Below are 40,829 nucleotides of genomic sequence, written 5' to 3'. Positions count from 1 at the left end.
AGTCGAGCCATGCTCGACTGCTTCTGCCAAAAGAAGTCGAGCATGGCTCGACTCTACAAAAGCAGATCAGGGCGCGGCGCTGGCGCCGGGGCGCACGTAGTAGGACTGGCCGCTGTCGTCGAGGAACACCAGCTCCGGCTTGCCCTGCCAGGAACTCAGCATGGCGCCGGTGTTGTTCTGGTGCTTGACCATCAGGCTGGCGCCGCGGTCCGGGTTGGCGACCACTTTGAAGACTTCGGTGGTGCCGGTGGCATCGTCCAGGGTCAGCAGGGCTTCGCCACCCCGGTCGCTGGTGCCGTAGCCGCCGCGCTCGGAGCCATCGGGGCCGAGCAGGATCAGGCCGGACAGGGCGGTGGCACGCGGCCCCTGCGGGCGGCCCTGGCTGAGGGGATCGGGGACCGGTGCACCGAGGATCACCCGCGGCTGGCCGCTGGCATCGTGGATGATCAGGCCGCGCGCTTCGATCACGCGTTGCGGTGACTGGCTGCGATGCAGGTTCCAGGCGGTCCAGCCGGACACGAGCAACGCAAGTATGGCGACCACCAGGGTGGTCAGGGTCAGGGCACGCGCCATTGTGTATTCCTTCCTTGGACGTGGCCGACGATAGCGGAATCCGGTCGGTCGTGGCCAGTTCGTTGTGTGACGATGTGTATCGTCAATGGAAGTCGCGGCTGTGGCTGCGCAGTCCCTGCAGCAGTTCGTCCAGGCAGTGCATGCGCTGCACGATCACATGCTGCACGCCATCCACGCGTTCCAGTCGGCCGTCGATCTGCATCAGCTGCGTGTCTACCAGGATGTGGTGCTGGCGGTCGGCCAGATGTCGCCAGACCACGGCGTTGACCATGCCGGTTTCATCTTCCAGGGTAAGGAAGGTGACGCCGCTGGCGGTCTGCGGGCGCTGGCGCATGCGTACCAGGCCGGCGATGCGCACGCGCCGGCCATGGCCGTGGTTGGCCAGCTGCGCGGCATCCAGGCAGCCACGGGCTCGCAGCTGCGCGCGCAGGAACGACATCGGATGGCGGCCCAAGGTGGTACCGGTGCTGCGGTAGTCGGCCTGCATGTCTTCCCAGGCGCTGGGCAGGGGCAGGGCCACGCGTGCTTCGGCAGTGGCGCGGGCCTGGTCGAACAACGGCAGGCGGTTCTCCACGCCGGAGATATCCCAGCGCGCACGGTGGCGATGGCCGCTGAGGCCGCGAAGGGCGCCGGCGTCGGCGAGCAGGCCCTGCTGGCGCCGGTCCAGCGCGGTGCGCTGGCACAGATCGCCGACGTCGTCGAACGGGCGCCGCGCGCGTTCGCGCATGATGGCCTGCGCGGCCGGTTCGCTGCAGCCATCGACCAGGCGCAGGCCGAGACGGATTGCCGCCGCGCCTTTGCTGAAGTCCAGCGTGCAGTCCCAGTCGCTGTGGCGCACGTCCACCGGCAGTACCGTGATGCCATGCCGGCGCGCATCCTGCAGCAGCTGGTCGGGGCTGTAGAAGCCCAGCGGCTGGCTGTTGATCAGGCTGGCGGTGAACGCGGCCGGATGATGGCATTTCAGCCAGCAGCTGGCATAGGTGAGCAGGGCGAAGCTGGCGGCGTGGCTTTCCGGAAAACCGTAATCGCCGAAGCCCTTGATCTGCTCGAACAGGTGTTCGCCGTATTCCAGGCTGAAGCCGTTTTCCAACATGCCGGTCAGCAGCTTTTCGCGGTGCGGTTCCAGGCCGCCACGACGCTTCCAGGCGGCCATCGAGCGGCGCAGTGCATCGGCTTCGCCTGCGGTGTAGCCAGCCGCGTCCACTGCCAGCTGCATCACCTGTTCCTGGAACAACGGCACACCGAGCGTGCGGGCAAATACGCGCTCCAACCGGGCGGGATAGAGTGGATTGTCCGGATCGTTCAACGCATCCGGCCCTTGTTCGCGCAGGATCCGCCGACGTTCCAGGTAGGGATGGACCATGTCGCCCTGGATCGGGCCGGGGCGCACGATTGCTACCTCGATCACCAGGTCATAGAAATTGCGCGGCTGCATGCGTGGCAGCATCGCCATCTGCGCGCGCGATTCGATCTGGAACACGCCGATGGTGTCGGCGGCGCAGATCATGTCGTAGGTCCTGGCATCTTTGGAAGGAATGGCATCCATCCGCCCTGCATGCAGGCCATGCTGCTGTAGCATCGCCAGGCATTTGCGGATGGCGGTGAGCATGCCCAGTGCCAGGCAGTCGACCTTCATCAGGCCGGTGGCGTCCAGGTCGTCCTTGTCCCACTGGATGACGGTGCGGTCGGCCATCGCCGCGTTTTCCACCGGTACCAGGGTCGACAGCGGGTGTTCGGAAATCACGAAGCCGCCCGGATGCTGCGACAGGTGGCGCGGAAAATCGATCAGCTCGCCGGTCAATGCCAGCAGCCTTCGCATCAACGGTGTTTCCGGATCGAAGCCGCGCTCGCGCAGGGTCTCCGGCAGCGGGATGTTGCCGCCCCAATGATCCATCGCCGCGCCCAGTTCGTTGACCTGGTCCATCGGCAGGCCCAGCGCACGGGCGACATCGCGGATCGCGCTGCGGCCACGGTAGCTGATCGCCACCGCAGTCAACGCGGCACGCTCGCGGCCATAGCGGTTGAACACGTACTGCAGCACTTCCTCGCGGCGCTCGTGCTCGAAGTCGATGTCGATGTCCGGTGGTTCATCACGCTCGGCGGAGATGAAGCGCTCGAACAGCAGATTGCTGCGTGCCGGGTCGATCTCGGTCACGCCCAGTACGAAACACACCGCCGAATTGGCCGCCGAACCGCGCCCCTGGCACAGAATGTCCTTGCTGCGCGCGAAGCCTACGATGTCCTGCACGGTGAGGAAGTAGGACGCGTACTGTTTCTTCGCGATCAGGTCCAGCTCGTGTTCGATCTGCTCACGTTGCGCGGGCTTGATGCCCTTTGGCCAACGCCAGGAAATATTCTTCTCGACCAAGGCGCGCAGCCAGCTGTCCGGGTCGTGGCCCTCGGGCACCAGTTCGCGTGGGTAGGTGTATTTCAGCTGGTCCAGGGTGAAGTGGCAGCGTTCGGCGATGCGCAGGGTTTCAGCCAGCAGGTCGGGCGGATACAGCTGGGCCAGTGCGGTGCGTGGGCGCAGATGGCGCTCGCCGTTGGCAAACAGCCGCCAGCCGGCTTCGGCCACGCTGCAGCGGTGGCGGATCGCGGTCAGCGTGTCCTGCAGGGCGCGGCGCCGACGCACGTGCATGTGCACGTCGCCACTGGCGACCAGGGGCAACTGGTGGCGTTCGCCGAAGGCCTGCAATTGGTGCAGCCGGCGCGTGTCGTCGTGTTCGTGATGCAGTTCCACCGCCAGCCACAGGCGCTGCGGAAAACAACGGCGCAGCAGTTCCAGATCGGTGGCTGCCGGTTGCCGGTCCAGCCACAGGCACAGCAGGCCGTCGGGGAGTCCATGCAGATCCTCGCGCAGGCAGCGGTATTCGCCCTTGGGCGCCCGCCGACGGCAGGTGGTGATCAGCTGGCACAGCCCGGCATAGGCCGCCTGGTCGGTGCACAGCAGGGCCAGCTTCGGCCCATCTTCAACCTGGAATTCGGCGCCGACGATCAGCGCCACGCCATGCGTCTTCGCCGCCTGCCAGGCCCGCACGATGCCGGCCAGCGAGCATTCGTCGGTGATCGCCAGTGCGCGGTAACCCTGGCCGGCGGCGCGCGCGAACAGCTCCTCGGCGGTGGACGCGCCACGCTGGAAACTGAAGGCCGACAGGCAATGCAGCTCGGCGTACCCGGGCAGGTCGGTGTGCATGGGGCTCAACCGAACCAGCCGTGCAGCATCCACGGTGCATGCGGATCATTGCGCGTGCGGAAGGCCCAACCACGCTGGCCCTGCGCGGTTTCCACCACGTAATAGTCGCGGCGCGCATCGGCTTGGTCCCACCAGCCCGATTCGATCCGCTCAGGCCCGGCGACGATGCGCAGGCGCGGATCGCGCAGCGGCTGCGGCGTATCCAGCAGCCAGCCGGGGCGCAGCGGCCACCAGGCAGGTGGCTTGGCCGGCGGTTGAGTGCCGCTTGCACGTTCAGGGCGGTGGTCGGCCTGCACGGCCAGTGGCTGCACGGCGTCATCGCCCAGCCGTGCACGCAGGCGCTCGCGCAGCTGGGTCCATGGCATCGCCTGCGCTGGACGCGTATCGAACAGATCGCGTGCGGCCGGCACGAACGGCGGCAGCTGCTCGGCCTGCAGGCGCAATGCACGGCTGCCGGCGGGCAGGGCGAAGGCTTCCATGCGGTTGCGCGCGATCTCGAACAGCAGCGCCGCATCTCGTTCGGGGGCCAGCAGGCCGATGGTCAGCACGCTGGCTGGCAGCAGGTCGTGTTCGAAATGCAGGTCGAAACGCTGCACGCCGCCATCGCGCGAACACAGGAACGCGGCCAGGTCCAGCAGCAGGCGCCGCAGCGGGAACAGCAGGGCCTGGCTGGATTCGATCTCGTATTCGAATTCGATGCGCGCATCGAACCGGTCCGGCGGCTGGTAATAGCGCAACGGCGCGTTGCCCAGGCCGCGCACGGCATCCAGCTGCTGCAGCACCTCGGGGGCGAAGCGGCGGGCCAGGCTCTCGCGTGGCAGGTCGAAGGCCGCGCCCAGCGTGCGCAGGCCGGAGCGTGCCAGCACGGTCACCGCATCAACGGGCAGGCCACTACGCGCCAGTGGCAGCTGCGCCAGTGCGGCGGGCAACTGCTGTGCATCGATACCCAGGCCATCGTGCACATTGGCCAGCACGCGCGCGGCATGCGGGTTGGGGGCGGCGACCAGGCGATGGCGGAAGCCGAGGTCGTGCAGGCCGTTGCGCAGGCGTTGTTCGATCGTCAGCCAATCGCCGAACAGGGCACGGCTGGCACCGATTTCCAGCACCAGCGCATGCGGAAAATCGAGGCTGACCAGCGAGCTGGTGGCATACAGCCAGCTGGCCAGCAACTGCCGGGTGTGCTGTTCGGCGCTGGGATCGTAGTCATGCAGCTGCAGGTCCTGCACCAGTACCTGCGCAGCCGACAGCAGCATGCCTGGGCGCAGCCCCGCTGCCCGCGCGGCAGGGCTGACCGCACGCAGCACACGACGCTGCGCCGGCCCCTGCAGCAGCACCAGCGGCCGCTGCGGATCGGGCTGCAGGCGCAGCACGCTGTCCAGCGCCAGCTGCGGCAACAACAGGCAGGCCCAGTGCATGGCGCGGCCTCAGTGGGCGATGGCCAGCGGCAACGGCTGCGCCGGTGGCAGCCCGCCGCGGCACTTCAGCACCCGCACCTGGCCGTGGTCGAGCTGCAGGCGCAGGCTGGCCGGGGAGGGGTTGCGGGCGGCGCGTGCCTCGCGGAACACGAAACCCAGGCACTGGCCGCTGTCGGCGGCAACCTGCAGGCGGCGCAGGGCGCGATCGTCGGCCTGCTGCGGCCAGCACAGCACGGCGGCGCAGGCAGCAGAGCGCAGGCACTGCTCGGTCGCCCACAGGGCCTGCTTTGGTGCGGCGTGGATGATCTGCAGCTGGGCCAGGTCGAGCCCGGCGGCGGCCCATGCGGGGGCATGCGGGTGGTAGGGCGGGGCGACCAGCACGATCGGCCGTTCGCGCTGGCTCAGCTTTGCCAGCGCCGGCCAGACCAGGGCCAGTTCGCCGACCCCGGGTGCGGCCTGCAGCACTTCACACAGCCCGCTGGCCGGCCAGCCACCGCCGGGCAGGCGCGCGTCCAGCGCCGGGTGGCCACTGGCCAGATGGTCGCTGGCCTGCCCCTGGCGTGCCGGCCCGCGCCAGACCTGGCGGCCATCCAGCAGGCGGTCGAGGGCGACGACGGCGCCCATCAGCCGGTCCTCCGAGGGAGGCGCCGGGCTGGCGGGAAGCGACAGAAGTGGGCGGAAACGGCAGGCATGGAGCGAGTATCGACAGGCCGGTATCAGGGGCTGAGACCGGACATGCTACTCGGCTTGTGAGTAATATTACTAATGAAATCGGAGGGTGGGGTTTCAGCTTGCTGAAGGAGGTAAAGCATCCACGCATGGCGTGGATCTACTGGGGAATGGGGGGCTTGGCCACAGTAGATCCACGCCATGCGTGGATGGACGACGCGGGGATTGCGCCGTTTGTTCAAGCCGACCACCTGTACGCCCCGCCAACATGCAGGCCCTTCACTTCCCGGGTTGCCCATGAAGCACTGGATGCTCCGCCTGTATGCCCCGTTGTTCCTGCTGGGTTTTGTTGCTGCCGCCATCGGCTGGGTCGGTCACCATCACGGTGATCCGCTGTGGCTGCTTGCCTTGCTGGCTGTGGCCATCGCGGTGTCGTTCGCTGCCGAGCGGATGTGGCCATACGACCCGGCGTTCAACCACGACCATGGCGACCGCCTGCGCGACGTCCTGCATGCGCTGGTCAATGAAAGCCTGAACCTGCTGTCGATCGCCACGGTGCCGCTGCTGGCGGCGATCGTGCCCTGGCACATCTGGCCGATGCAGTGGCCATTCGCGCTGCAGGTGCTGGTGGCGATCATCGCGGCTGACCTTGGCATCACCCTGGTCCACTACGCCAGCCATCGCATCGGCTGGTTGTGGCGGCTGCATGCGGTGCATCACAGCGTCACCCGCATGTACGGTTTCAATGGATTGATGAAACACCCGCTGCACCAGGCCGCCGAAGCAGTGGGCGGCGTATTGCCGCTGCTGTTGCTGGGAATGCCGATGCCGGTGGCCGCAGTGCTGGCGTTTGCCATTGCGATCCAGTTGCTGTTGCAGCACTCCAACGTGGACATGCGACCGGGTGTGCTGGGCAGGGTGATGGCATGGGCGCCGCTGCATCGCTTCCACCACATCCGCTATGGCACTGCGGGCGACGTCAATTTCGGCTTGTTCCTGACCGTGTGGGACCACCTGCTGGGGACGGCGTTCGATGCGCCGGGCTATCGGCTGGGGCAGCGTGATCTGGGCATCGGCAGCCAGCCGGACTATCCGCAGGCGTATTCCGCGCAACTGCTGGCGCCGTTCCGCGAGCTGCCGCATGGCGATGTGCCGGAGCTTCCGGAAGGTCTGCGCAGGCGCGGTTGATCGGGGCGTCAGGCCGCGTGCAGCTGCAGGCCCTGCAGTTGCGCGGCGCCGATGCCGAACATGCGGCGCAGGCTGCGCGAGAGGTGGGGCAGGTCGGCGAAACCGGCGGCATGCGCGCTGTCGGTCAGGCTGTGCCCGCGCAGATGATGCGCCAGTGCGCTGCGCAGCCGTTGCCACAGCACCCAGCCGCGCAGGGTCACGGCCAGTTCGGACTGGAAGCGCCGATGCAGCTGGCTGGTCGACAGATGCGCGGCCTCGGCGATATCGGCGGCGGGCACCGGACCGGGCAGGTGCTGGGTGATGCGGGCCAGCGCCGCCTGCACGCGACGGTCCAGGGGTTGCGGGCGGCTCAGCCGTGGCAGCCACTTGTGCAGTTGCGCGGCATTGCCTGGCAACGACTGGAGATGCTGCTGGATCTGTTCGAGGTCGGCATGCGCCGGTTCGAGGAACACCGTGCAGCCGTCAATGGGAGCCGACAGGATCGCGTGTGGCTGGAAGGAGGGCAGCCATAACCGCTGGCCCTGCTGCCGCACGCCATCGATCTCGACCTGCCAGGGCGCGCCTTCGCTCAGCAGCAGTTGATGGGCGTAGTGCGCATGCGCAGCGCTGTCACCGGCGTGGCCGTGCAGCACGGCAACGTGTGCATCCAGCAGCAGGGTGCCATTCCAGGGCAGAGCGGGGGAGGACATGGTGGGATTGTAGATCCACGCCATGCGTGGATAGCGGTCATGGTGCCGCACGGCTTCGGGTGCAAGGCATCCACGCATGGCGTGGATCTACTGAGGTGGGGCGCGCCACCTCAGCGCCCCTGCGGGTCCGGCCGATGGTGCACGTACTCGACCACGGTGCCATCGGGATGCACCGCATTGAACGCCGCACCGGTGGGCACCACCTGCAGCGGGAAGATGATTTCGGCGCCAGCGGCCACCAGTCTGTCGTGATACGGACGGACGTCGTCGACCAGCAACGTGCCCGTGGTCGACGTGAAGGGCGCCAGCGCCTCGTCGCAGCCTTCGATCAGCAGGAACGCACCGACCATCGCCAGCCGCAGGCCCGCCTCGGGAAACGGAAAGCCGGCATCGGCGACCACACCCTGCAGCTGCTCGTAGAAGGCCACGCTGCGTTCCAGCTCGCCGGGGGCGACGAATACCCGGATCAGCACGCGCGGGCTGCGCTGGCTGGAGGTGTCACAGCGGTCGCGCCAGAGATGGTCGAAGTCGCGATGTACGGTCATGGGCTCGATTCGTCGCCGGGGAGATCCATTATCGGCAGCCTCGCGCGGCCCGCTGATGACCGCCGGTGATGGGCTGATAACCATCGTGCAGGTGGCGCCTGTGACTTAGGTCCTGTTGACAGCGATGAACGCCCTCGCACACTCTTCACATGATGGGTCGCCCTGCGCGGCCCGGACAGGCAGGTTGTCACGCACGGGAGGAGGGTCCCGCGCGCAGACCGGTCCGTCCTCTGGCCTGCAAGGCGTTGCCCGGCAACGCATGCGCGGCATGACGCTGCACCCTTCGGCGGCACTTTCCCTGGACCGATTGCCTTGGCAACGGAATTACGCCCGCCGATGAAAACGTTTACAAAGCCGCTCGCCCTGTCCCTGGCCCTGTCTGCCGCACTGGCCACCCCGGCCTGGGCCGACTCCGCCGCCTTCACCGTGCTGACCCTGGAGCAGGCGCCGACAGCGGACGCGATGCCGGCCCTGGCTGCACAGTTGAAGACCCTGCAGGTGGACGCGGTCAGCGTTCGCCAGGTGCAGCGCGGCATCGGCCAGGTCGATCCGCTGCAGTTGCTGGCCGATGGCCTGGGCTACCAGTACCGCTTCATCGCCGCCGGCAAGGATGATGGCCAGACCCAGCACGGCCAGGCCGTGTTGACCCGGCTGCCGATCGCCGCCGAATCCGGCCCGGACCAGCCGGGCCTGAACTATCTGCGTCTGGATGACGGCCGCCATGCGGTGGCGGTCTACACCGACGCAGGCGCCGGTGCCACGCAATTGCCGGCGTTGGTGTCGCGTTCGCGGCTCGGCGCGCCGGCGGTGCTGCTTGGTGCGGTAGCCGGTGAATCGGCCAAGGCCGCCGGCTTCGACCCGGCACGCGTGGCCCTGGAAGCCGATGCCAGCTATTTCAGCGATGGTTTCCAGGCTGCCAGCAGTGCGCCGTTCAAGGTGGAAGGCAGCACGCTGCGCGCGACCCTGCTGACCTTGGCGTATGCCGCCGACAAGGGCGGCGAGCAGCCGTGGATGGATACCACCCTCACCGCTGATGCGCGCGCTGCGCTGCTGCTGAAGGCGATGACCGAGGACGAGAAGTTCCAGATGCTGCACAGCTACTTCGGGCTGGGCAAGGATGGCGGCAAGCTGCCGGAAGGTGCGGTGGGTTCGGCCGGTTTCGTACCGGGCGTGGCGCGTTTGGGCATTCCGTCGCAGCAGTCGGCCGACGCCGGCGTGGGCGTGACCAATCCGGGTGGCATCCGCCCGGGTGATTTCGCCACGGCGATGCCGTCGGGCCCGTCCACGGCGTCCACCTGGAACCGGGGTGTTGCCTTTGCCGGCGGCGCGACGATGGGTCGCGAAGCCTGGCAGCAGCGCTTCAACATCCTGCTGTCCGGCAGCGTGAACCTGCAGCGTGACCCGCGCAACGGCCGCAACTTCGAATACGCCGGTGAAGATCCGCTGCTGGCCGGTTCGATGGTCGGCGCGGTGATCCAGGGCGTGCAGAGCCAGCACGTCATTTCGTCGATGAAGCACTTCGCGCTGAACGACATGGAGACCCGCCGCAACTTCCACGACGTGCGCATCGGCGAACAGGCGATGCACGAGTCGGACCTGCTGGCGTTCGAAATCGCGCTGGAAGCCGGTCGTCCGGGCGTGGCGATGTGTTCCTACAACAAGATCAATGGCACCTACGGCTGCGAGAACGGCTACCTGATGAACCAGGTGCTGAAGCAGGAGTGGAAATTCCCCGGTTTCGTGATGTCCGACTGGGGCGGCGTGCACAGCGGTTCGAAGGCGGCGCTGGCCGGCCTGGACCAGCAGTCGGCTGGTGAAGTGTTCGATGCGGCGGTGTTCTTCGATGAGCCGTTGCGTCTGGCCGTGCACGGCGGCGTGGTGCCGCAGGCGCGCCTGAACGACATGGTGGCGCGCATCCTGCGCACGATGTTCCTGCACGGCAACTTCGACAATCCGCCGCAGCACCAGAAGGTCGACGCAGAGGCCGGTTTCGCCGTGGCCCAGCGCACGGTGGAAGAAGGCAGCGTGCTGCTGCGCAATGAAGGCAGCCTGCTGCCGCTGGCCGACAGCGCCAAGCGCATCGTCATCATCGGTGGCCATGCCGACAAGGGCGTGATCGGTGGCGGTGGTTCGTCGATGGTGGGCGTCACGGCCAAGGGCACCAATGCGGTGCCGGGCGTGCTGCCGACCACCTGGCCCGGCCCGGTGATCTTCCATCCGTCCTCGCCGCTGGAATCGCTGCGTGCCGCACGTCCGGATGCCACCATCACCTATGTGGACGGCACCAATGCCGTCGCTGCGGCCAAGGCCGCGGCACAGGCGGATGTGGCTATCGTGTTCGCTACCCAGTGGGCAGCCGAATCGGTGGACCTGCCGGACATGCAGTTGCCGGACAACCAGGACGCGCTGATTTCAGCGGTGGCCAAGGCCAACCCGAAGACCGTGCTGGTGCTGGAGACCAATGGCCCGGTGCGCACGCCGTGGCTGGCACAGGTGCCGGCGGTGCTGCAGGCCTGGTACCCGGGCATCCGCGGCGGTGAAGGCATTGCCGCCCTGCTGACCGGCCAGGCCAATCCGTCCGGTCGCCTGCCGGTGACCTGGGTGGTGGACGAATCGCAGCTTCCGCGTCCGCACATCGATGGCCTCGGCTTCAAGCCGGCCAAGCCGTTCGGCGATGTGTTCGATTTCGATATCGAAGGCGCCAACGTCGGCTACAAGTGGATGGCGGCCAAGGGCCTGACCCCGACCTTCGCGTTCGGTCACGGCCTGTCCTACACCTCGTTCGCCTATGAAAACCTGAAGGTGAGCGTGGAAGGTTCGCGCTTGGTCGCCAGCGTCGACATCCGCAACACCGGCAAGCGCGCGGGTGCAGATGTCGCCCAGCTGTACCTGAAGCTGCCGGCCGGCAGCACCACGCCGATCCGCCTGATCGGCTACGACAAGGTCGAGCTGCAGCCGGGCGAACAGCGCCGTATCCGCATCGAAGCCGAGCCGAAGACCCTGGCCCATTACGATGCACAGGCCCGCCAGTGGAAGATCGATGGCGGCACCTACCAGGTGCAGCTGTCGCGCAATGCTGCCGAGCCGCTGCAGAGCGTGGACGTGCAGCTGGTGGAGCAGGTGCTGCGCTGATACGGCGCGGTCCTGATGCATGAAGACACGGCCCCGCAAGGGGCCGTGTTGGTTTGTGGTGTTGCCGCTGCGCTCGCCGGGCATGGCCGGCGGGCGAGGGATTCAGCCGGCGTCGTCACCAAACCACACGCGCAGGAAATCGATCAGCTGCCGCACCTTCGGCGAGGGCTGGTTGCTGTGCGGGTATACCGCGTACACGCTCTGCTGCGGGAAGCGGTGCTGGCGCAACACCGGCCGCAGGCGGTCGTGGGCGAGGTCGTCCTCGATCAGCCAGCGTGGCAGCACGGTGACGCCTGCACCGGCCACGGCGAACGCGCGCAGGCTGCTGGCCCCATCCACGCGTACCACCGCGTTGCCCGGGTTGGTGGCGAACAGGGCATCGCTGCCATCCGCTGCGACCACCGGCACATCGGCCAGGCGCGGATAGCCGAGGCGGGGCAGGGTGCCCAACTGTACGGGGTCATCGACAGCATCGGCGGATGGCAGGCGAGCCAGCAAAGCGGGCGCGGCGACTGCACACAACGGATGCCGCTCCAGCTCGCTGGCATGCAGTCCCGAGTCCGGCAGGCGGCCGAGACGGATCGCCAGGTCGAAGCGTTCGGGAATCAGGTCGGCCGGTGCCGGCGAGGTCGATAGATGCAGCACCAGCGCTGGATGCTGCGTGCGGAAGGCTTCCAGCGCCGGAATCAGCCGCAGCTGCGCGTACTCCGGGGTGGTCGTCAGGCGCAGCATGCCCTGCAGCTGATGCTGGTCGCGACGCGCGGCATCGATCGCGGCCTGCGCAGCATCCAGTGCCTGCACGCAGTGCTGCAGGAACTGTTCGCCGGCCTCGGTCAGCGCAAGGTGGCGGGTGCTGCGCAGCAGCAGGGTTACCCCGAGTTCCTGCTCCAATCGCTTCAGGTTGAAGCTGACCACGGCGCGGCTCAGGCCCAGGCGCTCGGCAGCGGCGGTCAGGCTGCCCGCCTCGACCACGGCGCGGAAGATATCGAAGCGATCGAGGCTGACCATGGCGATTGATTGTCAAAGCAGGTTTGACAGTGTTGCAGCTGTTGTCGTGTTTTTCCAACAAGGCCCGGACGGCATGCTGGTCGCTTCCCTGCTGGAGCGCCGCCAATGCCGTCCCCCCGCCTGCGCCATGAGGCGATCTTCCTGCTGGTGTTCGCCCTGGACCTGGTCAACATGTTCATCGCCACGGTGGCCTACCCGGCGCTGGCGGCCGAGCTGCATGCGGACATCGGCACCCTGGCCTGGGTGGGCACCGCCTACATGCTGGGCCTGAGCGTGGTGATTCCGCTGGCGCCGTGGTTGGCCGCGCGCTGCGGTGAGCGTCGCCTGTTGTTGCTTGCCTTGTTGCTGTTCACGGCGGCCGCGGGCCTGGCCGGCGCCGCGCCGTCCATCGGCTGGCTGCTGGGCTGGCGATTGCTGCAGGGGCTGGCCGGTGGCCTGCTGATTCCGGTGGCGCAGGCGGCGGCGTACCGGCAGTGCACGCCTGAACAACGCGGTGCGCTGACCCGGCGCATCCTGCTGGTGGCGTTGCTGGTGCCGGCACTGGCGCCTGCACTCGGCGGCCTGCTGGTGCAGTGGCTGTCCTGGCGCGGCGTGCTGTGGGCCAGCCTGCCGCTGGCGGTGCTGGCGATCGCCCTGGTACTGGCGTGGATGCCAGCCGATGGCCGGCGCAGTGCGCCACGCCTGCAGGGCTATGCACTGGCCACCGCGATGTCTGCGCTGGGCGCGTTGCTGCTGGCGCTGACCTGGCTGGGTGAGCCCGGCCATCGCTTCGCCGGTGCAGGGTTGCTGCTGCTGGCGACAGTGCTGGCTGTCGCTCATCTACGCCATGCGCGCCGGCAGCCGCAGCCGCTGCTGCGCTGGTCGCTGCTGTCCCATCGAGGCCTGCGCATGGCGATGCTGGTCTATCTGGCGGTGCCGGGTGTGTTCATCGGCAGCCAGCTGGCCAGCACCCTGCAGTTGAACCACGCCGGTTACAGCGCTGCGCAGATCGGCGCCCTGATGCTGCCGTGGGCGCTGGCCTCGGCACTGGCGATCACCGGCAGCCGGCGATTGCTGGCGTGCGTCGGGCCGGGCACGGTACTGCGGCTGGGCATGGTCCTGCAGGCCAGCGGTCTGCTGCTGATGGCGCTGCAATCACAGCCACCGTTCGTGCTGGCCGCCATGCTGTTCGCCTTGATGGGTGCGGGTGGCAGCCTGTGCAGCAGCACCGCGCAGACGCTGGCATTCCATGGTGTGGACGCCGAGGCACTGGGCGATGCCAGTGCGCTGTGGAACCTCAACCGCCAGCTCAGCTTCTGCCTGGGTACCGCCGCCATCGCGCTGCTGCTGGCCTTGGCCATGCAGTGGTGGCCGGCGCATGCCACCGGCGTGGCGCTGGGACTGGCCGCCGTACTCACCCTGTTGCCGATGGCGCTGCTGCACCGCGCGCAGCTGCATTCCCTTTCCACGACCGAGACCGCTTGATGGACATGACCGCCGAACACGAAATCCACCTTCTGCACGACAAGCTGCAGGCCTGGTTCCGCGCGGAGATCGCGGCCGATGCACTGGACGATCTGATGGCGCATTTCTGCGCGGACTTCAGCATGGTCGGCATTGCCGGACGCAGGTTGGACCGCAGTGCAGTGCAGGCGCTGTTCGCGGGTGGCCACGGTGCACGACCTGGGCTGCAGATCGCCATCGAGGCTGTGCAGGCGATGGAAGCGCCGATGCCGCTGGCGCTGCTGCGCTATCGCGAGGTACATGCCGTAGGCGCGGGCGAACCCACATGGCGGGAATCGCTGGCGGTGCTGCGGCAGGAAGACGGGCGCTGGCGCTGGCTGGCGTTGCATGAAGTGCCGGTGACGTGATGGATCCGCCGGGCATGGCCCGGCGCTATCGTGGTTGTCCGCGAACGGGTAGCGCTGGGCCATGCCCGGCGAACGCAGCGGCAGCGGCCCGCACATGTGCCATCAGTCCTGCCTGTAAACGCCGCAGAATGCAAAGCAGGCACGCGCTTTGCCGGGGGCTACGGGAGTAGGCTGGAACCTTTCCTGCCGGGAGGTGATGTCCATGCGTGTGCGTGCCGTTGCTGTTGCCGTAGCCCTGAGCCTGTCCAGCGCCGTGCTGGCCGCCGACACGCCGCCGATGACCCCGGATATCAGCGGAAAACCCTTCGTCGCTCCCGATGTGGGCCGCGACTACGACAAGCGCGTGGTGATGGTGCCGATGCGCGATGGCACCAAGCTGTATACGGTGATCGTGGTGCCCAAGGGCGCTCACAATGCGCCGATCCTGCTGACCCGCACACCGTACGACGCCGCCGGCCGCGCCAGCCGCAGTGATTCTCCGCGCATGCGCGATCTGCTGCCGCAGGGCGATGAAGTGTTCGTCGATGGCGGCTACATCCGCGTGTTCCAGGATATCCGTGGCAAGTACGGCTCCGAAGGCGATTACGTGATGACCCGGCCGCTGCGCGGGCCGCTGAACGGTACCAAGGTCGATCATTCCACCGATGCGTGGGACACCATCGATTGGCTGGTCAAGCATGTGCCGGAAACCAACGGCAAGGTTGGCATGCTCGGTTCATCGTATGAAGGCTTCACCGTGGTGATGGCACTGACCGATCCACACCCGGCACTGAAGGTGGCCGCGCCGCAGAGCCCGATGGTCGATGGCTGGATGGGTGACGACTGGCTCAACTACGGCGCCTTCCGCCAGGTCAATTTCAACTACTTCGCCATGCAGACCGAGAAGCGCGGCAAGGGCACGCCACTGCCGTCGCTGGGCTACGACGATTACAGCACCTTCCTGCGCATCGGCTCGGCCGGTGACTACGCCCGCTTTACCGGCGTGGACCAGCTGACCTGGTGGAAGAAGCTGGTACAGCACCCCGCATACGATGCGTTCTGGCAGGGCCAGGCGCTGGATGCGGTGATGGCGAAGACGCCGCTGAAGGTGCCGACCATGTGGCTGCAGGGCCTGTGGGACCAGGAGGACATGTGGGGCGCCAACCATGCCTACCAGGCGATGGAAGGACGCGATACCGGCAATACGCACAACTACCTGGTGATGGGGCCGTGGCGGCACAGCCAGGTGAACTATGACGGCAGCCAGCTGGGGGCGCTGAAGTTCGACGGCGATACCGCGCTGCAGTTCCGCCGCGACGTGCTCAAGCCGTTCTTCGACCAGTACTTGGTGGACGGCGCGCCCAAGGCCGATACGCCACCGGTGCTGGTCTACAACACCGGTGAAAACCACTGGGACCGCCTGCAGGGCTGGCCGCGCAGCTGCGAGAAGGCGTGCGCGGCAAACAGCAAGCCGCTGTACCTGCGTGCCGGTGGCAAGCTGGCGTTCCAGGCACCGGCGGCGGGCGAGGGCGACTTCGAGGAATACGTGTCCGACCCGTCCAAGCCGGTGCCGTTCGTGCCGCGCCCGGTGCGCTTCGGCGACCGCGACATGTGGACCACCTGGCTGGTCAAGGACCAGCGCTTCGTCGATGGCCGGCCTGACGTGCTGACCTTCATCACCGAGCCGTTGACCGCACCGCTGCGCATCGGTGGCACGCCGGTGGTGAACCTGCAGGCATCCACCAGTGGCACCGACAGCGATTGGGTGGTGAAGCTGATCGACGTGTATCCGGACCAGGAAGCATCGACGCCGGAGATGGGCGGCTATGAGCTGCCGGTGTCACTGGCGATCTTCCGTGGCCGTTACCGCGAGAGCTTCAGCGATCCCAAGGCGCTGGCGGCCAACCAGGTGCTGCCGTACCGCTTCGACCTGCCCAATGCCAACCACACCTTCCAGAAGGGCCACCGGGTGATGGTGCAGGTGCAGTCCAGCCTGTTCCCGCTGTACGACCGCAATCCGCAGACCTATGTGCCGAACATCTACCTGGCCAAGCCGGGTGATTACCAGAAGGCCACGCAGCGGGTATGGCACAGCGCCGCGCAGGCCAGTTACATCGAGCTGCCGGTGTATTGAGGCGGAGGGGATGACGCCGGGCCATGCCTGGCGTTACCCGGGGGGCGCGTGTGTCGGTAGCGCCGCGCCATGCCCGGCGGCGCGTGGTAGTGCCGGCCGCTGGCCGGCATTCTCACGCTCAAGGGTAAAGGCTGTTGCTGGTCAGCAGCCCGCTGTCGAACATACGAAAAAGTTCGGCAATGGATCTCGCGATGAATTTGCCTTGGCTGATATCCAGATTGCCCAGGTCGAATGAGATTATCTGTCCGCGATTGGACGGGCTGAGATCGAGCGCGATGAGTGCCGATCCACCGTCCGTTCCAATGCCCATCAGGGAGTCGCCAAGGTAACGACGGACCTGGTAGCTGTCGTTGAGCTCGATGATGCTGGCGATGGACCATAGGTCGACATAAACATGAGGGAACAGGCAGCGCCCGCCGTTTGACCAGTGCAGGAGCTGCATGAAGTCCGCGGGAATCGCTGCCTCGGCCCAATGTGCCCGCAGGCTGCGCAGGCCGTCCGTAGGCGCGCCGGCCTCAGGCAGCCATGGGCTTTGAATGCTTCGGATGAAGTCTGGCGTGTGTGGTCGATTCCGGTTGCCCACGTGGATTCCCTGTAGTCATCCTTGCTACGGTTGCGCGGTCCATCTTTGGCGGCAAGAGGCATGCACGACATGCGCAGAGATGTACCGGAAATGCGATCGTTTTCAGCGAGTGTCGACCGAGGTCGACACGTACCAGAGCAGATGGGCTTCAGCCGACCTTCGAAGGGCCGGTGCGCCAGCGGCTGGGCACCAGCCCGAAGCGCTTGCGGAATGCGGCGGCGAAGTTGCTGGGATGACGATAGCCGGTTTCCGCCGCCGCCCGCTCCACGCTCCAGCCGGATTCACGAAGGCCCTGCTCGGCGTGACGCATGCGCTGTTCGTGCAGATAGTCGAATACCGAGCAGCCATACACCTGGACGAAGTGACGGCGCAGCGCGCTGGGGCTCATGCAGGCCAGCTGGGCCAGCTCGACCAGGCTGTGCGCGTGGCCGGGCTCGTCGTGCAGAAAAGCCCGCACGCGTTCCAGCCGGCTGCGCTGTCCGCTGCGCAGCATGCGTGCGCCTTCAACCTGCAGATCATCGGCCTGCAGGCCCACGGTCAGCAGCTGCAGCGCCACACCTTCGCGCCAGAGTGCATCCAGATCGTCCTGCCAAGGGCTTTCGAACAACTGCGCGAGGGTCGGCAGCATCGCGTGCGGGATGGCCCAGTGGCGGCATTCCAGCGGCGCACGCAGTGCCTGTTGCAACGGTGGTTGCTGGAACACATCCGGGTCCATGTCGGCTGGCACCAGCAGGCTGACGCCGCGCAGGCGCGTGTTGCCGGGATGCATGCCCACCGTCGCCATATGGTCGCGGTGGCTGGTGCTGACCGCCGTGCCGGCGCGCAGGGTAAAGCCACTGCGCTGAGGGACCTGCACATCGACCTGGCCCTGCAGCATCAGCCGGATGACCAGACCCGGCCGCTCATGCGCGGTGGCGGTGTAAGCGAAGCGATTGTGCACGTCGGACGCGATCAGGCTCATGCCGCCGCGCAGGGTCTGCTCGTGCAGGTCACCGTGGCCGGCCCACTGTTCTTCGCGCAGGTGGCGGGGATCGGCGCGGTAGTCATAGCCATGGCGCTGGCCAAAGCGGCGGAAATCGGCAAACGTGAAATATCGGGACATCGCTCGGCGCTCAACAATAAAAGACGGGTGCCGGCGACGATGTGCCCGCACGTTCCATCGTGCACCTGCAGCGCGGATCGGTCCTGCGCTTTCAGAGTTGGAATTAGCTACCTGTCATTTTCTCGATCCCCAGCCCGAATGCGATATCGAGTGGGTCAATCGATTTGCAATTACGGCCAAGTTGCCGGTTGCGTTGCAATGCGTGTGCGTACGGTGATCGATCCGTGCGCGACCGCATGCCAATGCCGAACGCGGGCTGTACGAAGGACATTCGCTGGAAAGAAACCTGTGCAGGGGAGACGCGGGGCAGCGCATTCGTCACAGACAAAGGCGTACTGTGGATTCGGACGAATGTGTCCGTATCGATTTATCCCTGATGGAGACCACAGATGATTGATTACCAGCTCAACGGAAAAACCGCGATCGTGACCGGCGGTGTTTCCGGTATCGGCCTGGCGGTAGCGGAGACGCTCGCTGCATCGGCTGCGCGTATTTCGGTATGGGACCTGAAGCAGGAAGCGGTGGATGCAACAGTGGCCGCGCTGCGCAGCCAGGGTGCCGAGGCCATCGGCATCGCGCTGGATGTCACCGACGAGGCTGCGGTGGAAGCGGCGGCGCAGCGCACGGTGAAGGAACTGGGCGGCGTGCACATCGCAGTGAACAATGCGGGCATCGGCGGGCCCGCGGCCAGCAGTGGCGACTACCCGATCGATGGCTGGAAACGCGTGGTGGATGTGAACCTGACCAGCGTGTTCCTGTGCCAGCGGGCGCAGATCCAGGCGATGCGTGCGGCGGGCAGTGGTGGCAGCATCATCAACATGGCCTCCATTCTGGGCCAGGTGGGCTATGCCGGCTCGACCGCCTACGCGGCCGCCAAACATGGTGTGGTCGGCCTGACCCAGACGGCTGCATGGGAGCATGCCGCCGATGGCATCCGCATCAATGCGGTGGGCCCGGGCTTCATCAACACGCCGTTGCTTGAAAAGATGGACGCCAAGGTGCGTGCAACGCTGGAGGGGCGGCATGCGCTCAAGCGTTTGGGAACACCGCAGGAAGTGGCCGCGCTGGTGGCCTGGCTGGCCAGCGATGATGCCTCGTTCGCGACAGGTGCGTACTACGCCATCGATGGTGGCTATCTGGCGCAGTAACCGGGCGCAACACGGGTGCGCATGGTGATGATCACTGGATCCACGCCATGCCTGGATGAATCCGCGCGGTGAAGAGGGCGTGCCATCGCCTTCACCGCCGTCCCACGGCCGCCGCGCAACGCTCCGGGAAACTTCCGGAGCCTCTCCATGGAACTCACCCAGGACATGTCCATTCTGCTGCGCGTGGCCGCTGCCATGGTCTTTGGCGGCGTGCTGGGCGTAGAGCGCGAGATGGGCAAGCACGCTGCCGGCCTGCGCACGCACATGCTGATCGCCGGTGCTGCTGCGCTGATCGTCGGGCTCGGTGACTCGGTGGCCGAACACTTCCAGCAGGAGCGCTACCGCGATCTGCTGCAGGTCGACCCGGTGCGCTTTATCGAAGCGGTGGTGGCCTGCGTCGGTTTCGTCGCCGCTGGCACCATCCTGCGTGGCAATCGCGAGGACCAGGTCAGCGGCCTCACCACGGCCAGCTCCTTGATCATGGCGGCGGCCATCGGCATTGCCGTGGGCATCGGCAAGTACGTGATCGCACTCGGGGTCAGCGTGCTGTGCGTACTGGTGCTCGCGCTGATCCGGCGGGTGGAGAAGAAACTGTAAGTCAAAATGGTACGACCAATAATCTCGTATAGCCCTATGGTCTAATAGGCTCTTCGCAGGTTTGGCGGTTCAATTCGCGCCTGTGGTCCGTCCACTGGTCAAATCGGTACGACCAATGATGACGGGCACGACGCCCCCACCCGGTGGGGAACCTCCTGTTCCTGTCGAGAGCCCTCATGCAGCCCTGGCAACACGTGTACGACCCCGCTGGCAACCTGTGGTTGTCGAGCCTGATCGCGCTGCTGCCGATCGCCTTCTTCTTCGTTGCCCTGGCCGTGCTGCGCATGAAGGGCTGGATCGCCGGCACCATCACCGTGGCCATCGCGCTTGCCGTGGCACTGCTGTTCTATCGCATGCCGGTGGCGCAGGCGCTGGGCGCGGCGGGCTTCGGCTTCGTCTATGGCCTGTGGCCGATTGCCTGGATCATCATCGGCGCGGTGTTCCTGTACAAGGTCTCGGTCAAGACCGGCCAGTTCGACATCATCCGCGCCTCGATCCTGTCGGTCACCGAGGACCAGCGGTTGCAGATGCTGATGGTCGGCTTCGCCTTCGGTGCCTTCCTGGAAGGTGCAGCCGGGTTCGGTGCGCCGGTGGCGATCACCGCCGCGCTGCTGGTCGGGCTGGGCTTCAAGCCGCTGTATGCCGCCGGCCTGTGCCTGATCGTCAACACCGCGCCGGTAGCGTTCGGTGCGATGGGCATTCCGATCATCGTGGCAGGGCAGGTGACTGGCCTGGATGCCTTCGAGATCGGCCAGATGGCGGGCCGCCAGCTGCCGTTCCTGACCATCATCGTGCTGTTCTGGATCATGGCGATCATGGATGGCTGGCGTGGCATCAAGGAAACCTGGCCGGCGGTGCTGGTGGCCGGCGGCTCGTTCGCCATCGCCCAGTACCTGACCTCCAACTTCATCGGCCCGGAACTGCCGGACATCACCGCGTCGCTGGCGTCGCTGGTCTGCCTGACCCTGTTCCTGCGCCGCTGGAAGCCGGTGCGGATCTTCCGCTTCGATACCGAAACCAGCGCCGAGGCGGCCGCACCAGCACTGGAAGCGCCGCGCCATAGCGTCGGCCAGATCGCCAAGGCGTGGTCGCCGTTCCTGATCCTCACCGCGATGGTCACCGTGTGGAGCATCAAGCCGTTCAAGTCGCTGTTCGCAGCCGGTGGGCCGTTGGAAGGCTGGGTGCTGAAGATCCCGGTGCCGGGCCTGGACCAGCTGGTGCAGAAGATGCCGCCGATCGTCGAAGCGCCGCTGAGCTATGAGGCGGTGTACAAGTTCGACTGGTTCTCGGCCACCGGTACCTCGATCATCCTCGCTGCGGTGATTGCGATCATCGCCCTGCGCATGCCGGCGCGCTCGGCGCTGCAGACCTTCGGTGAAACCGTGCGCGAACTGCGTATGCCGGTCTTCTCGATCGGCATGGTGCTGGCGTTCGCCTTCATCGCCAACTATTCGGGCCTGTCGGCCACGTTGGCGCTGGCACTGGCGCACACCGGCAAGGCGTTCCCGTTCTTCTCGCCGTTCCTGGGCTGGCTGGGCGTGTTCCTGACCGGTTCGGATACCTCGTCCAATGCGCTGTTCTCGGCGCTGCAGGCGACCACCGCGCAGCAGATCGGCGTGTCCGACGTGCTGCTGGTAGCGGCCAACACCACCGGCGGCGTCACCGGCAAGATGATCTCGCCGCAGTCCATTGCCATTGCCTGTGCAGCGGTGGGCCTGGCCGGCAAGGAGTCGGACCTGTTCCGCTTCACCGTCAAGCACAGCCTGATCTTCACCACGATGGTCGGCCTGATCACCCTGGCCCAGGCCTACTGGCTGACCTGGATGATTCCCTGAGCATGCAGCGCCGGCCGACCAACAGCGGCGTGCTTCGGGCCACAATGGCGCCATGAGCACACAACGGGTTTCGGACAAGGTGGCCGCGCAGCTGCGTGCGCTGGTGCAGGAACGGCAGCTGCAGCCGGGCGACAGGCTGCCGGCCGAGCGCACGCTGGCGGTTCAGCTGGGGGTCTCGCGCACCGCGCTGCGCGAGGCCATTGCACAGTTGGCCAGCCACGGTCTGCTGACCGCGCGCGTGGGGGGTGGCACCTATGTGAGCGAGCCCGCCGCACGGGCACGGCAGGCACTGGATGAACCCCTGGTGCCGTACCTGCCGCTGTTCCAGGGCGACCCGGAATACCGCTTCGACGTGCTGGAAATCCGCCATGCACTGGAAGGCGCCACGGCCTGGCACGCGGCGCTGCGCGCCACCGACGAGGACCGCGCGCGCATCGCGCAGGCGTTCCAGACCATGATGGACGCGCATGGCAAGGATGATCCAACCGGTGAAGCCGAAGCCGATGCGGCCTTCCACCTGTCCATCGCCGAGGCCTCGCACAATCTGGTGCTGCTGCAGGTGATGCGCGGGTTGTTCGAGCTGCTGCAGACCAACATCTCGCAGAGCCGGGAAAAGCTGTACACCTCGGCCAGAACCTTCTCGCCGCTGTCCGACCAGCACCGCGAAATGATGGATGCGGTGCTGGCCGGCGACCCCGAACGTGCGCGCGCCGCCGCACATGCCCACCTCGAGTTCGTGCACACCACGCTGCGAACCCTCGACGACAACGAAGCCCGGCGTGCGCGGGCCTCGCGCCTGCCTTCCCCACACGGTTGACCCCATGATCATTTCCGCCTCCACCGATTACCGTGCCGCAGCCGAACGTCGGCTGCCGCCGTTCCTGTTCCACTACATCGATGGTGGCGCGTATGCCGAGCACACGCTGAAGCGCAACGTGTCCGACCTGTCCGACATTGCGCTGCGCCAGCGCATCCTGCGCAACATGTCCGACCTGAGCCTGGAAACCGAGCTGTTCGGCGAGAAGCTGGCGATGCCGGTGGCGCTGGCCCCGGTCGGCCTGACCGGCATGTATGCCCGTCGCGGTGAAGTGCAGGCGGCGCGCGCGGCCGACAGTCGCGGTATCCCGTTCACGCTGTCCACGGTGTCGGTGTGCCCGATCGAAGAAGTCGCGCCAGCAATCCGGCGCCCGATGTGGTTCCAGCTGTACGTGCTGCGCGATCGCGGCTTCATGCGCAATGCGCTGGAGCGCGCGCTGGCGGCGGGTGTGACCACCCTGGTGTTCACGGTCGACATGCCGGTGCCGGGCGCGCGTTATCGTGACGCGCACTCGGGCATGAGTGGTCCGAATGCTGCAATGCGTCGCATCGGCCAGGCCATCACCCATCCGCGCTGGGCGTGGGACGTGGGCCTGCGCGGACGCCCGCATGACCTCGGCAACATCTCCACCTATCGCGGCAACCCGACCGGGCTGGAGGACTACATCGGCTGGCTGGGCAGCAACTTCGATCCGTCCATTTCGTGGAAGGACCTGGAGTGGATCCGCGAATTCTGGAAGGGCCCGATGGTGATCAAGGGCATCCTCGATGCCGACGATGCGCGTGATGCGGTCGCCTTCGGCGCCGATGGCATCGTGGTCTCCAACCATGGCGGTCGCCAGCTGGATGGTGTGCTGTCCACCGCACGCGCCTTGCCAGCCATTGCCGATGCGGTGCAGGGCGATCTGAAGATCCTTGCCGATTCCGGCATCCGCACCGGCCTGGACGTGGTGCGCATGCTGGCGCTGGGCGCTGATACCGTGCTGCTGGGTCGCGCCTTCGTCTACGCGCTTGCCGCGCAGGGCGAGGCCGGCGTGGCCAACCTGCTGGACCTGATCGCCAAGGAAATGCGCGTGGCGATGACCCTGACCGGCGCGCACCGCATTGCCGATATCGGCCGTGATTCGCTGGTGCGCCTGCCATGAGTGATCGCAACACGGTGCTGGCGCAGTTGCGCGCGGCGGTGGGGGACCGCCACGTACTGACCGGCGACAAGGCCACCCGCCGCTTCCGTCGCGGCTATCGCTTCGGCGACGGCCCGGTGCTGGCGGTGGTGCGCCCGGGTACGCTGCTGCAGCTGTGGCAGGTGCTGCAGGCGGCGGTGCAGGGCGGCGCGGCGATCATCCTGCAGGCAGCCAACACCGGCCTGACCGGCGGTTCCACCCCGGATGGCGATGACTACGGCCGGCCGATCGTGCTGGTCAGTACCCTGCGCCTGACCGGCATCCAGCTGTTGAACGAAGGCCGCCAGGTGCTGTGCCTGCCCGGCGCCACGCTGGACCGCCTGGAGCAGACGCTGGCACCGCTCGGCCGTGAGCCGCACTCGGTGATCGGCTCGTCCTGCATCGGCGCCTCGGTGCTGGGCGGCATCTGCAACAACTCCGGTGGCGCACTGGTGCGCCGTGGCCCTGCCTACACCGAGCTGGCGCTGTATGCACAGGTTGATGCACAGGGCGAACTGCAACTGGTCAACCATCTGGGCATCGCGCTGGGCGATACGCCCGAGCAGATCCTGCAACGCCTGCAGGACGGTGACTACCGCGCTGCAGACGTCAGCAATGGGGATGGCCGTGCCGCCTCCGATCCGCGTTACGCCGAGGAAGTGCGCAAGGTCGATGCCGATACCCCTGCACGCTTCAATGCCGATCCCAGCCGTCATTTCGAGGCAGCCGGATCTGCCGGCAAGCTGGCCGTGTTCGCCGTGCGCCTGGATACCTTCGAGAAGGAGGCCGCCGAGGTCTTCTATATCGGCAGCAACCGCACCGACAGCCTGACCGCGATCCGCCGCCAGCTGCTGACCGGCTTCGAGCGCCTGCCGATCGCCGGTGAATACATCCACCGCGATGCCTATGACATCGGCGAGCGTTATGGCAAGGACAGTTTCCTGCTGATCGACAAGCTCGGCACCGCACGCGTGCCGGCTGCGTTCGCGCTGAAGAGCCGGGTCGATGGCTGGTTCGAACGGCTCGGCCTGCGCGGTGTCACCGACCGGGTGATGCAGGCGCTGACCGGTCTGCTGCCTTCGCACCTGCCCAAGCGCATGGGCGAGTTCCGCCAGCGTTATGAACATCATCTTCTGCTGAAGGTTTCCGCACAGGATGCGGCCGCCACCGAGGCGTGGCTGCGCAGCTTCTTCAACGGCCATGAAGGCGGTTACTTCCACTGCACGGCCGACGAAGGACGCAAGGCGTTCCTGCATCGCTTCGCCGTGGCCGGTGCAGCGGTGCGCTACCGCGAAGTGCACCGCGAACAGGTGCAGGACATCGTCGCGCTGGACATCGCGCTGCGCCGCGATGATGCCGACTGGTTCGAGCAGCTGCCGGCAGACATCGACGGCCGCCTGTTGCACAAGCTGTACTACGGCCACTTCCTGTGCCACGTGTTCCACCAGGACTACATCGCTCGCAAGGGTGAAGACCCGATGGCCATCGAGCATGCGATGTGGGCGTTGCTGGACCAGCGCGGTGCCGAGTACCCGGCCGAGCACAACGTCGGCCACCTGTATCCGGCCAAGCCGGCGCTGGCCGGCTTCTACCGCACGCTGGACCCGAGCAATACCTTCAACCCCGGCATCGGCCAGACGTCGAAGGCGAAAGGGTGGGGTAGCTGCGACTGCGACGGGCACTGAGCCGCGACGTGGCGCCTGCGCTACCATCGGTCCCTCGCAAGGACGTGCCGGTGCGCACAGGATGATCATGAATTCCACGCGTATTGCTTACGTCGTGCTGTCTGCACTGCTGCTGGCATCGTCGCTGCCGGCAGCGGCGGACGTCGCACCCGTCCAACGGGATGCCGCCGGCAACCGGCTGGAAGCGCTATTGCTGCAGGGCGAGCAGGGCGCGGACGACCCCGAGCGCTACTGCACTGCCGACGGCCAGTGGTGCGTGCGCGCGCTGCCCGCAACGGGCGAAGAACAACCGGCGGTGCTGGAAGTTGCCGAGCGCGCAGGTGATGAAGCCGAGCCCCGCATGCGCCACGTGCCCATCGAGGTAGTTGACGACGGCGACCTGCGGGTCTGGCCCTTCATCGTGCGTCTGGCCCCCGGGGCGGGCGCAGGCCAGGCCGTGGCCGATCCGCAAGTGGCGGCACTGCAGAACGTGCTCGTTGGCGGTCTGGTGGAGGCCCGCGCGATGTACTCCGGCGGCGGTGCCGGCGCATCGACCCTGCAGCTGGCGCGCATCCGACATCTCGATGAAGGCATCCAGGTGGACGCCGACGTGCTGTCCGTTGCGTTGTCGGCCAACAAGATGATCCGGGCCTGTTTCAGTGAGCGCGATTTCGATCAGCGCGCCGGTGCCTGCCACGACGAGTACAGTTTCGATGCTGAACTTGCGTTGGCAACCGAGGGGCAGGACATGCCCGTGCTGCGCTACCGGACCGAGGCCAGCAACTATCCGGCCGGGGTATCACCGCAGCGGTACTCGCTGGCCAAGGGACGGTTGAGGAAGAAGGATCTGCGCACCGAACAGGACGCGGAATGCAGCTACACGCGTACCTTCCGCTTCACCTCAGGGGCTTACCAACCGGATCAGCCGCTGCCGGAGTGTTCGGGCTACACCGAGCCCTGAGCCATGGAGCCGGGCAGGGGCCCGGCTCTGTGCGACGACGCTGGCGCGTTTACTCGCAGCGGGTGGCGGTGATGATGTTGTCCTTGTCCACGAACACGCGCAGGCGGTCCTGGCGGATGTCCTTGGTGGTGATGGTGGCCGGGCCGATGGGATTGACCATGCCGGCGCCGCTTTCGCTGGACAGGCGGCGGATGTTCGGCTCGTTGGCCGGCTGGCCGATGGCCCAGCCCAGCTGGCTGGCATCGCAGCGGCCACTGCCCTTGACCTCCGGGCCGGGAGTGCTGACACAGGCCGACAGCAACAAGGCCGAGGCGGGCAGCAACAGAGTCAGGCGGATGGTCATGCGGGCGCTCCTGCGCAGGGGATTGGCGGCACGATAGCACTGACCGCGCGAAACCCGGCAGCGTTCGGGTCATTGCCCGCGCGGCCGCTGCACTGCATAGTGGCCGGCGTTGCCGGCAGCGTGCCGGCGGGCAGGCCGGGCCAGTCCGGTGCAGGTGTTGGGTCCAGTATGACGGCAGGCAGTTTGTGTGGCAGGCAGAACGCAGTGAAGGCGGTGGCTGTGCTGTCGCTGCTTTGCATGGCAGTGACCGCCTTGGCCGTCGAACCGGTCGCAGCGCCCGCCGCCGAAGCGCCGGTGTTCGGTGGCTGGCGCAACCTGCAGACCGAAGCGGGTTACCAGCCGGCGCAGCGCAACCTGGCGTTCGCGCTGCTGCCGCAGGCTGCCACCCGTGGTGATCGCTTCGCCATCCTCGACCGCGAAGGCAAGCGCACGGTGTGCTGCCTGCAGGTGGCCAGCGAGTCGCTGGGTGTTGCCGCGCTGCGCGAGCAGTACCACCTGCCGCAGGCCGGGGTGACCGATCTGAGCAATGGCCGCAGCCCGGCGCGACCGTACCTGCCGCATGTCTATGCGATGCAGCGGGTGGATGAACTGGCCGACTATGCGTTCACCGATGTTGCCGGTGCCTACAGCGATCTGGGCGGGCTGCTGCTGCCCGACGCTGCCGTGCTGGCCGCCGACGGCAGCGAGGTGCGCCTGGGCGAGGTCCATTACCGCCTGCAGTTCCACCGCCAGCCGCTGGCCGATGATGATGGCGCACTGGACCGCTACACCCTGCAGCTGCTGCCTGCGGGCGCCCCGGTCGTGGTTGAAGTGCCTTTCGGCACCTACTGATTGCCACATCCCACTGGCTAGAATGGCGCGCGGCGCTGAATGTCGCGCCTGATCCCGTGAGTTGTTGCCGTGCGATTCCTGCTGCTGCCCCTGATCTTGCTGGCCGGTTGTGCCAGCGTGCCCCCCGCGCCGCCGCCGGCCCATTCGGATGCGCTGTGGCGCCTGATCGAGCGCGACTGCCAGGGTTCGCAGTCGCCTCGGGGTGACTGCCTGCAGGTGCGCCCGGCAGCCGACCACCGCGATGTGCTGGTCAAGGACGCGCACGGCCACTATCAGTTCCTGCTGATGCCGCTGGACAAGGTCAGCGGCATCGAAAGCCCCGCGCTGTACCGACGTGGTGCACCCAATTATTTCGCTGCCGCCTGGCAGGCGCGCGGGCGCACCGAGCAGGCGCTGGGCCAGCCGTTGCCGCGCAGCGTTGCCAGCCTGGCATTGAATTCGCCGCATGGCCGTTCGCAGCACCAGCTGCACATCCACGTCGACTGCCTGCGCGCCGATGTGCTGCGTGCGCTGGAAGACCACCGTGCGACCCTCGGTACGCAGTGGGCACCCCTGCCGGTGCTGCTGCGCGGCCATCAGTACCAGGCGCGGCTGCTGCCCGGCGAAGCGTTGACCGCCAATCCGCTCAACCTGCTGGCCTACGGGCTGAGCGGTGTGGACAAGGTTGGCCAATGGAGCCTGCTGGTGGCGGGACACGAGGACGCGCACGGCGCGCCCGGATTCATTCTGCTGGCCACGCAGCTGGACCCTGACAGTGGCAACGACGCCAGCGCCGAGGAGCTGCAGGACCATGCCTGCAGCGTGTTGACCGGCGCGGATGCTGCGCTGGAGCGGGTGCGCTAGCTTTCCGCTGACCGCCGCTGCAGCCAGGCAGGGGCGGTCAGCGCGTACAGCCGGCGGTCCTGCCAGCCCTCGTCATCCAGATGATGGTCGCGCAGCAGGCCTTCGTGCTCGAAGCCGACGGCCTGCAGGGTGGCGACCACTTCGCTGCCCGTATCGGGTGGCAGCAGGACGAACAAGCGACGGATTCCCACCTGTTCGAACAGGAACGTGCACAGCGCCTGCAACGACGGGTGCAGCTGGCGTTGCTGCGGGCAGCCTCCGGCATGCAGCCAGTACAGCTCGACACTGCGGGCATGTGCGCACTGCAGGCGCAGGCTGAGCTGGTCCAGCAGCTCGCCTTCGACGTCGAACGCGCCGAGCTGCAGATGGTCGTTGTCGTGTTGCAGTTGCGATCGCTGCACAGCGCAGAGGAAGCGGGCCTCGGCATCGAAGTGGGCGGGCAGGTTGCACGCGCGCTCGACCTGCCGATAATGGCGGCGCCAGGCGACGAGGTCCGAGCGCTGCAGAGGTCGCAGCACGACGGGCCCGTGCTGAAGCAGCAGGAGATGACGGCGCAGTACGGGCCGCAGCGGTGGCAGGGAAGCAGGGAAATACCGGTTCATGGCGTGGGACGATGCCGCACTTGGGTGAACGGGGACAATGAAAGAAGTTGCAAACGCGGTGGTGCCGCTGCCTGCGGTCTGATTCGGTTCAGGCATAAGGCCATCAGGGCTGGTCATTTCCGTTGCAACCATCCGTTCAGGACACTTTCGTTACGGGATCGTTATGCGCGCACCGTCGCCAGCGCCCCGGACCACCCGCCCAACTCCCCCAGGAAGCCCATGTCCGCCTCTTCCCTGGCGCTGCGCCCGCGTCCGCTGGTGCTTGCCTTGTCGTCCCTGATGCTGGCCTCGTTGCCGGCCTTCGCGCAGGAAAGCGCACCCACCTCATTGCAGGAAGTGAAGGTCACCGGCTCGCGCATCCCGCGTGCCAGCGTCGAGGGGCCGTCACCGGTCACGGTGATCAGCCGCGAGCAGATCGATGCGCAGGGCTACCGCAACGCCTTCGATGCGTTGAGCGCGCTCACTGAAAACACCGGTAACGTGCAGGGCGAGGACTTCGGCAATACCTTCACCCCGGCGGCGAACACCATCAACCTGCGTGGGCTGGGCCCGAACCGCACGCTGGTGCTGGTCAACGGCCGCCGCCAGGCCGACTATCCGCTGGCCTACGAAGGCTCGGTGAACGTGGTCAACCTGGCCAACATCCCCAGTGCGCTGATCGAGCGCATCGAGGTGCTGGCCGCCGGTGCATCGGCGGTGTACGGCTCCGATGCCATCGCCGGCGTCGTCAACATCATCCTCAAGGACCGTTTCGACGGCGTGGACGTCAACGTGCGTGCCGGCGGGACCCAGCAGGGCGGTGGCGACAACCAGCGCGTGCAGGTGGTGGGCGGCAGCTCGGGCGAGCGCTGGGAGGGCCTGTTCGGCTTCGAACTGGACGTGCGCAAGGCGATCCATGCGCGGCAGCGCGACTTCATGGATTCGCTGGACGATGATCCCACCGGCAAGGCGCCGCAGCCGACGGCCGTCGCCTATCGTCGCAACGCCGCCACCGGTCGCAACATCGATCCCGGCGCGGCCGGCTGCGATGCCGCTTCGGCCATCTACGGTGGCAGCGTGCTGCGCACCAACAACCCGCGCCAGGGATGGTACTGCGGCAGCAACGAAGCCGCTGCCAGCTACTGGACCGTGCAGACCGAGAAGCGCAACCTCAACGGCTACGGCCTGCTGACGTTCCACGTCAACGACAGCACCGACCTGTTCGCCGATGTCGCCGTGGGCAGCGCACGGATCCACAACAACACGCGTGCACCCACCTGGACCTCGTCACGCAACTACTTCTACAACCAGAACACGGGCAACCTGGAGAGCTGGTACCGCCGCTTCGCGCCGGAGGAGATCGGCGGCCTGCCGCGCAACGCCAATCGCTTCCTGGAAAACTCGTGGTCGTTCAATGTTGGTGCGCGTGGCCAGTTCGGTGACAGCGGCTGGGACTACGAAGCGGTCTACAGCCGCTCGCGGTACGAGAACCGCACGCGCCGCCCGGTGCTGCTGGCCGGTATCAACGAGTATCTGCTGGGTCCGCAGCTAGGGGTGCGCAACGGCGTGGAGGTCTACGCACCGGATCCGTCGCGCCTGTTCCGGCCGCTGACGTCCGATGAGTACGGTCGCCTGTCCGACTACCAGGAAAGCCGCAACGCGGCGTGGCTGCAGACCTTCAGCGCGACGGTCAACGGTCGCCTGTTCGCATTGCCGGGTGGCGATGCCGCGTTGGCCGCAGTGGTCGAAGCGGGCAGCCAGGGCTACCGCAATCGTCCGGACCCGCGCCTGGGCACCGGTGAATTCTGGAACACCAGCGCCGGCATCGGTGCCGGTGGCGAACGTGACCGCTATGCGGCCGGTGTTGAACTGCAGCTGCCGTTGCTGCAGTCGCTGACCACCACCCTGGCAGGTCGCTACGACCAGTACCGCGCCGGTGGCGAGCATCTCGGCAAGGCGACCTGGAGCTTCGGTGTCGAATTCCGTCCGATCGAAAGCCTGCTGATCCGCGGCACCGCCGCCACCAGCTTCCGTGCGCCGGACATGAACTATGTGTTCGCCACCGAGACCCGTGGCTACAACCCGGGCATGACCGACTACTGGCGCTGCCGCACCGCCGGCCAGTCGTATGACAACTGCGACTACAACGGCCTGTCGATCGACTACAGCAACCGCGCCAATCCGCAGCTGCAGCCGGAGTCGGCCAAATCGTATGGCTTCGGCGTGGTCTGGTCGCCGCTGTCCGGGCTGGATTTCAGCGCCGACTACTACGACATCCGCATCGACAACGAGGTGACCAGCCTCGACACCAGCCGCATCCTGCGCGATGAGGCCGACTGCCGGCTGGGTCGCACCCTCGGCGGCGAGGCGCGCGACATCGGTTCGCCGCTGTGCCAGGACGCGCTGTCGCGGGTGATCCGCAATCCCTCCACTGCCACCGTGCAGCCGGACCAGGTGACCCGCGTGTTGATCAATCCGATCAATGCGGCATCGGAATCGGTGCGTGGCGTCGACCTGAAGGGCAACTGGCGCTTCGATGCGGGCCGCTATGGCCGCTTCACCACGCGTCTGGCCTACACCCTGGTGCTGGAGCACGAGTACAGGCAGTTTGCCGATGACGAAGTGCGCGACATCCGCAATTCGCTGGATGACTGGCAGTGGCGCAGCAAGGCCAATGGCAGCATCAGCTGGAACCAGGGCGACTGGACCGCGACGATCTATGGCAACCGTTATGGCTCGTTGCCCAAGAGCGATGGCAGTGGCCGCATCGCGCCGTACATGACCTACAACGCCAGTGTGTTCCGCCAGTTCGGCGAGAACCTGACACTGGGCGTGATCGTCAACAACCTGCGCGACAGCCGGCCGCCGGCGGACAGGAATGGCGGTGGCTGGCCGTTCTATCCGGTCGGCAACTACGACCCCTATGGCCGTCAGTTCTGGGTGGAGCTGGATTACCGGTTCCGTTGATCGAAACGCAAAACGAAAGGCCCGGCATTGCCGGGCCTTTCTCCATTCAGCTCATTGCTGGATCAGGGCAGTGCCTGCACCAGGTACGACTCGATGACGTAGCTGAAAGGCTGCCGCTGGCGGTCACGGAGCAGGGCGCGCACTTCCAGGATGACGCCATGGTCGCCTTCACCGCGTGGCGGCCAGAACGTCTGGTCGGTGAGGGTCTGGCGCTGGAAGCCGAGCGGACCGACCACACGGCCAAATGGCTCGTCGGTGGTGTCGAGCACCTGGTTCATGGCCGCGCTGAGGTGATCGGGCAGGTACCAGTTGTCGGCCTCCGACAGCACCCGGCTGCCGCAGGCCAGCTGCACACGGCGGTAACGCAGGGGCGTGGAGGCATTGGCGCCCAGGGCCTGCAGCACGTCGGCCGGCGCAGGCTTGTCCTGGCCATGTACGCGCACGGCGCGGACCCGGGCCTGCTCGGCCAGGCCGTGCTCGGCACACCAGCTTTCCAGGGTGGCGGTGGCGCTCTGACCGGCCAGCACGCGCTGATGCAGCACCTCGACCAGCGCAGCCGAGGCGATCCGCTGCTGGCCTGGCGGCGCCTGCAGGGGCGCGCTGGCGTTGGCATCGGTGGCGGACAGGCTGGCGATCGGGGCGGCGGCCAACAGGGACGCGGCCTGCCAGCGGCGAAGACGATCGTGGCGGTCGGACGGGCCCATGCGGCATCACAGCGGAAACAGGCGCCCATGTTACCCGTTCAGGCGTGCATCCGGCGTCCCTGCGGCGCAGGGTCGCGGGCGGGATTCATCGTGCCGGTGAATGCATGGCATGCAGATATTTCGTTGGCCGATGGCAGCGGCGGCGGGCAGGATGGCGCCAGTGTTGGCTTTCCGAGAGATCCAGATGACCCTGCAGTTCGTCCATGGTGGCGTCGATCGCGACGGTACCCCCCTGCATTTCCACGTCCGTGATGGCCGTTTTGTCGGCATCAACGGCGACGACACGGCAGCAGAGGGAGCCCAAAGCGTCGACCTGACCGGCTTTACCGTTCTGCCGGGACTGGTCGACGGCCATATCCATCTGGACAAGAGCTTCGTCGGCGACCGCTGGCATCCGCACCGGCCGGTGAACAGCCTGCGTGAGCGGCTGGCGGTGGAAAAGACCGCGATAGCCGCCGCTGCACCGATGGCGGACCGTGCCGAGGCGCTGATCCGCCAGTGCAGCGGCTTCGGTACGGTGGCGATGCGTTGCCACGTCGACATCGATGGCAGCACCGGCCTGCGCCACCTGCAGGCGGTACGCGAGGCCGCGCTGCGCTGTGCCGACATCATGCGCATCCAGCTGGTGGCATTCCCGCAGGCGGGCGTGATGTCGTGCCCGGGTACAGCGGCGGTGCTGGAACAGGCGATCGCCGCAGGGGTGGAAGTACTGGGTGGCATCGACCCGAGCACGCTGGACGGGGATGCCGAAGGCCAGCTGGCGTTGTTGTTCGGGCTGGCCGAGCGCTATGGCGTACGCCTGGACATCCACCTGCACGAGCCGGGCGAGACCGGGCTGGCGCAGCTGCTGCGGATCGCGGCGCGCACGCGCGCGTCGGGCCTGCAGGGCAGGGTGGCAGTCAGTCATGCCTATGCGCTGGGCGAGGTGCCATTGGCACGCGCGCTGCAGGTCGGCGAGGCGTTGGCTGCCGCAGGCGTAGCGATCATGAGCAATGCGCCGGGCGACCATCCGTTCCCGCCGCTGCGCGCCCTGCACGACGCAGGAGTGCGCGTGTTCGCGGGCAACGACAACATCCGCGATTGCTGGTGGCCGTACGGCAACGGCGACCTGCTGCAGCGGGCGATGCTGCTGGGCTATCGGTCGGGCTTCTACACCGATGCGGACCTGATGCTGGCGTTGGACATGGTCACCACCCACGCGGCGGCGGTGATCGGGTTGCCGCAGCACGGCATTGCAGATGGTCTTCCGGCCACCTTCGTGGCGGTACGTGCCGACCATGGTCCGGCTGCGGTGGCAGGGGTGCCGGTGGAGCGCCGCGTGGTGGTCGACGGTCGCTGGCTGTAGATCCATTCCATGCGTGGATGGAACCATCGCGCGGTCACGTTCATCCACGCATGGCGTGGATCTACCCATCACGCCGCGCCAACCCCTTGTAGTGCCGAGCCATGCTCGGCAGCCCTTCAGGCGTAATCGTCGGCGCGGGTGGCGACGAACTCCTCCAACCACGCCAGCAGATGGGCGATGTCGATCGTCTCGCCCTGCTCGACGCGTTTGAGCAGCAGCGTGCTGACTCCGATCTGCAGGCTGCTGTCGGCATAGCGCAGCACCGCGTCGATGCCCCAGGCGTCAGTGACCTGCATCCAGGCCAGGCCCGGCACGCGCTGGGCCAGCGTGTCGCCGAACGCCACGCCCAGCGCCTCCCAGCCATCGCAGTCGTCACGATCGATCAGCTCCGCATCGACTACGCGCTGCAGCGTGGGGGCCCCCAGCGGCCACTGCACGGGCAGGGTGGGGAAGCCGGCGGCTACGCGAGCGGCGATCAGCGAACGCTGGTGCTGCAGATGCGCTTGCAGCGCAGCGGGCAGGGGATCGAAGCGGGTGGGGATTTCGTCGGACATGGCATGGCGCCGTGGGGCACGGAAACAACGGGCACTATAGCCGGCGATGTAGTGCCTTAGCGCGGCAGGTCTGATCAGATATCAATGATCAATGCGCGAACTCTGATTGCTCCCGCAGGTGCAGCATCAAGGTCCGCATACGTCATTCTGCGCGGCTCAATTGTCCGCTCATGGGCTCAGCTGGACTTGAGCGCTTGCTGGATGACGAGTTCCTCAAGGGCTTCAAGCAGATGGTTGATCTCGATGGTCTCGCCTTCTTCGACGCGCTTGATCAACATGGTGACGGCGCTGACGATGCTATTGGCCTCTCCATAGCGGAGAACCGCATCGACGCCCCAGGCATCGGTTACCTGGGTCCAGGCAAGTTCCGGTACACGCTGTGCCAGACAGTCACCGAATGCGACCCCCAGTGCTTCCCAACCGTCACAATCATCGTGATCGATCAGTTCTGCATCGACGACGCGTTGCAGCGTGCTTGGCAGCAGCGGCCATTGAGCAGGCACGGTGGGGAACGCAGATGCGACCTGGGCAGCAACCTTTGCACGCTGCTGTTGCATGTGCGCGATGAGTGCAGGTGGCAGCGGATCGAACCGTATGTCGGCTTCGTCCTTCGGAGCAGGGGTCAAAGTAACTTGGTACTTGTTGGTCATAGGCGGGGCAATCCGGAGAAGACGTTCACTACCCTATCGCCCAGGCTTTGGATAGGCCACCAGTGGGCCTTTTGCGACAAGCGTGTACCGGCTGGCGCTCCAGCGCCTTTTCGGATGCCGGAGGGCCGTTTCCATCCACGCATGGCGTGGATCTACTGTTGTCAGTCCGGTTCGCGTTGCACTTGGCGCCACAGTTCGCTGGCCAGCGCACGCACCGCATCATCGGCATCGGCACGATGCAGCAGGCCGATCTCGTAGTTGTCGACCACCGGCAGGTCGCGCTGGCCATCGATGATGCGGTGTTCGCGGTTGACCGCGCGACGTGGCAGCAGGCTGATGCCGATGCCGTCCGCCACCGCGCCCTGGATGCCGCTCAGCGAGGAACTGGTGAACGCGATGCGCCAGCGCAGGCCCAGTGCCTCGACGGCCTGGATCATCTCGTCGCGGTACAGCCCACGCGGCGGGAACGTGACCAGCGGCAGCGGGTCCTGCTGCAGGCTGCTGCTGCGCAGGCTGTCGATCCAGTGCATCGGCTCGCGGCGGCAACGCACGGCCTGGCGAGTGTTGCGACGCTGCTTGACCAGCACCAGGTCCAGCTCGCCATGGTCAAAGCCGTGGGCCAGATCACGACTGAGGCCGCTGCTGATTTCCAGCTTGACCTGCGGGTGGCGGCGGCTGAAGGCGGCGAGCATGCGCGTGGTCTGTGCGTTGACGAAGTCCTCCGGCACACCGATGCGCACTGCGGTCTCCACGGTGGCACCGGCCAATGCCTGGGCCAGCTCCTCGTTCAGATCGAGCATGCGCCGGGCATAGCCCAGCAGGGTGTGCCCGGCATCGGTGGGATGCACGTCGCGGTGGCCGCGCTCGAGCAGGCGGTGACCGGCGAGTTCCTCCAGGCGGCGAACCTTCTGGCTGACCGTGGACTGGGTCGAATGCAGGCGGGTGGCCGCGGTGGTGAAGCTGCCGCAGTCGGCGACCATCACCAGGGCCCGCAGCAGGTCCAGTTCGAACACTGTTCTATTCGATTTGGCACTGTCTTGCATTTGAACATTTCACTTCTGGATACCCGTGCCGACTTCTACCATGCAGGGCAGGGGCCGGCAATGGCCGGCGCCATCGCGCATGAGGAGAGTCACGATGCACCACCTTCGCTCCCGGCAGCGTCGTTCGGCAGTGGCTCGCATGCTGTTGATGTGCCTGCTGGTCATGGTGATCCCGGCGTGCACGGCGACTTCCAGCAGCGACGCTGATGCGCAATTGCGCGATGCCGCCAGCCGCGGCGACGCCGAGGCCGTGCGCGAGTCACTGGACGCGGGTGCCGATCTGGAAGCCCGTGACGGCCAGGGCCGCACGGCCCTGCTGCTGGCCACCCACGGCAACAACGTGGACGCGGCGCGCGAGCTGATCGAGGCCGGCGCCGACGTCAATGCCAAGGACGCGATGCAGGACAGCGCCTACCTGTACGCTGGCGCACGCGGCCTGGACGAGATCCTGGCGCTGACCCTGGCGCACGGTGCAGACCTGCGCAGCACCAACCGCTATGGCGGTACCGCGCTGATTCCTGCTGCCGAACGCGGTCATGTCGCTACCGTGCGTACGCTGCTGCGCGCCGGCGTGGCCGTGGACCATGTCAATCGCCTGCACTGGACTGCGCTGCTGGAGGCGATCCTGCTCGGCGATGGTGGTTCGCGCCACGTGCAGATCGTGCAGCTGCTGCTGGACGCCGGTGCCAACCCCGAGCTTGCCGATGGCGACGGCGTAACGCCGCTGGCGCATGCCCGGCAACGCGGCTACACCCACATCGAAACATTGCTGCGCCAGCACGGCGCGACACGCTGACACTCGCCCCTTCCACCCGCACGCTGCCGTGCCCACCAGGATGCTCTCCATGTTCCGTTCCCATCCGTTGTCCCTTGCCGTCCTTCTTGCGGTTGCACCGCTGTCGGCGTCTGCCGCCGAGCGCGCCGATCTGCTGATCCGCAACGCCACCGTGGTCGATGTCGAGCACGCACGCAGCGTGCCCGGGCAGAGCGTGGTCATCCGTGGCGAGGACATCGTCGCGGTCGGTCCCGATGCGCAGGTGCGCAGCCAGTGGAGCAGCAGCCGCCAGATCGACGCCAAGGGCAAGTACCTGATTCCCGGCCTGTGGGACATGCACGTGCATTTCGGTGGCGGCCCGGCGCTGGTGGAAGAGAACAAGGCGCTGCTGCCGCTGTACATCGCCCACGGCATCACCACGATCCGTGACTGCTCCGGCGATCTGCCGCAGCAGGTACTGCAGTGGCGCGGCGAAATTGCCAACGGCACGCTGTTCGGTCCGCGCCTGCTGACGTCGGGTGCGAAGATCGAAGGCATCAAGCCGGTCTGGAAGGGCACGATCGAGGTGGGCAGCAAGGCCGACGCGGACAAGGCGATCGAACGCCTGCAGCACGACAAGGTCGATTTCGTGAAGATCACCGACAGCACGCTGACCCCGGAACTGTTCCTGTACTCGGCCAGTGCCGCGCGCAAGGCGGGGTTCAAGGCCTCAGGCCATATTCCGATGGCGTTGACGGTGGAACAGGCAGTTGACGCAGGCCTGGCCTCGATCGAGCATCTGGACTATGCCTTCAAGGCGGGCAGCAAGGATGAAGCGCAGATTGCCGCCGATTTTGGCGCTGGGCGCATCGACCGCGCCGAGGCCAACCGCCGCCTCGACGCCAGCTTCGATCGCGAAACCGCGCTGCACGCCTATCGTGATTTCGCCAAGCGCGGCGTATTCGTGACGCCGACGCTCAATGGCGGCCGCATCCTCGACTTCCTCGACCAGGACGACCACGCCAACGATCCGTATCTGGCCTACATCGGCCCGGGCCTGCGCGCGACGTACGCCTGGCGCGTGGAGCGCGCGGCCAAGGCGACGCCGGCGCAGATCGAGGCGCGCCATGCGCAGTACCACCAGGTGGCCGCAGTGCTGCCGCTGCTGCAGGAAGCGGGGGTGACGATCATTGCCGGCACCGATGCGGGCTTCCTCAACTCGTTCAACTACCCGGGTGTCGGCCTGCACCAGGAATTGCAGCTGTTCGTGAAGGAAGGCCTGAGCGCACCGCAGGCGCTGTCCGCCGCGACCCGCTCCGGCCCGGCCTGGTTCGGCCAGATGCAGCGCTATGGCGGTGTCGCCACGGGCAAGGCGGCCGATCTGGTGCTGCTGACCGCCAATCCGCTGCAGGACATCGCCGCCACCGAAAAGATCGACAGTGTGATCCTGCGCGGCGATGTGTACGATCGCGCGGCGCTGGACAGGATGCTGGCCGACACCAAGGCCAAGGTCGCTGGCTGGAATGCCGCGGCGAAGTAGAACCACGCCCGCGTTGATGTCGCCGGCAGCGCCTAGCGTGGCGCCGGCCGCATGCCATGCAGTTGTGGCAGCGCGGCTTTCATCGCGTCGATGAAGGCGCGCAGGCGCAGGGGTTGCTGTCGTGCGGCAGGGAACACCAGATGCACCGGCAGCGGCGGTGCCTGCCAGTCCGGCAGCAGCTGCACCAATCGCCCTTCGGCCAGGTCGTCGGCCACCAGCCAGGCCGAAACCACCGCCGCGCCCAATCCAGCACGTGCGGCCTGCTGCACCACGAACAGGTTGTCGCTGAGCAGGCGTGGCGTGATGGACAGCGTGTGTGCGCGGCCTTGCGCGTCGTGCAGCAGCAGACGTTCGCGGTAGTAGGTGACCAGCGAGATCCATGGCAATGCCTGCGCCTGCTCGGGCGTGGTGATCGAACCCGCGTCGGCCAGCGAGGGTGCGGCTACGACGATGCGCGGTACTTCGGCCAGCGGCAGGGCGACCATGCGCGGTTCGTCGACCGTGCCGACCCGCACCGCGCAGTCGATGCCTTCGGCGATGAAGTCCGGGCGGCGGTCCTCAAGGATCCACTCCAGGCTCAACTGTGGATGCTGGGCGAGGAAATCGAGCATGGTCGGCAGCAGCTGCGCCTGGCCGAATGCATGCGGCACCATCACCCGCAGGCGACCGCTGAGCATCTGGGCCTGGCCGTGCAGCTCGGCCTGCAGCGCTTCCCATTCGTCCACTACCCGCTGCGCATGGCGTTGGCAGCGCTGGCCGTCCTCGGTCAGCAGCAGGCCGTGGGTGGACCGCTGCAGCAGGCGCAGGCCCAGTTGCCGCTCCAGTGCTTGCAGCCGACGGCTGACGGTGGGCTGGGTGGTGCCCAGCTGCAGGGCAGCAGCAGAAAGGCTGCCGCTGTCCACGATACGCAGGAAGGTACGCAGCAGATCCAGGCGGTCGCCACCCGAGGCAAGGTCGTTCATGCGTATGACGTATGGCAAGTATGTGGCTGAGCCTACTACAGACGCACTGCGAATATCGGCACGCTACGCTCCACTTCTTTCCCGGATGCCCCCATGTCCACTCCCTCGCTCTCAACCATCACCACTGCGCCCAGCGCCGCGCCCGCCCCATCACTGGTACTGGCCATGGCCGCCGGTGCGGGCTTCTCGGTGGCCTCGCTCTACTACAGCCAGCCGATGCTGGGCCTGATCGCCCAGGATCTGGGTGCCGGCGAGCGCGCCGTGGGCCTGGTGCCGACCCTGACCCAGCTGGGCTATGCGCTGGGCATCCTGCTGCTGGCTCCGCTGGGCGACCGCTTCGACCGGCGCAACCTGATCCTGCTGAAGTCGGTTTTGCTGGCGTTGGCCCTGGGGGCGGCGGCCTTGGCCGGCCAGTTGCCGGGGCTGCTTGTTGCCAGCCTGCTGGTCGGGCTGATGGCCACGCTGGCGCAGGACATCGTGCCGGCCGCCGCGGTGCTGGCACCGGATGCGCAGCGTGGGCAGGTGGTGGGCCGGGTGATGACGGGCCTGCTGCTGGGCATCCTGCTGTCGCGCGTGGTCAGCGGCGTGGTGGCCGAAGCCTGGGGCTGGCGCGTGCAGTTCGGCCTGGCGGCTCTCTCGGTGCTGGCGATGGGCGCGGTGATGGCACGGGCACTGCCACACTTCGCCGCGACCAGCACGCTGCGCTACCCCGCGCTGTTGGGCTCGTTGCTGGCGCTCTGGCGCGAGCAGCCGCAGTTGCGCCGCGCCGTGGCCAGCCAGTCGCTGCTGGCGGCGGGCTTCAGTGCGTTCTGGTCGACGCTGGCGCTGATGCTGCATGCACGGCTGGGTCTGGGCAGTGCCGCTGCGGGTGCGTTCGGCATTGCCGGTGCTGCGGGTGCATTGGCTGCGCCCGTTGCGGGCCGCTTCGCCGATCGCTTGGGCAGCCCTGCGGTAGCGCGGTTGGCGATCGCCGTCGCGCTGGCAGGCTTTGCCCTGTTGCTGGCCGAGTCATGGCTGCCGGCCGCTGCGCTGCTGCCGTTGCTGGTGGTCAGCGCGTTGCTGTTCGATTTCGGTTTCCAGTCGGCGCTGGTCGCGCACCAGACTCTGGTCTACGGTCTGGTGCCGCCGGCACGCAGTCGCCTCAACGCGCTGCTGTTCACCGGCATGTTCATCGGCATGGCCGGCGGTGGCGCACTGGGCAGCTTGGCGTTGGCGCAGTGGGGGTGGCAGGGCGTGGCGTGGCTGGCGACGATCTGTGCTGGTGGCAGCCTGCTGATCCGCCTGCGTTGAGGGGGTGTTCGGCAGGGCTGCGCCCTGCACCTGCAGAGGCCACTGCGCAAGCAACAGCAACAGCGTGCGTGCATTCCGTGGGAGGGCGTGGCGGTGTCGGATTGCGGGGACGCCGCAAGTACGTCCCTGTAGGCTTGGCCGCGCCATCCATGGCGCGGACACCCCGCAATCCGACACC

General features: G+C 67.0%; 35 protein-coding genes. 19 read left to right on the top strand and 16 right to left on the bottom strand.

What is annotated here, in order from left to right; genetic code table 11:
- Positions 1–66 precede the first annotated feature (66 nt).
- The 4 genes from ACFX4F_RS17580 to imuA form a co-directional block, all read right to left on the bottom strand.
- Positions 67–573 carry a hypothetical protein gene (locus ACFX4F_RS17580; RefSeq protein WP_099821509.1) on the bottom strand — a complete coding sequence of 169 codons (507 nt, stop codon included), beginning with the start codon at positions 571–573 and terminating at the stop codon, positions 67–69.
- Positions 574–655: 82 nt separating this feature from the next.
- A complete protein-coding gene (locus ACFX4F_RS17575; RefSeq protein WP_380657491.1) occupies positions 656–3,766 on the bottom strand; it encodes an error-prone DNA polymerase in 3,111 nt (1,036 codons plus the stop codon).
- A gap of 5 nt (positions 3,767–3,771) precedes the next feature.
- Complete coding sequence (locus ACFX4F_RS17570) at positions 3,772–5,181, bottom strand: DNA polymerase Y family protein (protein ID WP_099821511.1); 1,410 nt, start codon at positions 5,179–5,181, stop codon at positions 3,772–3,774.
- 9 nt (positions 5,182–5,190) lie between these two features.
- A complete protein-coding gene (gene imuA / locus ACFX4F_RS17565; protein WP_099821512.1) occupies positions 5,191–5,805 on the bottom strand; it encodes a translesion DNA synthesis-associated protein ImuA in 615 nt (204 codons plus the stop codon).
- A 354-nt stretch (positions 5,806–6,159) separates the two neighbouring features.
- Between imuA and ACFX4F_RS17560 the strand changes: the two genes are divergently transcribed.
- Complete coding sequence (locus ACFX4F_RS17560; RefSeq protein WP_243380363.1) at positions 6,160–7,038, top strand: sterol desaturase family protein; 879 nt, start codon at positions 6,160–6,162, stop codon at positions 7,036–7,038.
- Between the two features lie 8 nt (positions 7,039–7,046).
- Here ACFX4F_RS17560 and ACFX4F_RS17555 read toward each other — a convergent pair whose 3' ends face one another.
- Both ACFX4F_RS17555 and ACFX4F_RS17550 read right to left on the bottom strand, forming a co-directional pair.
- Complete coding sequence (locus ACFX4F_RS17555; protein ID WP_099821514.1) at positions 7,047–7,751, bottom strand: helix-turn-helix domain-containing protein; 705 nt, start codon at positions 7,749–7,751, stop codon at positions 7,047–7,049.
- Positions 7,752–7,837: 86 nt separating this feature from the next.
- Positions 7,838–8,272 (bottom strand): VOC family protein, encoded by a 435-nt coding sequence (locus tag ACFX4F_RS17550; protein ID WP_099821515.1) that lies wholly within the window; start codon positions 8,270–8,272, stop codon positions 7,838–7,840.
- A 336-nt stretch (positions 8,273–8,608) separates the two neighbouring features.
- Here ACFX4F_RS17550 and ACFX4F_RS17545 point away from each other — a divergent pair, with 336 nt between their 5' ends.
- Positions 8,609–11,404, top strand: coding sequence for a beta-glucosidase (locus tag ACFX4F_RS17545; RefSeq protein WP_099821516.1), 2,796 nt, complete (start codon positions 8,609–8,611; stop codon positions 11,402–11,404).
- Between the two features lie 102 nt (positions 11,405–11,506).
- Here ACFX4F_RS17545 and ACFX4F_RS17540 read toward each other — a convergent pair whose 3' ends face one another.
- Positions 11,507–12,412, bottom strand: a complete 906-nt coding sequence (locus tag ACFX4F_RS17540) for a LysR family transcriptional regulator (protein ID WP_099821517.1) — start codon at positions 12,410–12,412, stop codon at positions 11,507–11,509.
- Between the two features lie 105 nt (positions 12,413–12,517).
- Here ACFX4F_RS17540 and ACFX4F_RS17535 point away from each other — a divergent pair, with 105 nt between their 5' ends.
- The 3 genes from ACFX4F_RS17535 (at position 12,518) to ACFX4F_RS17525 (ending at position 16,375) form a co-directional block, all read left to right on the top strand.
- A complete protein-coding gene (locus tag ACFX4F_RS17535) occupies positions 12,518–13,876 on the top strand; it encodes an MFS transporter (RefSeq protein WP_099821518.1) in 1,359 nt (452 codons plus the stop codon).
- Complete coding sequence (locus ACFX4F_RS17530) at positions 13,876–14,262, top strand: DUF4440 domain-containing protein (protein WP_099821519.1); 387 nt, start codon at positions 13,876–13,878, stop codon at positions 14,260–14,262. The genes ACFX4F_RS17535 and ACFX4F_RS17530 overlap by 1 nt, the downstream gene beginning before the upstream one ends.
- Before the next feature lie 202 nt (positions 14,263–14,464).
- Positions 14,465–16,375: a CocE/NonD family hydrolase gene (locus tag ACFX4F_RS17525; protein WP_025878501.1), complete on the top strand. Its 1,911-nt coding sequence runs from the start codon at positions 14,465–14,467 to the stop codon at positions 16,373–16,375.
- Between the two features lie 118 nt (positions 16,376–16,493).
- Here the strand turns inward: ACFX4F_RS17525 and ACFX4F_RS17520 are convergent, their stop codons facing one another.
- Both ACFX4F_RS17520 and ACFX4F_RS17515 read right to left on the bottom strand, forming a co-directional pair.
- On the bottom strand, positions 16,494–16,958 hold the full coding sequence (locus tag ACFX4F_RS17520; protein ID WP_133119649.1) for an SMI1/KNR4 family protein: 465 nt from the start codon (positions 16,956–16,958) through the stop codon (positions 16,494–16,496).
- Between the two features lie 148 nt (positions 16,959–17,106).
- Positions 17,107–18,060, bottom strand: a complete 954-nt coding sequence (locus ACFX4F_RS17515) for a helix-turn-helix transcriptional regulator (RefSeq protein WP_380657485.1) — start codon at positions 18,058–18,060, stop codon at positions 17,107–17,109.
- A gap of 389 nt (positions 18,061–18,449) precedes the next feature.
- On the opposite strand from ACFX4F_RS17515, the gene ACFX4F_RS17510 reads away from it, so the two are divergent.
- The 7 genes from ACFX4F_RS17510 to ACFX4F_RS17480 all read left to right on the top strand — a co-directional run bounded on the left by ACFX4F_RS17510 (position 18,450) and on the right by ACFX4F_RS17480 (position 26,244).
- Entirely contained in the window at positions 18,450–19,208 is a 759-nt protein-coding gene (locus ACFX4F_RS17510; RefSeq protein WP_380657483.1) for an SDR family NAD(P)-dependent oxidoreductase, read from the top strand.
- Between the two features lie 147 nt (positions 19,209–19,355).
- Positions 19,356–19,805 carry an MgtC/SapB family protein gene (locus ACFX4F_RS17505; RefSeq protein WP_380657481.1) on the top strand — a complete coding sequence of 150 codons (450 nt, stop codon included), beginning with the start codon at positions 19,356–19,358 and terminating at the stop codon, positions 19,803–19,805.
- A gap of 176 nt (positions 19,806–19,981) precedes the next feature.
- Positions 19,982–21,640 carry an L-lactate permease gene (gene lldP / locus ACFX4F_RS17500; protein ID WP_380657479.1) on the top strand — a complete coding sequence of 553 codons (1,659 nt, stop codon included), beginning with the start codon at positions 19,982–19,984 and terminating at the stop codon, positions 21,638–21,640.
- 52 nt (positions 21,641–21,692) lie between these two features.
- Complete coding sequence (gene lldR, locus ACFX4F_RS17495) at positions 21,693–22,457, top strand: transcriptional regulator LldR (RefSeq protein ID WP_180167350.1); 765 nt, start codon at positions 21,693–21,695, stop codon at positions 22,455–22,457.
- 4 nt (positions 22,458–22,461) lie between these two features.
- Positions 22,462–23,601 carry an FMN-dependent L-lactate dehydrogenase LldD gene (gene lldD, locus ACFX4F_RS17490; protein ID WP_380657477.1) on the top strand — a complete coding sequence of 380 codons (1,140 nt, stop codon included), beginning with the start codon at positions 22,462–22,464 and terminating at the stop codon, positions 23,599–23,601.
- Positions 23,598–25,304 (top strand): D-lactate dehydrogenase, encoded by a 1,707-nt coding sequence (gene dld, locus ACFX4F_RS17485; RefSeq protein WP_380657475.1) that lies wholly within the window; start codon positions 23,598–23,600, stop codon positions 25,302–25,304. Before lldD ends, dld begins: the two co-directional genes overlap by 4 nt.
- Before the next feature lie 67 nt (positions 25,305–25,371).
- Positions 25,372–26,244: a hypothetical protein gene (locus ACFX4F_RS17480; RefSeq protein WP_380657473.1), complete on the top strand. Its 873-nt coding sequence runs from the start codon at positions 25,372–25,374 to the stop codon at positions 26,242–26,244.
- Positions 26,245–26,293: 49 nt separating this feature from the next.
- On the opposite strand, the gene ACFX4F_RS17475 is transcribed toward ACFX4F_RS17480, so the two are convergent.
- On the bottom strand, positions 26,294–26,587 hold the full coding sequence (locus ACFX4F_RS17475; protein WP_025878511.1) for a hypothetical protein: 294 nt from the start codon (positions 26,585–26,587) through the stop codon (positions 26,294–26,296).
- Between the two features lie 168 nt (positions 26,588–26,755).
- Here ACFX4F_RS17475 and ACFX4F_RS17470 point away from each other — a divergent pair, with 168 nt between their 5' ends.
- Entirely contained in the window at positions 26,756–27,418 is a 663-nt protein-coding gene (locus ACFX4F_RS17470; RefSeq protein WP_380657471.1) for a decarboxylase, read from the top strand.
- A gap of 69 nt (positions 27,419–27,487) precedes the next feature.
- Entirely contained in the window at positions 27,488–28,261 is a 774-nt protein-coding gene (locus ACFX4F_RS17465) for a CDP-diacylglycerol diphosphatase (protein ID WP_099821531.1), read from the top strand.
- On the opposite strand, the gene ACFX4F_RS17460 is transcribed toward ACFX4F_RS17465, so the two are convergent.
- The gene (locus ACFX4F_RS17460) at positions 28,258–28,779 is read right to left on the bottom strand and encodes a GNAT family N-acetyltransferase (RefSeq protein WP_380657468.1); all 522 of its coding nucleotides are present in this window, start codon (positions 28,777–28,779) and stop codon (positions 28,258–28,260) included. The genes ACFX4F_RS17465 and ACFX4F_RS17460 overlap by 4 nt on opposite strands.
- A gap of 303 nt (positions 28,780–29,082) precedes the next feature.
- Here ACFX4F_RS17460 and ACFX4F_RS17455 point away from each other — a divergent pair, with 303 nt between their 5' ends.
- On the top strand, positions 29,083–31,809 hold the full coding sequence (locus ACFX4F_RS17455; protein WP_380657466.1) for a TonB-dependent receptor domain-containing protein: 2,727 nt from the start codon (positions 29,083–29,085) through the stop codon (positions 31,807–31,809).
- A 62-nt stretch (positions 31,810–31,871) separates the two neighbouring features.
- Here the strand turns inward: ACFX4F_RS17455 and ACFX4F_RS17450 are convergent, their stop codons facing one another.
- Entirely contained in the window at positions 31,872–32,513 is a 642-nt protein-coding gene (locus ACFX4F_RS17450) for a hypothetical protein (protein ID WP_180167343.1), read from the bottom strand.
- Positions 32,514–32,697: 184 nt separating this feature from the next.
- Here ACFX4F_RS17450 and ACFX4F_RS17445 point away from each other — a divergent pair, with 184 nt between their 5' ends.
- Positions 32,698–33,858 carry an amidohydrolase family protein gene (locus ACFX4F_RS17445; protein WP_380657493.1) on the top strand — a complete coding sequence of 387 codons (1,161 nt, stop codon included), beginning with the start codon at positions 32,698–32,700 and terminating at the stop codon, positions 33,856–33,858.
- A gap of 116 nt (positions 33,859–33,974) precedes the next feature.
- Here ACFX4F_RS17445 and ACFX4F_RS17440 read toward each other — a convergent pair whose 3' ends face one another.
- The 3 genes from ACFX4F_RS17440 to ACFX4F_RS17430 all read right to left on the bottom strand — a co-directional run bounded on the left by ACFX4F_RS17440 (position 33,975) and on the right by ACFX4F_RS17430 (position 36,105).
- On the bottom strand, positions 33,975–34,412 hold the full coding sequence (locus tag ACFX4F_RS17440) for a DUF3806 domain-containing protein (RefSeq protein ID WP_380657464.1): 438 nt from the start codon (positions 34,410–34,412) through the stop codon (positions 33,975–33,977).
- Between the two features lie 176 nt (positions 34,413–34,588).
- The gene (locus tag ACFX4F_RS17435) at positions 34,589–35,062 is read right to left on the bottom strand and encodes a DUF3806 domain-containing protein (RefSeq protein ID WP_380657462.1); all 474 of its coding nucleotides are present in this window, start codon (positions 35,060–35,062) and stop codon (positions 34,589–34,591) included.
- A gap of 161 nt (positions 35,063–35,223) precedes the next feature.
- A complete protein-coding gene (locus tag ACFX4F_RS17430) occupies positions 35,224–36,105 on the bottom strand; it encodes a LysR substrate-binding domain-containing protein (RefSeq protein ID WP_380657460.1) in 882 nt (293 codons plus the stop codon).
- A gap of 94 nt (positions 36,106–36,199) precedes the next feature.
- Here ACFX4F_RS17430 and ACFX4F_RS17425 point away from each other — a divergent pair, with 94 nt between their 5' ends.
- Positions 36,200–36,901, top strand: coding sequence for an ankyrin repeat domain-containing protein (locus tag ACFX4F_RS17425; RefSeq protein ID WP_380657458.1), 702 nt, complete (start codon positions 36,200–36,202; stop codon positions 36,899–36,901).
- Positions 36,902–36,950: 49 nt separating this feature from the next.
- A complete protein-coding gene (locus ACFX4F_RS17420; protein ID WP_380657456.1) occupies positions 36,951–38,399 on the top strand; it encodes an amidohydrolase family protein in 1,449 nt (482 codons plus the stop codon).
- A gap of 32 nt (positions 38,400–38,431) precedes the next feature.
- Here the strand turns inward: ACFX4F_RS17420 and ACFX4F_RS17415 are convergent, their stop codons facing one another.
- The gene (locus ACFX4F_RS17415) at positions 38,432–39,361 is read right to left on the bottom strand and encodes a LysR family transcriptional regulator (RefSeq protein WP_099821540.1); all 930 of its coding nucleotides are present in this window, start codon (positions 39,359–39,361) and stop codon (positions 38,432–38,434) included.
- 93 nt (positions 39,362–39,454) lie between these two features.
- Between ACFX4F_RS17415 and ACFX4F_RS17410 the strand changes: the two genes are divergently transcribed.
- Complete coding sequence (locus ACFX4F_RS17410; protein ID WP_380657453.1) at positions 39,455–40,651, top strand: MFS transporter; 1,197 nt, start codon at positions 39,455–39,457, stop codon at positions 40,649–40,651.
- The last annotated feature ends 178 nt before the right edge of the window (positions 40,652–40,829 follow it).

Origin of the sequence: Stenotrophomonas sp. YIM B13575 (genome assembly GCF_042787595.1) — a bacterium.
Lineage (GTDB): Bacteria > Pseudomonadota > Gammaproteobacteria > Xanthomonadales > Xanthomonadaceae > Stenotrophomonas > Stenotrophomonas lactitubi_B.
This window is presented reverse-complemented; position numbering and strand designations above follow the sequence as displayed.

Excerpts from the sequence above, each read along its gene's own strand:
- ACFX4F_RS17580 (WP_099821509.1), bottom strand. The coding sequence starts at position 573 with ATGGCGCGTGCCCTGACCCTGACCACCCTGGTGGTCGCCATACTTGCG.
- ACFX4F_RS17575 (WP_380657491.1), bottom strand. The coding sequence starts at position 3,766 with ATGCACACCGACCTGCCCGGGTACGCCGAGCTGCATTGCCTGTCGGCC.
- ACFX4F_RS17570 (WP_099821511.1), bottom strand. The coding sequence starts at position 5,181 with ATGCACTGGGCCTGCCTGTTGTTGCCGCAGCTGGCGCTGGACAGCGTG.
- imuA (WP_099821512.1), bottom strand. The coding sequence starts at position 5,805 with ATGGGCGCCGTCGTCGCCCTCGACCGCCTGCTGGATGGCCGCCAGGTC.
- ACFX4F_RS17560 (WP_243380363.1), top strand. The coding sequence starts at position 6,160 with ATGCTCCGCCTGTATGCCCCGTTGTTCCTGCTGGGTTTTGTTGCTGCC.
- ACFX4F_RS17555 (WP_099821514.1), bottom strand. The coding sequence starts at position 7,751 with ATGGCGTGGATCTACAATCCCACCATGTCCTCCCCCGCTCTGCCCTGG.
- ACFX4F_RS17550 (WP_099821515.1), bottom strand. The coding sequence starts at position 8,272 with ATGACCGTACATCGCGACTTCGACCATCTCTGGCGCGACCGCTGTGAC.
- ACFX4F_RS17545 (WP_099821516.1), top strand. The coding sequence starts at position 8,609 with ATGAAAACGTTTACAAAGCCGCTCGCCCTGTCCCTGGCCCTGTCTGCC.
- ACFX4F_RS17540 (WP_099821517.1), bottom strand. The coding sequence starts at position 12,412 with ATGGTCAGCCTCGATCGCTTCGATATCTTCCGCGCCGTGGTCGAGGCG.
- ACFX4F_RS17535 (WP_099821518.1), top strand. The coding sequence starts at position 12,518 with ATGCCGTCCCCCCGCCTGCGCCATGAGGCGATCTTCCTGCTGGTGTTC.
- ACFX4F_RS17530 (WP_099821519.1), top strand. The coding sequence starts at position 13,876 with ATGGACATGACCGCCGAACACGAAATCCACCTTCTGCACGACAAGCTG.
- ACFX4F_RS17525 (WP_025878501.1), top strand. The coding sequence starts at position 14,465 with ATGCGTGTGCGTGCCGTTGCTGTTGCCGTAGCCCTGAGCCTGTCCAGC.
- ACFX4F_RS17515 (WP_380657485.1), bottom strand. The coding sequence starts at position 18,060 with ATGTCCCGATATTTCACGTTTGCCGATTTCCGCCGCTTTGGCCAGCGC.
- ACFX4F_RS17510 (WP_380657483.1), top strand. The coding sequence starts at position 18,450 with ATGATTGATTACCAGCTCAACGGAAAAACCGCGATCGTGACCGGCGGT.
- ACFX4F_RS17505 (WP_380657481.1), top strand. The coding sequence starts at position 19,356 with ATGGAACTCACCCAGGACATGTCCATTCTGCTGCGCGTGGCCGCTGCC.
- lldP (WP_380657479.1), top strand. The coding sequence starts at position 19,982 with ATGCAGCCCTGGCAACACGTGTACGACCCCGCTGGCAACCTGTGGTTG.
- lldR (WP_180167350.1), top strand. The coding sequence starts at position 21,693 with ATGAGCACACAACGGGTTTCGGACAAGGTGGCCGCGCAGCTGCGTGCG.
- lldD (WP_380657477.1), top strand. The coding sequence starts at position 22,462 with ATGATCATTTCCGCCTCCACCGATTACCGTGCCGCAGCCGAACGTCGG.
- dld (WP_380657475.1), top strand. The coding sequence starts at position 23,598 with ATGAGTGATCGCAACACGGTGCTGGCGCAGTTGCGCGCGGCGGTGGGG.
- ACFX4F_RS17480 (WP_380657473.1), top strand. The coding sequence starts at position 25,372 with ATGAATTCCACGCGTATTGCTTACGTCGTGCTGTCTGCACTGCTGCTG.
- ACFX4F_RS17475 (WP_025878511.1), bottom strand. The coding sequence starts at position 26,587 with ATGACCATCCGCCTGACTCTGTTGCTGCCCGCCTCGGCCTTGTTGCTG.
- ACFX4F_RS17470 (WP_380657471.1), top strand. The coding sequence starts at position 26,756 with ATGACGGCAGGCAGTTTGTGTGGCAGGCAGAACGCAGTGAAGGCGGTG.
- ACFX4F_RS17455 (WP_380657466.1), top strand. The coding sequence starts at position 29,083 with ATGTCCGCCTCTTCCCTGGCGCTGCGCCCGCGTCCGCTGGTGCTTGCC.
- ACFX4F_RS17450 (WP_180167343.1), bottom strand. The coding sequence starts at position 32,513 with ATGGGCCCGTCCGACCGCCACGATCGTCTTCGCCGCTGGCAGGCCGCG.
- ACFX4F_RS17445 (WP_380657493.1), top strand. The coding sequence starts at position 32,698 with ATGACCCTGCAGTTCGTCCATGGTGGCGTCGATCGCGACGGTACCCCC.
- ACFX4F_RS17440 (WP_380657464.1), bottom strand. The coding sequence starts at position 34,412 with ATGTCCGACGAAATCCCCACCCGCTTCGATCCCCTGCCCGCTGCGCTG.
- ACFX4F_RS17435 (WP_380657462.1), bottom strand. The coding sequence starts at position 35,062 with ATGACCAACAAGTACCAAGTTACTTTGACCCCTGCTCCGAAGGACGAA.
- ACFX4F_RS17430 (WP_380657460.1), bottom strand. The coding sequence starts at position 36,105 with ATGCAAGACAGTGCCAAATCGAATAGAACAGTGTTCGAACTGGACCTG.
- ACFX4F_RS17425 (WP_380657458.1), top strand. The coding sequence starts at position 36,200 with ATGCACCACCTTCGCTCCCGGCAGCGTCGTTCGGCAGTGGCTCGCATG.
- ACFX4F_RS17420 (WP_380657456.1), top strand. The coding sequence starts at position 36,951 with ATGTTCCGTTCCCATCCGTTGTCCCTTGCCGTCCTTCTTGCGGTTGCA.
- ACFX4F_RS17415 (WP_099821540.1), bottom strand. The coding sequence starts at position 39,361 with ATGAACGACCTTGCCTCGGGTGGCGACCGCCTGGATCTGCTGCGTACC.
- ACFX4F_RS17410 (WP_380657453.1), top strand. The coding sequence starts at position 39,455 with ATGTCCACTCCCTCGCTCTCAACCATCACCACTGCGCCCAGCGCCGCG.